Genomic DNA, 57,671 nt, shown 5'->3' with positions numbered 1-57,671 from the left:
TCAGAAACAGAAAGTCTCTTTCTGCCTTTAGCTCTTCTGCTAGCTAGTACTCTTCTTCCGTTAGCGGTTTCCATTCTTGATCTGAAACCGTGCTTATTTCTTCTTTTTCTCTGTGAAGGCTGGAATGTTCTTTTCATCGGATGCCAATGGTTTTATTATGGCCTGCAAAATTAGGGAAGCTTTTCTAAAATAGCAATCCCACTTCCCATATTATTTCAAAAAATACAGAAAAAAGGGGCTGTGCCTCCTTGTAAACTGTTTCCGCCCCATAGCTATACCTTGGTTTGGCACACACGTAAGCCCTGTATACCTGTGTTTGACGCAGATTATCTTAATTTTACACCGAACGCCATACCTGTACACGCTATGATCCGACACCACATCTCCTACGCCAATCCGCTCACACACTTTCTGGATATCACCATCACTATACCTGGCAACACCCAACGGGAGCTATACCTGCAACTGCCTGCCTGGCGACCGGGCCGCTACGAATTGCAGCACTTTGCCCAGAAGTTATGCGGTGTTACGGCCAGCGCCAATGGGGTGGCTATACCTGTGCGTAAGGTGACCAAAGACCGTTGGCTGGTGGAGGCTGGAGGTGCGGAGAATATAGAAATAAGGTATAGCTTTTACGCCCGGCAGATGGATGGCGGCGGCTCCTGGCTCGACGAAGAGCAGCTATACCTGAATGGCATCAACTGCCTCATGGCCGTAGAGGACCGGGCACACGAGCCACAGCAACTGCAGCTCGCTATACCTGCCAACTGGCAGATCGCCTGCGGACTGCCTGAAACAGAGCGCCACACCTTGCAGGCCGATAACTACGATCATTTGGTAGACTCACCGTTGATTGCCAGCGCCTCCCTCCAGAAAGAAACTTATATCGTGGCCGGTATACCCTTCCATATCTGGATACAAGGCGATTGCCGTCCGGACTGGGAGCGCATCAAAAAAGACTTTGAAGCCTTTACCAAGGAGCAGTTGGAGGTCTTTGGCGACTTTCCGGTGCAGGATTACCATTACCTGAACGAGATCCTCCCCTACCGTTTTTATCACGGGGTAGAGCATGTCAACTCTACCGTGATCACGCTGGGACCGGGCGAGTTGCTGATGACGCCCGCTTTATATAAGGAGTTTCTGGGTGTAAGCTCGCATGAGCTCTTTCACACGTGGAACGTCAAGCAGATCCGCCCAAAGGAAATGCTGCCCTACGACTTTACCGGCGAAAATTATTTCCGGACAGGCTATGTGGCGGAAGGAATAACCACGTATTATGGCGACTACATGCTGGCCCGCTCCGGGGTGTTTACGGCAGCGCAGTATTTTGACGAGCTCAACACCACGCTGCAGCGCTACTTCGCAGACCACAGCCGCTACCACATGTCCGTGGCCGACTCTTCATTCGATCTTTGGCTGGACGGCTACAAACCCGGTATACCGGACCGCAAGGTTTCGATCTACATCAAAGGCGCGCTCACCGCCTTGCTGCTCGACCTACAGCTCCGCCGTGCCACGGGCAACAGAGCCAGCCTGGACACGGTGATGCGACACCTTTGGGAAGACTTTGGGAAGCGCGGCATTGGGTATACCGAAGAGGATTACAGGCTACTGGTGCTCCGTGTCGGAGGCGAGGAGTTTGATCATTATTTCGAACAGTTTATCAATGGCACTGCCCCGGTAGAGGAGGCATTGGACGAGGCACTTGCCTACGTGGGCTGTACTTTGCTTGCTGAAGAAAACGCGCTGCTTCACGAAAGACTCTTCGGGTTTAAGGTAGTTGCCGATACCCAAACCCCTAAAGTAACCGCCATCGCGCCTAACTCCCCTGCCAGCACGGTATTAAGTATAGAAGATGAGTTGATTGCGGTAAATGGGCGAAAGATCGAACAAAACCTGCAGCCTTTGCTGGCAGACATGGACCTCCGCCAAGGTATAGAGCTCACACTTTTCCGGAATAAGCAACTGCGGCAAGTCAGGTTGCAACCGGGTCAGCAAACCTTCTACACCAGGTATAGCATCGCCAAAAGGAAGGACGCGACAGACGCCGAGAAGCAAAACTTTAAGCTCTGGCTAAAACAGGAATTTTAAGATCCTGGCACCGGATAGTAAAAGGATAGATGGAAAGCCTTATTTCTATTGTCTAATTAAAGAGCAACCTCAGGTAGAAGGATGGCTGCTTGAGTCGCTCGCGCAGGTCCAGGTCGGTGAACATACAGGAGATGGTCTCGGCGAGCGCCTTATTTTTCGATGCTTTGCTTGCCACCTGGTTAAACAGCCAAGGGTAGTCCAGTAGTTGCTGCATGCGTCGGCTGAGCTTGAGTTCTTTCCAGAGGCGGTTGTATACCGCCTTGTCGTAGCCGCGCATGAAATCGGCGGAGAAGTTCTGCTGTTGCAGGCACAGCTCGGCCTGCGTGGCGGCCCAGCGGCCGCTGATCATGGCATTGCTGATGCCTTCGCCCGTAAAGGGATCGATCAGCGAAGCGGCATCACCCACCAGCATATAGTTATCGCCGGAGATCACGCGTTTCTTGGAGCCCAATGGCAGGCCATAGCCTTTAATATCGCCCATCAGCTCGGCCCCAGCGAAACGCTGTTTGAATTCCGGGTGGCTTTCAATCATGCGGAGCATTTCCTTTTTCAGGTTCACTTTCTTCTGGCTCACCGTCTCGCTCAGCATCCCGACGCCCACGTTGGCATAGCCACCCGGCAGCGGGAAGATCCAGAAATAACCCGGCAGAAAATCTTTGAGAAAGTGCAGCTCAATAAAATTATCCTTGTCCAGCCCCGCCACATTTTTGTAGTAGGCCCTGAGGCCGGCGCAGTAGTGCGCTGGCTCCTGCTCTATACCTGCTTCGCGCCGTGCAAAGGTAGAATGTGCCCCATTGGCAGCAATTAGTAGGCGGGTACTGACTTGATACTCGCCGCTTTTGTCTGTCAAGGTATAGCCCTGTGCGTCACGCTCCACTTTGGCGATGCCTATACCTTCCAGCAACGTGATCTCGGGCCGCTGCTTCACCTGTTCGATCAGGAAATTGTCGAAGTCGATCCGTTTGGAGATGTAGCCGGAGGGAACATCCTGTGCAGCATCATAATCAGGCTTGAAAGGCACGCTCAATTTGTGCCCGGCCGGCGAGATAAAATGAATTCCCCATGAGGGCAGCTGCTCTTTCTGCTTCCCCAACAGAGCGGGCAAGCCGGGGTCGATCCGCTTCAGCTCGTTGACCACTTTGCCGCTCAACGCGTCGCCGCATACTTTGTCTCTGGGGAAAACGGCCTTATCGATGAGCACACAGGGAATACCTTTGCTGGCCAGGTGCAGGGCTGCGGTAGCACCGCCCGGTCCGGCGCCCAGTATACAAATGTCGTGTTGCTGCATGCGTTGCTTCAGTTGAAAGAGGCTAAAAATAAAGAGAAATCTGGGCCGAACCCTATACCTGCTCAAAAAAGCGCATAAAAAAAGGAAAGCCCGTGGGCCTTCCTCTCCTTATTTCATAGTCTTATTTTGCATTCCTGACACGCTTACTAATAGTAAGGGGTGCTCTCGCTACCTTTTGCCAGGTTAGGTTTAGTCGCGTTACGTTTATTTTTTGTCGTAAGGCGTATTGTTACCGCCCTTTGCCAGGTTACGGTTTGGGTTCTGCACTTTTGTATCGCCTGCATTCAACGCATTCTGGTTCGGCTGCGAATCGATATTACCCATTGGCTTGTTCGGATCCTTACCTTCCGGGTTATTCTTCTTCAACTCGTCCAGCGTCTTTTTATTTTCGTTCTTTAAGCTCATTGTTTTCAAATTAGGTAATCGTATACCCTTGTTTTACCTACTGCGCCCTTACTTTGTTGCATTTTAGTGCAATTCCACCCAAACTACCGATGCGCTAAAACCAAAAAAGGGAAGCCGAAGCTTCCCTTTTCTATACCTATAAAATCTTTGTAATTAAGACAATACTGTGTCAAAAGCCACCAGGTTCACAAATTGCTGCACGCGGCCGTCAATCTCCTGCTGACTCAGGTTCTTCAATCTTTCAGTGCCAAATTTCTCGACGCAGAACGAGGCCATTGCCGATCCGTGGATGATGGCACGCTTCATATTTTCGAAGCTGATGTCGCCTGTGGCCGCGATGTAACCGATGAAACCACCGGCAAAGGTATCGCCTGCTCCGGTTGGGTCGAACACTTCCTCCAGCGGCAAGGCTGGCGCAAAGAACACTTTGTCTTCGTGGAACAACAGGGCACCGTGCTCTCCTTTTTTGATGATCAGGAATTTTGGTCCCATGGCCATAATCTTACGAGCAGCCTTCACCAGCGAGTACTCGCCGCTCAGCTGACGTGCTTCTTCATCGTTGATCGACAGTACATCCACCAGGGCGATGGTCTTCTGCAGTTCGTCCATGGCAATGTCCATCCAGAAGTTCATGGTGTCCATCACGATCAGTTTCGGGCGGTTGGTGAGGCGCTCCAGCACCGTGCGCTGCACCTGTGGCGCCAGATTGCCCAGCATCAGGTACTCGCAGTTCTGGTAGCTCTCAGGTATGATCGGGTCGAAATCGCCCAGCACGTTCAGTTCCGTTACCAGCGTTTCGCGGCTGTTCATGTCGTTGAAGTAGCGGCCAGACCAGAAGAAGGACTTCTCATTCTCCTTCACCTGCACGCCTTCGGTGCTGATGTTGCGCTGGTGCATCAGGCTGATGTGGTCCTGGTCGAAATCACCGCCCACTACCGATACCACATTCACCGGCTTCACAAAATAAGAAGCTGATAGCGAAATATAAGTGGCGGCACCGCCAACGATCTTGTCTGTTTTCCCGAAGGGAGTTTCCAGCGCGTCAAACGCCATCGAACCTACTACTACTAAGCTCATATCTTTGAATTGTTGATTGTTAAATTGTTTAATTGCTGATGGCCTTTGCTGACAGTACTTGTAATCAACAATTTAACCATAAAGCAATTTAACCATTAAAATGAAAAAAGCCCTTGAAGGTTTGCTTCAAGGGCTTCGGGTGGAAGATGGGTCTCGAACCCACGACCCCCAGAATCACAATCTGGTGCTCTAACCAACTGAGCTACAACCACCGTGTCTCGTTTAGAGAATGCAAATATACGTCTCGTTTTCTTATTTACAATACGCAGAACGCATTTTTTCTAAAAACTTCGTAATCCTTGATAACCCTAAAACTTAATCAGCTCGCTATAAAGGCATTAATCGGCGACAGTTGCAATTCGTTTCATTTCGCCCCCAGGGAGAAATCTGATAAGTATAGATCCAGCTCTCTCCTATCGTCGGGATGACAGTTTAAAGTTTCAGGCTCTTACTTACTCAGTTTTGTGCCGCACCAGGGGCAGTAATTAATTATTATCATAGATGTACCGCCGTCATGGATGGGAATCCCATATAACCCTTCGTCCCATTTATTAATGACCACATCTACATCGCTATACCTAATCTCTCCATCTTCGTCCAGACTTTGATATACCTTGTCGGCCATCATCAGGCAGCAGTAGTTCTCGTAATCGAAGCCTCTACTCTTTAGTTTTTCGGCTGTAGCCCAGTTATAGCAGGCCTCGTCTTCGTGGATGGCGTCTACATAAGCATCATACTCTTCCGACTGTACCACCTCTTCCGACAAGCTTTTCCCGAAAAAGCGGGCGTGCAGGTCCTTAAATTTCTCTAATTCCATACCTATACCTGTTTAGCGGTCGAACAACAGCCGCTCGCCTTTTTTGCTTTCGTCAAATTCCCCGTTGGCAAAAGCAAGGTGACCGGACACGAAGGTATGGGTGATGGTACTGCTGAAGGTATGGCCCTCGAAAGGCGACCAGTTGCACTGGTAATAGGTGTTGTCTTTGGTGACGGCATACGGCTTGTTCAGGTCTACCAGCACGAGGTCGGCCCAATAGCCTTCGCGGATGTAGCCGCGCTCGCGCACGTTGAAGAGGATGGCCGGCGCATGGGCCATTTTCTCCACCACTTTCTCGATCGATAGCTTGCCCTGCTTCACAAACTCGAGCATCATCTGCATCGCGTGCTGCACCAGCGGCACGCCGCTTGGCGCCTGCTTGTACTTGCCCTGCTTCTCTTCCCAGGTATGCGGGGCGTGGTCGGTGGCGATCACGTCGAGTTTATCTTCCAGCAAACCCTGCAACAGGCCTTCTTTGTGGCGATGCTCTTTGACGGCTGGGTTACACTTGATCAGGGTACCGTATGTATCGTAGTCTTCTTTGTCGAACCAAAGGTGGTGCACACAAACCTCGGCGGTAATGCGCTTCTGCTCGAGCGGAATGTCGTTGCGGAACAGTTTCAGTTCTTCTTCTGTGGAAATATGCAAGATATGCAGGCGGGTGTTGTGTTTCTCAGCCAGTTTCACCGCCAGAAAAGATGACTTAAAACAGGCCGTTTCGTTCCGGATTTCCGGGTGGCACTTTATAGGTATATCCTCACCATACTTCTCTTCATAAATGGCCATGTTGTCGCGGATGGTCTGCTCGTCCTCGCAGTGTACCGCGATTGGCAGCCTGGCCTTGGCGAAGATCTGTTCCAGCGTCTCTTCGTTGTCCACGAGCATGTTCCCCGTGGAAGAGCCCATGAAGATCTTGATGCCGCACACGGTGTTGGGGTTGGTGAGCAGCACCTCGGCCAGGTTGTCGTTGGTGGCGCCCATATAAAAGGAGTAGTTTGCCAGCGAGGTCTCGGCCGCGATCTTATACTTATCCTCGAGCATCTCCTGCGTCACAGTGTTGGGCACCGTGTTGGGCATCTCCATAAACGAAGTCGTGCCGCCCGCCACAGCTGCTCTCGCCTCTGTCTCAATTCTGGCTTTGTGCGTGAGTCCCGGCTCGCGGAAGTGCACCTGGTCGTCGATGGCGCCGGGCAACAAGTGCAGGCCGGTAGCGTCGATGGTCTCGTCGGCCTCGGCTGCTATACCTTGCCCGATCTGCGCAATGCGGCCGTCTTTTACCAGCACATCGGCGGTGGTGGTGCTTCCTTCGTTTACAAGCTGTGCGTTCTTTATCAGGATAGATTTCATGCTGCTAAGGTATGTGCTCAACAAAGTTAACACACATTAGCGTTTTTCCCGCACAAATGCGCCTGATTGCTATACCTTAATAAAGAGCTATACCTACCGCTATTCGGGCTGCATGAGCTTGCCGATGAAGAGGATGGCGCCCGAAGATTTCTCGCGGATCAGGAACACGAAGGGGCGGGCGATGCGAACGGAAGGTGGCAATGAGGTCAGCATCACACCGGTAGAAGTAGCCGCCGCCGCTTCTGTGCCTTCTTCGTTTACTTCCACGAAGGTTTTATGCTTTACCTCGGAGATCGCCAAATTGCCATGCCCCTCTACCATGCGGCTGAAGTTGGCCTGGCCAGTAAACGCGATGCCCATACCCAGTTGTTTCAGCATATCGTTCAGCTCTTTGCTGTACTCGAGTTTGAACTTGGGCATGTAGAGTTCGTAGGTCGTTTTTTTCGCATTAGCCAGTAAAGTAGCTAAGCGGGCAGCATTCAGCTCCTGCGCCACCTCCTGCACGGTGCGGTCCCGGCCGGGCACCAGGATCGTCATGCTATACTGCTGATTCCCGTATGGTAGGTCGATCAGCTCCAGTTGCTCATCCTGGTAGTGCAGGTACTCACCGTTTTTCATCGCCATAAAATCTGGCGTTACCGTACTGCCGTTCTCCAGCTGGAAAGGCCCTAGCTTGGTGAGTTTCTTATCGAAGGGAAAGGTCCAGGTGCCTTTAAAGTAGATCGCATTGATCAAAAACAGGATATGATCCCGTCGTACCTCATCCACGATCGTTTCGATTTTGCCATTGGTCTTGCTCTTCACCCAATTGTTCATCTGGTCTTTGGCTGTGGGCGATGCAAAATCGAGGCCTTGCACGGTCGCGTCGAAGTACGTCTGGTTGGTTTTGATAAAAGGCGCCTGCAGCTGATACTCCTTGCTGTGCCAGAGCGAGTTGACTGATGTAAACACGACTTTTTTGTCTATACCTTTCAGGAGCGCGTCCAGGTATTTGAAAGATTTGTTGATCTCGTCATCGGTAGGCAGCGTAAAGCCCAGCGTCTGGCGCATCGCTTCTTTGGTGTCGCCATCGGCTCCGTTGTAGGCCATCCCCAGCGACATACTGATGCTCAGGGGAGAGATGAAAACGTTTTCCGCTCCTTCTGCCTCGCTTAATTTCGCAAAAGACCGAAACGCAAAGTCGTTGGAGCTCGCCACCGTCTTTTCTTCCTGCGCGGTTAGCGGACGGGTGTTAGGTGTGTTTGGCCCCTCGTCGACCATTTCTTTCTGGCAACCGGAAAACATACTCATCGCCACAAGGGCTATACCTGACAGTAATATACTTTTGATCATGAGTAACATTGGGTTTAGGTAAAGGGCTATACCTGAAAGACCCTGATGGTAGTAGGAAGGTTGCATCAGGTGTGTTGCTTATCCCATTCACCAGGGAAAACACTGCGGTCCGACCGCTCCCCCGCCATACTCCAGCACCACCTGATCTGTATAAAGGGTATAGGTACACCCATCATTATAAGTGGCTATTAAGCTGTCAGGTATGGGGTGGTCAAATAAGTTATAGAAATACATGCTCATACCGCTTCTCTGAAAGCCGATATTGAAGGGGGAACTGTTAGTTACAGAAATGCAGCCAGCCTTGTCAAGCTTTGCCTTTAAGGTCTTGAGTGTTTCTCTGCTCCAGCCCAATGAGGCCACCATCGAGTCCACTTTAGAGGATTTGATAGTTAAGTTCCAATTGTTGTCCCGCACTGTCTTTCCTGTGGCCGTGTCCGAAGTGACGATGTGGAAAATATTCAGTTCTCTATCATCAGTAAACTCAATACTTACAGTGCGGTTGGCAGGCACAAGGGACTCAAAATAGTTTTTAAGCTCATGCATTTCGGCGGCATTGGCTTCATAATGTCCGATCAGCTCCTGCTTTGTGTAGTCCTTGTCGAAGCCTCCGAAGGCGGACATGATCATGAATAGGAGACCCAAATAGCCAACAAAACCCACACCTGCCACTATAAGGCCCCACTTGAGTATCTTTTTAAGCATAACCTGGGGTGGTCATTAATTATTATATACAGGATTCAAGATACTATAATTCTCCAACTACTCCACCTACCTTACCCCGCTCCCACAATTTTCCCGTACCTTTGTACATTAACACCAAGCACAAGTACCACAACCATGGCAGAAGAAGCGGAGAAAGAAATAAGCACGTTCGAGGATTTTAAGCTGAACCGACAGCTGCTCAACGCCATTGAAGAGGCCGGTTACGAAAAGCCAACGCCTATCCAGCTCAAAGCCATACCTGTGATCATGGGCGGGCACGATGTGATGGGCATCGCCCAAACGGGCACGGGCAAAACAGCGGCCTTCCTGCTGCCGATCCTCATGAAAGTGAAGTATGCGCAGGGCACTAACCCGCGGGCTATTATCCTGGCGCCTACCCGTGAACTGGCCATGCAGATCGAGGAGCATATCACGCTCCTGGCCAAATATACCGACCTGCGCCATACCGTTATCTACGGCGGGCTAGGTCCCAAAACTCAGATCGAGACCATCAATAAAGGCATCGACATACTCGTTGCCACACCCAAGCGCCTAATGGAGCTATACCTGAAAGGCGATCTTATATTAAAGGAGGTCAAGACACTGGTGCTGGACGAGGCAGACAAGATGATGGATATGGGCTTTATGCCGCAGATCCGTCAGTTGCTCGAAGTTTTGCCGCGCAAACGCCAGAACCTGCTCTTCTCGGCCACTATGCACCCCAAAGTGGTGGAGCTGTCGGAGGAGTTCCTGGAATTTCCGACCCGCATCGAGGTAACGCCGCAGGCTACGCCTGTGGAGACGGTGACCCAAGTGCTGTACCAGGTGCCGAACCTGCGCACTAAAATTGCCATGCTCGAGCACCTCATCCGCGACAAAGAGGCTTTCAACCGCGTCATCATTTTCACGCGCAGCAAGAAAAACGCCGAGAACGTTGCCAAATTCCTGGAGCGACGCGAGTACGGAGAGGTACGCGCCATCCACGGCAACAAAGGACAAAATACCCGCATCAACTCGATGGAGGCTTTTAAAGGTGGTGAAGTTCGCTTTCTGGTAGCCACCGACGTAGCCTCCAGAGGTATAGACGTGACGATGGTGAGCCACGTGATCAACTTCGATGTGCCCTTTGTGTACGAGGACTACGTGCACCGCATCGGCCGCACCGGCCGTGCCGAGCAGGTGGGCGCCGCCATAACCTTCGCTAATCCTGCCGAGATGTACCACATCCGCAAGATCGAGAAACTGATCCGGATGCAGATACCGGAGGAGCCGATGCCTGCGGAAGTAAAGATTCACGACATTACGTACGAGGAGCAGCAGGCCATTGCCCGCGACATCGACCACCAGAAGCGCAGCGATAACCCGGACTTTAAAGGCGCCTTCCACGAGAAGAAAGCTATCCCTAAAAAGCGTCCGGAGAGCAAGCGCGACCCGCGGGCCTCATTCTGGCAAAAGACAAAAAAGAAGAAAAAATGAGCGAGAGCACCCCGCCCAATAGGACGGGGTGTTTTTGTTTACAGATACTGCAGCGCCACTTCCCGGAAACGGTAAACGAGGAAGGTCAGGGAGAAACCCCATAGGATGCCGCTGCAGAGCATGTATAACAGGATTTGACGGCGGGGCACGCCAAACACGGCGGCTATTATGGTACCGGCTATCGGTGTCAGAAAAAGCGGCGTGAAGAAGGCGACGCCCAGTATCCCAAAGTTGCGCCAGATCCGGATGATGAAGCGGGTCTTGGTGCCAAATACCGGCTTTTGGGCCTTGCGCCGGTACGCCGAGTACCACCGGGAGGCGGCGCGCCCTATAACGGAAAACACGAACACGCTCGTCATCATGCCGGCAATCGTCAGCGACACCGTTTCTAAATAGGACAGCCCCAGCGACATACCCGTCAGAGGCCCGCCGATGAATTTCACCATGCTGACCAGGTATACTGACGCGTATTTGAGAAGCTCCTCTACCACTCTACTGCTTTAAAAGGGATTTGCTCTGGTTGTTTTTGTCTGGATGATGCGTATCCAGCATGTTATGAACGATGGTTCAAAGCGTTTAATTTCATCTTCATCTGATACAGGTCGATGCCCTGTGCCCAAAAGTCTTTTTCCACTTTCTCCAGCTCAAAGCCCAGCTTCTGGTAGAACGGGTAGGCCAGCTGGCTCGTCCGTACCTGCAGCCATTGCATGCCAGGCTTTTCCTTCAACTTTGAAATACGAAACAAGGTCAGTTCCCGGCCTATACCTTTGCCCTGAAATGCAGGATGAACCAGATCCCAGGATAGCCTTGCCCAGGTATAGCCATCAAAATAATTGAGGCCGCCGGCTCCAACGACCTGCCCCTCCTGCTCCACTACAAAATAATCCTCACGACGCTTCTGCAGGTATAGCACAAAGTCGGCCTCCTCGTCGGGCGCAAAGTAAGCGGGCGTATTGAGTCGCAGAATATGCAGAAGTGCCTCCTGGTCGGCTGGTGTATAAGGCCTGATCATAATTGACAGGTAGGACTATACCTTCGGTCCGAAGGCCAGGTCACCGGCATCGCCCAGCCCGGGCACGATATAGAAGTTTTCGTTCAGGCTTTCGTCCATGGCACCAAGCCAGATGTGCGCTTCCGGTACTTCCTGCTGCACATACGCTATACCTTCCGGCGAGGCGATGGCAGCGGCAAAATGTACCTGCACGGGTTTGCCGTGGCGGAGCATCCCTTTATAGGACTTCACCAGCGAGCGCCCCGTGGCCAGCATCGGATCTGCCAGGATCAGGATCTTGTCGTGCAGGTCCGTCGAGGCCAGGTACTCCATGTTAATCTGCAGCTCGGTGTTCTGCTCCTCTACTCGGTACGCGCCCACAAACGTGCTATAAGCTTTGTCGAAATAGTTGAGCATGCCATTGTAGAGCGGCAATCCGGCCCGAAGAATGGTGGCCAGCACCGGCTGGGCCGTCAGCAACTGCGTCTGCGTGGTGGCCAGCGGCGTCACGATGTCGTGGGTTTCGTAAGGAAGCGTTTTAGATATCTCGTAGGCCAGCAGCTCGCCTAGCCGCTCCAGGTTGCGCCGGAAACGCAGGCTGTCGTGCTGCACCGAAACGTCGCGCAGTTCGGCTACAAAATGGTTGGCAAGCGATGGGGTGGCAGTGAGGATATGCAGGTTATCGTTTTGCATGGGTATGGCTGATTTGGTAGGCTAAAGATACGGTCTTTCGGGCTTACGGCAATCTCTGGCTACCAAAAACGTTAAACCGGGCAGGCGCTATACCTGTATAAGGCTGAACTATACCTGCTATCGGCAGGCGGCATCATGCAATTCCATGTGTTTTTGTTAATATTGTGAATTCTAAATAAGTACCTTACAAATCGCTTTCCCCTGATTAGAGCTTTCTTCCTATGAGAAATATACTTGCCGCCGTGGCACTTAGTCTGCTGGCTATACCTGCCGTGCAGGCACAGGATGTGTACGTGCCTTACGACCGCGACACTTACCACCTGATCGACCGCTACCAGATCAAGCTTGGCACGAAAGTGCCGGAGATGCACACCAACGTACGCCCGATCGGCCGAAGCGATGTGGCTGCTTTGGCCGAAGCTGCCACAGGGGAGCCGCGCTCTACTGCCGATATGTTTAACATCCAGTACCTGCTTAACGATAACTGGAACTACACCACGCAGGCAAACGACAACATCAGCGAGCGGCCTATTTTCAACACGTTTTACCGCAACAAGACCGACTTGTACCATTACGAGTCCGAAGACTTTACGCTGCGTGTGAACCCGGTGCTGCACCTGGAACTGGGCCATGACGACCAGAGCGACGGCATGCGCTACGTCAACACCAGAGGCATCCAGCTTGAAGGCAGCATCGACGATCGTTTCGGTTTCTATACCTTCATCGGGGAGAACCAGGCAAAGTTTGCCGATTACGTGGTAGACCGCATCCAGCGCGACGGCGTGGTGCCGCACGAAGGGCTTTGGAAAGATTTCAAAGGCGATGGCTACGATTTTCTGACGGCACGCGGCTATATGAATTACTCCCTGTCGAAGCACGTGGAGATTCAGCTGGGTCACGACCGCCACTTTATCGGCGACGGTTACCGTTCCCTGGTATACTCCGACTACGCCCCGCCAGCCTTTTTCCTAAAGCTGAACACCCGCGTATGGAAGCTGCACTATATGAACCTGTTTCAGGAACTGACCGCAGACTACCGCCGTCGTGGTGGCGGAGATAAGATCTTACCGAAGAAATACATGGCCCTGCACCGCCTGGGCGTCAACATTACCGACAACCTCAATGTGGGTTTGTTTGAGCAAGTGATTTTCGGGCGCGAGAAAGGCAAGTTTGAGCTGCAGTACCTCAACCCGATCATCTTCTACCGCAGCGTGGAGCACAACCTGGGTAGCGAGGACAACGCCATGCTGGGCCTCGACTTCCGCTGGAACCTGTTCAACACCGCACAGCTTTATGGCCAGTTGGTACTCGACGAGTTTGTGCTGAACGAGGTAAAATCAGGCGAAGGCTGGTGGGCTAACAAGCAGGCAGGGCAGATCGGGGCCAAGTATATTGACGCCTTCGGCCTTTCTAACTTAGACTTGCAGGGCGAGGTGAACATCATCCGTCCGTATACCTACCAGCACCGTGACGGCAGCTCCAACTACCAGCACAACCGCCAGCCGCTGGCCCACCCGATGGGTGCGAACCTGTATGAATTCGTAGGTATAGCCCGCTACCAGCCGCTGCCACGCCTGCAGCTGGTGGGCAAGGCCATTGCCACCCGCTTCGGCCAGGACGAGATCACGGCAGAGGGCGACACCATTAACTGGGGCAACAATGTGAACTTGGACTATAATCTAAGACCTATGAACTACGGCCACGAGATTGCTCAAGGTATACGCACCAACCAGTTGCACCTCGACCTGACCGCCACTTATCAGTTCAAGCACAACCTGTTCGTGGACCTGAAAGGCATCATACGCCGCACCGAGGCTGAAGTGAGCACCCTGAGCAAGAATACGGTGTTTACCTCTGTGGCCCTGCGCTGGAACATCGCGCAACGTCTGCATGAGTTTTAACAAACAGGTATAGTTATTTCTGGAGCGGGGAGCCTTTAGAAATAAAGGCTCCCCGTTTTCGTTTTGAAAGCTCGCTATACATACCTGTTCTAATTTCGCTTATCTTTGCAGCGGCCGAGCGTACGACAGGTATAGCGTGGCTTTAAATATCGTAATTCATTAATATTTAAAAACTTCCGGCAAGCTGCTCCTGCGTTACAGGAAGCAATCGGGATCGCCGCCTATACCTGTATCAGGTCAGGATGGCCTACACAACATGAAGACTTATCTCCGGATACTGCAGTTTGCAAAGCCCTACAGTCGCTTTGTGCCGCTTTATACTATCTATACCGTGCTGGGCATTATTTTCGGCCTGCTCAACTTTACGCTCCTCATTCCGCTACTCAGCGTACTTTTCGGGACAGTAGGCGCAGACGACGCGGCCGCCATGGTAACCACCAAGCCTGAGTTCAGCCTCTCTCTTGAGTATTTCAAAGACTTCTTCAACTACCATTTCGGGCAAGTGATACTGGAGAAAGGCAGGCAAGGCGCTTTGTTTTTCGTGTGTGTTATCATTGTGTGCTCCGTCTTTCTCTCCAACCTCTTCAAGTATCTGGCGCTGAGAGTGGTGGGCGCATTACGCGCGCATGTCGTGAAGAAGATACGTCATGCCACCTATGAGCGCGTGACGCAGCTGCACCTGGGTTATTTCAGCAACGAGCGCAAAGGCGACCTGATGACCCGCATGACGGTGGACATTCAGGAAGTGGAAAACTCTGTGGTCAACACCATGACGGTAGTGATCCGTGAACCGATCTCCATTATCGCTTTCTTTGTCGTGCTGTTCACCATGTCCGTCAAGCTCACGCTATTCACGCTGATCCTCCTTCCGCTCTCGGGCATCCTCATTGCAGGTATAGCCAAGCGCCTGAAGCGGGCGGCACAGCAAGGGCAGGAATCGCTGAGCTTCATCCTGACGATCATCGACGAGACGCTGAGCGGTATACGGGTGATCAAAGCCTTTAATGCGGAACCGTACATCCTGGACAAGTTCAACCAGCAAAACGACCGCTACGCCCACCTGCAGCGCTCCATCGCCAACAAGCGCGACCTGGCCTCCCCTTTCTCGGAATTTATGGGGGTGACGGTGGTGGCTGGCCTGCTTTGGTTTGGCGGTAACTTGGTGCTCAACCAACAATCTGAGCTGAAAGCGGAAGAATTTATCACCTACATCGTGCTTTTCTCGCAGGTGCTTGTGCCAGCCAAGGCCATGTCGTCGGCTTTCAGCAACATACAACGCGGCCTGGTATCCGGCGACCGCATTCTGCAGGTGATCGACACCAAGCCGCAGGTAACCGACAAGCCGAATGCGAAAGTACTGCCTGAGTTCCACCACGAAATCGAGTTCCGGGATGTGAATTTTGGATACGGCGATAACAGTGTGTTGCAGGACGTCAACCTGCACATCCAGAAGGGAAAAACCATCGCCCTGGTAGGACCGTCGGGTGGGGGCAAGTCCACTCTGGCCGACCTGATTCCCCGCTTCTACGACCCGACTGCCGGTAGCATCCTGATCGACGGCCACGATATCCGGGACTATACCACGGAGTCGGTGCGCGACAAGATAGGCGTCGTAACACAGGAGTCCATCCTCTTCAACGACACCATCTTCAACAACATCGCCTTCAACAAGACCGACGCGACCGAGGAAGAAGTGATAGCGGCAGCCAAAATTGCCAATGCGCACGAGTTTATTGTGAAGGCGCCGGAAGGCTACCAGACGCTGATCGGTGACCGCGGTAGCCGCTTGTCCGGCGGACAGCGCCAGCGCCTGAGCATTGCCAGAGCCATTCTGCAAAACCCGCCAATTCTGATCCTGGACGAAGCGACTTCGGCACTGGACACGGAATCGGAGAAACTGGTGCAGGAAGCGTTGACCAACCTGATGAAGAACAGAACCTCTGTTGTGATTGCGCACAGGCTGAGCACCATACAGCATGCTGATGAGATTGTAGTATTACAACAGGGCAGTATTGTGGAGCGCGGCACACACGAAGACCTGCTTCAGCACGGCGGATTGTACGCAAAACTTACACAAATGCAACTGGTATCATAAGAGCGATTGGCGCTTTAGTATTACTGACTCTTGCTTTAGATTAAATTTTGGACTCAACATTTCGGTATATTCACATTTTTTTATAGATTAGCCCGAAACATTTTTGCACCAAAATCCAACCTGAAAGCATGAAAGAACTTAAGACTCTCTCGGATGTTGTCGTTTTTTGCTACGCCGTGTTTATAGCACTTTTGCTAACAAACCTGCTGGACCATAAAGCCATATTTGAGATCGCGACTGAAGAGCAGGCGCTCGCACTTTACAAAGCACTCGGAGCCGTAGGCGCCGGGCTGATGCTGGTAAAGCTATTGATTGGAAAACTTTACATTACGTCGCTCAAATACGACAGGCACATGGCTCAGGTAAAAATCAATGAGTTGAAGGCCGATCTGTATGAGCGCAAACAGGAATACAGAAGCAACAGCTACAAGGAATCTGTCCGTATGGAGATAGCTGTGGCGAGCAACTAATATTATACATGACCCAGATCGTACTTCAGGAGCTGCAGGAAGCGCAACAGACGCTCAACAACTTTATAGCTGACCCCAACAATATTGCTGCCATCGAGAAAGCGGCCAATGCCATGGCTGATGCGGTGGCAGGCGGAGGCAAAATTTTGTCGTGCGGCAACGGCGGCTCCATGTGCGATGCCATGCACTTTGCCGAAGAATTGACCGGTCGCTACCGTGACAACCGTCAGGCTATACCTGCCATCTCCATCTCCGACGTTGGCCACATGAGCTGTGTGGGCAACGACTATGGCTACGATCACGTGTTTTCCCGCTACATCGAAGCACTGGGCAATAAAGGTGACGTGCTGTTGGCCATCAGTACCAGCGGCAACTCCGCCAATGTGCTCAAAGCCGCCGCCGCCGCCAAAGCCAAAGGCATGACGGTTGTGGGCCTCACCGGCAAAGACGGCGGCAAACTGGCTGCCTTCTGCGACGTGGAAGTGCGCGTGCCACACCAGGGCTACGCCGACCGCGTACAGGAAATCCACATCAAAGTCATCCACATCCTGATTCTGCTGATCGAGAAACGCATTTGCGGGTAGGTATACCGACCAGGTATAATCTGCCGACATTAGCTTACAGCAGCGGGACAACAAGCAAAGACCTTGCAGTGTCTTTAAGACCTGCGAGTGTGCTGTGGCTACGGAGGTATAGCTTGTCAGAATCAGGATTTGCAGGATTTAGGGATTAGCAGGATTCTTAAGCACGATTAACACAACCCTCTGTTTCTAGAGAGGGGAATCCCATTGCTGCAATCTCCAAGGTATAAGCATTGAGGTTACAGCTTTGCTATATCGGGTCCAACTATTCCTAACCCCCAATGCCGTCAACTTGAGGCTTTTTATGTCATTTCGACCCGGGGGTGGGGGCCCTCGTTTTGGGAGAAATCTGAATGAGTGCGAAAATTCTGAAACAATCCAGATCTCTCCTATCGTCGAGATGACAGCATGAGTTAATTATGGCTTAAGTTGACGGCAGTGCCCCCAACCCCTCCTAAAAACAGAAGAGAAGCGTGCACGATTGTCATCCCCCTGCCCCCTTCAAAGGGGGACTTTCTGCCGCTGCTAATTCAAAGGTATAGCTTCGTAGCTTGTGCAGTTTAGATCGCTACTTTAAAAGATACACCCCTGCCCCTCTCAAGAGGGTATTTCGAGCAGCTGATACTTCAAAGGCAAAACCTCATCGTTTCTCTTTGAGAGATTTTGCTTTGTTTTACCGGGTCCAACCACCCCTAGCCCCTCAGAGCTACGCTCGCTACTTTCGAACTCTCGTTCTCAGTAGTCCAAGGCAGGGAATCTGTAACTACCATTTCAAGGTATAAGCTTCATGGTACCTGTCACACTCCACTGGCAGGTATAGCAAGGCTAACTCTTCCCTCGGAAGCTACAATGCACATAGCATCAGCCCAGTGCACAAACGACGATTTTGTGTTTGAGCGGTCAGCGAGTTTAAAAGCGTCTTGATTTTTTTGCTTACTTTTTTCATCAAGGAAAAAAGTGAGGCCCGCCCGGCCAGGGCAAGCTATAGAACAATAAAGCTCGCTATACCTGCAACAGCCGTAGCTTTACCACTTGCCCGCCGCACAGGCGAAGCAATGAAACAAATTAGTTAGGTATAGGAAGACAATAGCTACACCAGGTATGGGTATAGGCTATCGGAATAGCTATACCCGGGCCAGAGGCCCCACCATAGCCGTCACGAGCGAGGACGCTCGCACCATTAGGCCTCACAATAGCAATACTCCCCCTAAACCACCAATAAATTTCTTTTTACTACATTTACTACCATTCCCCGGAATCAATTGCCGGCAGCCTGTGTTGCGAATCTAACTTATTAAAATTTGCATTTATAGATCAACATCTAACCCTATGCTTATCAAGACGTTTGGCAGCGCCGTGCAGGGCGTAAACGCCTATACCGTGACCGTGGAAGTGAGTGTGAGCGCCGGCGCGAAATACTTTCTGGTGGGCCTACCCGACAATGCCATTAAAGAAGGCGAGCAGCGCATCGAATCGGCACTGGCCCAGTATGGCTACAAACTCAAACGCCAGAAAACCATCATCAACATGGCCCCTGCCGACATCCGGAAAGAGGGCGCCGCTTACGACCTCACCATCGCGATGGGCATGCTGGCGGCCGGAGGACAAATGGCTGCTGATAAGCTATCGCAATACATGATCATGGGGGAGCTTTCGCTTGATGGCTCGCTTCGTCCGATTAAAGGGGTGCTTCCTATTGCCATTCAGGCCCGCAAAGAGGGATTTAAGGGTATCATACTGCCGGCCACGAATGCCCGCGAAGCGGCCATTGTGAATAACCTGGATGTGATTGGGGTAGAGAATATCAAAGAAGCCATCGACTTTCTGAACGATGAGCTTGATATTCAGCCTGTCAAAATAGATACCCGCGATGTGTTTCAGAACACAGCCAACCAGTATGCCGCCGACTTCTCGGACGTGCAGGGGCAGGAAAACATCAAACGGGCTTTGGAAATCGCCGCAGCTGGCGGACATAATGTGATCATGATCGGTCCCCCGGGAGCGGGCAAGACCATGCTGGCCAAACGACTGCCTTCGATCCTCCCGCCGCTTTCGATACACGAAGCGCTGGAAACAACCAAAATACATTCTGTAGCAGGAAAACTAGGCAAGGTTTCGTCATTGCTTGCTACCCGGCCATACCGGTCACCACACCATACTATATCTGATGTGGCCCTTGTCGGAGGCGGTGGTATACCTCAGCCCGGCGAAATCTCCTTAGCACATAATGGCGTGTTGTTCCTGGATGAATTACCTGAGTTCAAGCGGACAGCTTTGGAGGTGATGCGCCAGCCGCTCGAGGAGCGTCGCGTTACTATATCAAGAGCTAAAACCACGTTGGATTTTCCGGCAAACTTCATGCTCATTGCCAGCATGAATCCGTGTCCGTGCGGCTTTTATAATCACCCTGAGAAAGAGTGCGTCTGCGCTCCCGGCCTGGTGCAGCGCTACCTCAACAAAGTAAGTGGTCCGCTCCTCGACCGTATCGACCTGCATGTGGAAGTTACGCCGGTTACGTTTGATGAAATGACCGCCACCCGCAAGTCAGAAGACAGTGAGACCATACGCGAGCGGGTGGTGAGGGCGCGCGAGTTACAGCGGGAACGATTCAACGATTTTGACGGCATCCACTCCAATGCCATGATGCCATCGCAAATGGTGAAAGAGATCTGCCAGATCTCGGATGCCGGGCGCACGCTTTTGAAGACCGCGATGGAGCGCCTCGGACTCTCGGCCCGTGCCTATGACCGCATCCTGAAAGTAAGCCGCACTATTGCTGACCTGGCCGATAGTGACGAGATCAAAATTGAACATTTAGCAGAAGCTATTCAGTACCGCAGCCTGGATCGAGATGGCTGGGCAGGCTAAGCCATATAAGATACAAAAACGTATATATAAAGTAATTGCGAAGTTCAATACCACAAAAAGGTGTTGAACTTTTCTTTTTAATACCGTTTTAATCTGCCCTTGTGATTGCACTACCTTTCAAGCGAAAGATCAAACTTATTTAGACTTTTCTTGGGGGACTGCGTATTATGGGTCGTCAGGAGCCTGAAGTGAAGAAGACGCATCCTGGCGATAACACACTTAATCCAATTAACCATTTACTACTATGAAGAAGAGAATTTTAATGCTTGTTTTAGCCATGACGACATTGGTAGCTGCACACGCGCAGGGCCCACGATTGGGCATCAGGGCTGGTGTAAACTATGCTGGTTTTGGTGGTTCCGATGCCGATAATCTCGATCGTATCTGGGGCGGTCATGCTGGTGTGACAGCCAACTTCCCATTGTCAGCTGATAACTTTTTGTCAATTCAGCCCGAAGTGCTTTACTCCATGAAAGGCGCCGAGACAAGTGCCGATGATGTGAAGTGGAAAATCAACTACTTGGATGTACCGGTGTTGGCCCGTGTGAACGCTGGCCCGCTCTACTTTGAGGCGGGACCTCAGGTGTCGTTTAGGGTAGGCGGCGAAGTGGACGTGAACAACACAACCATCACCGACGACCTGGATGACTACAAACGCACCAGCTTAGGGTATGCAGCCGGTGTTGGCTTACAGGCTACGCCACTTGGCTTGAGCGTTGGTGTTCGCTATAATGGCGACATTTCTAAGCTTTATGACAACACAAACATAGGTAACTATCGTAATGACGTATTCATGCTGACGCTGGGCTACTTGTTCGGCAGCAGATAAGCGCCACCATTAGTACAGAATAAAACTATTATACTGAAGCCCCGGTTTGCGCCGGGGCTTTTTTTGATAGCCCCGCTATACCTGCTCTGCCTTTTTCCCGGCTATCGTATCAGCGCCTCTCACTAAGTATTCGCAACAAAGTTTTGAGTGTTTGTAGTTAAGTAAAGTGTGCTTCAACTTCACGGACTTTAGGACCTAGTGAGCTCGTGCACTCAAACAGCAGAAAATAAGGTGCAATTTTATAAAAATTATTAGCCTGACAGTCAGCCAGATTACGCCATGTTGATAAATATTCTGGTCCTATATACTCAATAAAAATATAGTTCTGCACGTATATTGCTCAGATCATACCAAAATAACCAATACCCAATTATGAAAAAGCTATTTTTTATGTTCGTGTTTGCAGTAGCTACTGCATTTAGTGCTCAGGCGCAAAACGCAAGCTTCGGTGTAAGAGGCGGTGCGAATATCTCTAACCTGTCTGGTGATCTGCGTGATGAAGATCGTTTTGAGAACAAAGTCGGATTCCATGCCGGTATTACGGCCAACTTCGGTATCGTTGATAACTTCTTCTCTGTGCAGCCGGAGTTGCTTTACTCAGTGAAGGGTTTTAAGAACGAAGACTCTGAAGTTACACTCCCTCTGTACAACAGAAGACGTGAAGGAAAAGTAAACTACAACTACATTGACCTACCGGTGCTCGCCAGAATCAAGGCTGGCCCGCTGTACTTTGAAGCCGGTCCGCAGGCCTCATACCTGTTGAGTGTGAACAACGAAACCAAAACGTACATAAACGGTACGCTGCAGTCAACTAACCGTGACGAGAAAAGCAAGGATGGTTTGAAGGAGTTTGAGGTAGGCTATGCGGCCGGTATCGGTTTCACATCGGCTAACAACGCCATTAGTTTTGGTGTGCGCTATAATGGCGCCATCAGTGATTTCGTGAAAGAAGACGTGAATTTCGAAGGTGACCTGACCAACGCCCGTCATTCCACCTTTATGGTAACGGTAGGCCTGGCACTGCCAACGAGCCGCTAATTACACTTACCAATAAGAAAGCCGTCGGGTGCCCAGCATCCGGCGGCTTTCTTGTTTCTGCCTATACCTGTTCTTAACTAAAAGCCGCTCTCAGCAGTACAATGTAGCAAAGGCAAGCTTGCTTCGTTACTAAACCCGAAACCATGAATAAGATCGTACTCTTGTTGGGACTGCTGCTGGCCACCTCATTTACAGCAGACGCCCAGTATTACCGCTACGGTGTAAAAGCCGGGGGCGGTTTCTCCAAAGCAGTTGGCTCCGATGCTCCCTCCGACCAGATCAACCACCTGGCAGGTATACATGGCGCCTTCGTGTTCGCCTACGAGTTTGCCTCCCGTCTGTCGGTGCAACCTGAGCTGCACTACAGCCGCAAGGGCTTTACCTACGACAACTATACCCGAAGCACAGCTCCCGAAACAGCCCTCGCCGGCGACCTGCGCCTCGATTACATAGAACTTCCACTTATGATCAAACTCCAGAAAGCCGCCCTGTTTGTAGAGGCTGGTCCTTATATGGGTTATCTGATCAATGTCGGCAACAAGGTCAACATCGTCAGCACCGATCCCATGGCAGATCCTCCAATCGTGCTCGGCCGCGAAGATTTCAGCCGGGATGATTTCAACAGCTTTGATGCTGGTTATGCGGTAGGTGGTGGCTTGATGCTCGAAAGCGGTTTCTTCCTGAATATGCGCCACACGGGCAGCCTCCGCCCATTTCCCAAACAAGACCTGAGCCAGCGCAACCTCGTTTGGCAACTTGCCATTGGCTATATGTTGCCTGCAAGCAGGCCCGGCAACTGGTAAGTACGTACTCCTATACCTTACAACAAAACAGCCCCGTCACTTATTAGAGTAACGGGGCTGTTCTGTTTTTGAGAAGCTGCTTATTTGCTCATCTCCGCGTAATATTTATAGAACTGCGGGATCGTCTCTATACCTTTCATGAAGTTGAACACACCGAAGTGCTCATTAGGTGAGTGGATCGCATCCGTGTCCAGACCAAAGCCCATCAGCACCGAGTCCAGGCCGAGCTCTGACTTGAACATGGCCACGATCGGAATAGAGCCACCGCTGCGCACCGGCACCGGCTTTACGCCAAACGTTTCTTCGTAGGCCTTGGCTGCTGCCTTGTAAGCAACCGAATCAGTAGGCGTCACCACCGGTTCGCCACCGTGGTGCGGCTTCACCAGCACCTTCACGCTCTTCGGCGCAATGCTTTCGAAGTGCTTCTTGAATTTCTCCGTGATCTCCTCGGAAGTCTGGTTTGGCACGAGGCGCATCGATATCTTGGCGAAAGCCTGCGAAGGGATAACCGTTTTGGCGCCTTCTCCTGTGTAGCCACCCCAGATACCGTTCACATCCAGCGTCGGACGGATGGAGTTGCGTTCCATGGTCACATAGCCTTCCTCACCGTGCACATCCGGCAGGTCCAGCGCCTGCTTATACTTGTCCAGACTAAATGGCGCGCGGGCCATCTCGGCGCGTTCCTCCTTACTCAATTCCTGCACATTGTCGTAGAAGCCAGGTATGGTGATGTGGTTGTTCTCGTCGTGCATCGAGGCGATCATCTGGCACAGGATGTTGATCGGGTTCGCCACAGCGCCGCCGTACAGACCAGAGTGCAGGTCGCGGTTCGGTCCGGTCACTTCTACCTCCACATAGCTCATACCGCGCAATCCGGTCGTAATAGAAGGCGTGTCGTTGCCGAGCATACCTGTGTCAGAGATCAGGATAACATCGGCATTCAATTTCTCTTTGTTGTTTTTGACGAAAGTAGCCAGGTTAGCAGAGCCCACTTCCTCTTCGCCCTCAATCATGAACTTCACGTTGCAGGTGAGCGCGTTGTTCTGCATCATCACTTCGAAGGCTTTCACATGCATGTACATCTGGCCTTTGTCGTCGCAGGCACCGCGGGCGTAGATCTTGCCGTCTTTGATTACGGGCTCAAACGGAGGTGAGTGCCACAGTTCGTATGGGTCGGCAGGTTGCACATCGTAGTGGCCGTATACCAGCACCGTAGGCAATGCCGGGTCCACCATTTTCTCACCATACACGATCGGGTAGCCGCCGGTCTCGCAAAGCTCCACATTGTCGGCGCCCGCTTCGCGGAGCTTTTGGGCCACAAAATCTGCGTTGCGTAGTACATCCTGCTTAAACTTCGGGTCGGCGCTTACGGAAGGTATGCGCAGCATATCCAGCAGTTCGTTTATAAATCGGTCTTTGTTGTCAGCGATATATTGATTCATAGTCTAGATAAATGTCTTGCGCTAAAGATACAAAAAAAGCCACCCTTCGGAAAGAGTGGCTTTTAGAATGCTTTTATACCTACTGCCAGCTATACCTATTTGCGGAGCCCCAGTTTGATGTTGGCCTTGCTTTCTTCGCCGTTTATCAGGCGGTTGATGTTCTTGCGGTGCGTTAACACCACCACGGCAAACACCACAAATCCGAATATGATCAGGATCGGGTTGTCCGGATGAAAACGTGGCAGCAGCAGCAGTATCGGAAAGGCAAGGGCCGCAATCATAGACCCCAGCGACACATACTTGGAGGTAAAGAGCACGATCACAAAAATGATCATGCACATCAGGGCCACCTCCAAATGTATGGCCAGCATCATGCCCAGTAGCGTTGCCACTCCTTTTCCGCCCTTAAAGCGCTCGTATACCGGGAAAATATGCCCTACCACGGCCAACGCACCCATTGCCAACTGATAGAACATCAAATCATCGGCGGGCACTGCGTTGAAAATCACCAGCAAGGCTGCCAGCGAAGTGGCTACCCACCCTTTGAAGATGTCGATCAGCATCACGATGGTGCCCGGCTTTTTGCCCAGCACCCGAAAGGTGTTGGTTGCGCCGGAGTTTCCGCTGCCGTGCTGGCGAATGTCGACCCCGTAGTAAGCCTTGCCGATCCAAACGGCGGTAGAGATAGATCCGATTAAGTATGCTACTATAAATAAAGCGGCAATTAAAAGTATGTTCATGACGCGTGTGCCAGTTTTTGTTTGCATTAACTGCACTTAACAGAATTAAGTGCAGTTTGCCCGTGTGTTTCTTTTGAAAAGAACCCAAATATAGGGACTTGTTATTTCAATATCCAAAAGTCAGATATCTTTCCCTATACGGCCGGAATACAGTTATCGGTTATTGCCAACCTTCTTCCTCTTCTGCATTTCCTTTTTTCTTCTTCTTTTTCTTCTTTGTGTCCTCTACTTCGTCTTCGGCCACATTAAAGCCTCCCTGCTCTGCTATGGGCGGTTGCGTTGCCATTTTGAAGGCATCTTTACCGTTCAGGTAGTCGTGTTTGAACTGGTCTACGAAGCGGTTCTTGTCGATGCTCTCGCCCATGTACATGCCGTACTTGCGGGAGCGACCACCACTGGCCTTGGAGCGGATGGCTTTGTTCAGGTCAGCGTCAGAGGACACGATGACGAGCCCATTTTCCAGATAGCTCAGGAACACCCAGGTATAAGGGTCGGCCTGCAGGTATAGGTTCACGACCGGTTCGCCGTTCAGGTCCTGCTTTATTTCCATAAAGCCGTCCATGTTCGCATTGATCTCCTCCTTGAGCACATTAGACAAGCCCAGTTTGCCCACGCTGTACCAGGCATTAGTTTTGTTGGACCAGCGCAGATCCACGTTGTCGAACACCATGCTGCGCACCAACTTATTCGACAGCTTCGGTAAAGCGATCGCACTGCCCTGATAGCGTTGCGCGTCGCGGTTGCCAATGATGTTGCCCAGTTTGTAAAGCATTGCCTCTGCATCGCCCCCCTGGTCACCTCCTCCACGAATGGCCGTTTCGTTCAGCTTTTTGCCGAGCGCCGTTATAACGGAGGAGTGCATGTTCATGTCAAATGCCATCAAGGCATCGATGGCATAATAGCCGCTATCGGTTTTAGCTATACCTGTACCGGCCGACTCTATTCCGAAATCTTTCAATGAGTTAACCAGGTGCAGCTTGCCTTCGAAGGCTACTGTTTTGGAGCCCTCGTTGTAACGCAACTCGTTGCCTTCGTACGACCCGGCGGCTGAGCGGGCAGCATCCGTAATTTTAAATTCGCTTTTTTCCTTATCGTACGACAGGTCACCACTTACCGTGAAAATGTCCAGGTCGTCCTCGTACTGCTTCTTCGAAACGAAGGTGTTGTACGGCTTAAATGTTCCACGTGACAGGTGCAGACCGGTGTACAGTTGGTTTCCGTCCGGAGCCTTCTGCTTCATGATCGGGATGCGCACATTGTCCGGGTTCAGGGAGTCGCGCTTGAACGGGAACCAGTCGGAATCGGCTTCGTTTCCGGTGAAGTTCAGCTTCAGGTCGCCGTCAAAGTCCATGTGTGGACGGTAGGAGTACATGGTCACGTTCCCCCGGTAGCGGATGCGCGGGAAGATGTAGAAGTTGTCGGACTCACGAACCAGTGCCTGCGCATAGGTCGTGTTGATGTTTGACTTCTTCTTCAGCTGATGCTCCTTATATAGGAAGTCCGCAAACTGTAGCTTAAACGAATCGGAAGCGGCATTCTGGTAATCGTGCACTGCCGTGCCACTAAAGGCATTGCGCGACAGCACGTTGATATTACCTGCGTACAGCTTGTGGAACTGCTGCAGGGAGTCAGCCAGGACACGGGCATTGCGCAGGGTGGTGATGGTAGCACCCGCGGCCACGGCTACTTTGCCGCTGTCAGGTATAATGTGCACATCCCCTACAGGTATGTAAGGCACACCACCTGCCAGAATAGAGTTTACCTTGAGGTCATACTCACCGGTGGCAGCACTGAAGTACAGGCCCTCCTGCTCCGGATGCTGCGAGTAGAAGTAGTTTTTACCTCCTGCGCCGTCAGCAGCCAGGCTAACCTTTTGCTGCTTCATGTCCCAGGTGGCGCGGCTCATTGACGTTTTGTACTGCGCTTTCGGGAACTCGATACTCGCTATACCTTTCTGCTCGCTGCCAAATTCCACAAAGCGCTTGTCCAGGTCGTAGCTGATGGCCATATCCATCGCTTTCATGGCCGGCTTGCCTTCCACGTCCGACTTCACGATCATCTGGGCATGGTTACCTGACAGGCTGCGCCCTTTGAACGACAGCTTCTGCGATACAATGTTGGCATCCGCGTTATCCAGTTCGCCATCTCCGTACAGGCCGCCCGGCGAGAGTTTGGCTGTGCCTGTAAACCTGAACTCTTCTTTGTAGATCTTCATCGGGTCCTCGGCAGCGGCCATCAGGTACATGGTATCCTGCTTCGGCACCCAGATCATTTCATAGTGTCCCAGACTGGCCACCGGAAAGTTGGCTTCACCGCCGCCTGCTTCCACCTTCGCACTGGCTCCCTTTTGGGTCATCACTTTGTCGAGGTAGTAGGTATACTCGGGCGCCTCGAAGGTCGAGGTCAGGTACTTAAGCTTGCCACGGCTTTGTATACCTTCCGAACTCATCATGATCGTGTCGTAGGCTATACCTTTGCCGCCAAATGCCGCCAGGCCCTTAGGACCAGGCTGGTAGTAGAAACCGAGCGTTTCGTCCGGCATCATGGTCAGCTTGGTCTTGATCGGCGGGAAGATATCGCCAGAGTAGAAGGTGCCATTAAAGCCGAGCATACTTTTGCCCTTGCTCAGACTGTCGAGTTTGTAGGACGGGATGTCAAAATAAACAGTGCTGTCGTAGGCGCCTGCCAGCACGTCCGGTCTGGAAAAGGCCACCTGCCCACCCATCGGCGAGTCAAATTTCGGATACTCGGGGTAGTGCTTGCGACCCGACTTGTTGTTTGGCTTGTTGATGTACAGCTTACCCGACATTTTACCTGACCGGCTGGTCATTACCTGCTCCAGTTCTTTCTTACTGCCCACTGCCCGGCGCTTCTTTGTCACAAAAGCCACTGTATCCAGTTTCTGCATGTCGATCATGAACTCACTGTAATCGAACTTGAACTGAGAGCCTCTGAAGTTGAGGCGGCCGGCGTAGAGCCTGCCACCAAACTCCATGTTGCGGTTGTCGAGCAGGTGCACAATGTTGCTGTCAGGCACGGCGTAAACAGTAGAGGAGTCGTTGTTAAACGCCATTTTCTCCACACCACGCACGGTCAGGCGGTTGCTGTTCAGGTTGAGGGTCGCATTGCGGCCAGACGGCACTACGGATTTGATCACCAGGTGGTCGTAGTCGCTCAGGTTCTGCGCTGCCCCCACATAATGCCAAGCTTTTGGCTTCAGGGAAATAAAGTTAGACTGTCCGTCGTAGGTCAGGTAACCCTCGCGGGCCAGGCTGATGGCTGCTTCCCGCACCGCTTTCTCGTTCAGTTTCGAGGCCTTCGCTACATCGAATGCATAGAAGTCGTTGGTTTTGGCTTTGGCGGCATACGACACCAGCACCTGCAGCGGGTGGAAACTGGCCACACCGACCAACTGTTGAAAGCGCATGTTAGAGAAATACTGCGCCGACTCCAACTGAACAGGTATAAGGGTTTTGGTATTGAGGATCGAGAAATTGACATGCGGCGTGCCCAGGTTCCAGGCAAGGCGCTCGGCTGTGATCTCGAACTTGTGGTAGCTATCGTAGAACGGGGACTTACTGTACACACCCTTGTCGCGGGTCAGCACCAGTTCACGCGTTGGCTTGGAATAGCGCAACTGCATGGCCGGGTGCGTAAGCGAGTCACGGCGCTGATTTTGATAAATGGCTACGTAAGCCCTGTTGGCAAATATAATGGAGTCGTTCAGGTTGTAGTTGTGCGCCATGGACCGGAACTTCTTCTTCCCGTCTTCTAGTACTGCCAACGCAGACACGCTGCCATCGAGCGGCTTGCTGCCGATCAGGTTGCCGGCCAGCGTGAAGCCACCAGAATAGACAATGTCCTTTCCCAGGCTTTTCACTTTCGCGTCGTTGGTATAAGACGCAAAACGCGGGTAAGATTTCTCTCCGTTCGTGCCGGCTTTGGTGCTTCTGAACTCGAAAATACCCTCGATGGGGGCATCAAGCACCGCATTGTACGTGATGGTGGCTTCGGGCACTTTGAAAGCGGCCCCTGTTATGTCGAAGTTAAAGGCCTTGAAAGCAGCTGAGACCGGCTTACCGTCCACTTCCCATGCAAATGAGCCGCCCTCGCCGACAAACAGGTTGCTCGCCAACATCAGGTGTCCGCTCGTTTTCGTGATGGTGGAGGAATCGTGTATGGTGGCAAAGCTCAGGTTAACGTTCTCCAGTTTCAGCACAGGCCCGCTTACTTTCGGCTGCGCAGGTATGAACATCTTTTTGAAGTCGTCGCGGCGCTTTTTCTCCGCTACTTTTGGGTCAACTTTCTTTGCGGCGGGCTTTGGTGTGTCCCAGGCATCGCCCCAATCGTCAGCGGTGGCCTCGGTCTTTTCACCTGCCACCTCGTCGTCCCAGGAGAAACTTTCCCAATCACTCACCTCCGCAGACTTTTCTTTGTCTTTTGGCGCCGCCTTGCCTTCGTAGGCGAAGCTCACGGTGCCCCCGGCGGTGCGCAAGGTATACTGCTTGTTCTGGTAGAGTATACCTGTAGTCAGGTAGCTGCTGCTGGTCTTAAAGAAACGATCGAGCGCAGCCCCTTCATCCTGCTGCACGGCCTTGGCCACCACCTCCAGCATGTTGTCGATCTGCGCGCCACGCATGTTCTGATGGTTCACGGCGCCGACCAGCATCTCGTAGAAGTTCTCGTAATGTGGATTAACACGCAGCTTCTTGCGGTACATCTGCTGCGAAATGTCGATCACCTGCTGTTTCTGCTTCTCGGATAGTCGCTGGTTGCCCCACACGCTTTCCAGAGCAGCACCAAGCGCTTCGGCATTTTTGGCCTTCCCGGTTACCAGCATGTTTTTGGCATCTGTGATATACTGCACCGGGTCGGTTGCCAGCTTGGTTTGGGCTTGTGCTGCGAAAACAGCCAGAAAAAATAAAAAGGGTAGAAGTTTATATTTCATAGGTTGGAAGGTTTAGCCTTAGCTGTTCTTAAAAATGGCAGACACCCAGTTGTTCTTGGTGCGATGCGACACGTAGGTCAGGCCTAGTTCCGTTGCCCGTTCCTGCAGTGCAGGCAGGTCCTCGGTATAGAAACCGCTCAGCAACAATGTTCCTTCGGGTTTCAGCACCGCCACATAGGCCGGCATGTCTTCGAGCAGCACGTTGCGGTTGATGTTGGCCAGAATGATGTCGTAAGGCTGGTCTCCTGCTATGGTTTCAGCACCGCCCAGTCGCACGTCTATACCTGCATAGCCGTTCAGTTCCGCGTTTTCGCGGGCATTTTCTACTGTCCAGTCTTCTATTTCTACGGCTACGATCTCAGCGGCGCCCAATTCGCCCGCCATGATAGCCAGTATACCTGTGCCGCAGCCCATGTCTAGCACGCGCTTGCCCTGGTGGTCCAATGTCAACTGGTTTTCGATCATGAGCGTGGTGGTCTCGTGGTGGCCCGTGCCGAAGGACATTTTCGGGTTGATCACGATGTCATACTTGGCTTCGGCCGGTTTCTCGTGGAACGACGCCCGCACAGATACCTGCCCGCCAATGAAGAGCGGCTCGAAATTGCGCTCCCACTCGGTATTCCAGTTCTGGCGCTCGATCTTCTGCACCTGGTACTCTGCTGTGACATAGCCAGCATAGCGGGCGATCATGTTGTCCAGCTCGTGTTGATCAAACTTGTCTTCGTCAATGTAAGCGTTAAAGCCCTCGGCTGTGTCTTCGAAGGCATCAAAGCCCAGTTCTCCCATTTCGGCAGTGAAGATGTCGGCAAAATCGGGGCTTACTTTCAGGGCTACTTCTATAAAATCCATGTAATTGTATTAAGGGCGGCACGCTGCGTAGGAGCGCACGTTGGTAAAGTGTACAGTAAAATCAGCAAAATTCCGGTTATCGGTCACGTATAGCACGTGGTCGGCAAAGGCTTTCTTGTTGGTGATGTGCCAAACGCCCGTGGCATCAGCAAAGAGCTTGTTGCTCTCGCGGTAGACCACCATGTTGGCAAAGGCTTCTTCATCGCCCAGGTATACCGTATAGGCAGCGGTGTTCTTATACCTGGGGTCGCGCTCCAGGTATACCGAACCGTAAATGCGGCAGATGTCATTGCTGGCTACCGTTACAGGCGAAGGGACCACTGGCTGAGGCGCCGCCAGGTAGGGAAGCAGCGTCAACCAAAAGGATATTATCAAAATCATAGGAGATAATTTAGCCAAATATAACTATATCTACAATAAAAAAGGCTGCCAACTTTTTTAGTTAGCAGCCTTTTTTCCTGTGTTACCTGATTTTTAGAACGATTTAATAATGTCGGTAAAGTCACGGGATTTAAGCGAAGCCCCTCCGATCAGGCCGCCGTCCACGTCTGGCTGAGCGAACAGTTCTTTGGCGTTGCCCGGGTTGCAGCTACCACCGTACAGGATCGAGCAGTTGAAGGCAGCTTCCGCATCGAACAGGCGCGAAAGCTGCTCCCGGATGTAAGCGTGCATTTCCTGCGCCTGCTGGCTGCTGGCCGTGCGGCCTGTACCAATGGCCCAGATCGGCTCGTAGGCTACCACCACCCGGTCAAACTCCTCGTTGCTCAGGTATGAGAGGCTGTCGTGCAGCTGCTTGCCCACGTAGTCGAAGTGGCGGTCTGCGTCGCGCTCCTCCAGCGGTTCGCCGCAGCAGAAGATCGGTGTTATACCTTGCGCGATGGCCGCTTTCAGTTTTTTGTATAGTGCCTGGGCATCTTCGTGGTGGTACATACGGCGCTCACTGTGGCCGATGATCACGTATTGCACCCCTACTGATTTCAACATGGCCGCCGACACTTCACCGGTATAGGCACCGCTGTCGTGCTCACTCACGTTCTGGGCGGCCAGGTGCATCCGGTCGTTGCCCTGCGTCAGTTTGCCCACGCTCTGCAGGTATGGAAAAGGCGGTGCCACGATCACGGTCACATCGCCGTTCACTTCGTCTTTCACCATGTTGTCGATCTCCGATACCAGCGATAGCGCCTCCTCGTAGGTCTTGTTCATTTTCCAGTTGCCGGCAACAATTCGTTTTCTCATGTTTTATAGTAGCTAGTGATTTATAGTTGATTTACACCCGTACGGCAAGTTAGCAAATTAAGGTATACCTGCCTTGCTATACCTTAAAAACAAGAGCCGCAGCAATCGGTCTTGCTGCGGCTCTTACGCTTTATACTTATAGCCTTTCCTTCAGGAATCTGGCGGTGTGGTTATCTTCCAGTTTAGCCATCTCCTCCGGCGTACCTTCAAAAAGCAGGTAGCCTCCGTTGGTGCCTCCCTCGGGCCCCAGGTCGATGATCCAGTCGGCGGACTTGATGATGTCCATGTTATGCTCGATGATGACCACCGTATTTCCGTTCTCGATCAGCGCGTTGATGGACTGCATCAGTTTGTTGATGTCGTGGAAGTGCAAACCCGTGCTTGGCTCATCGAAAATAAACAGAATGTCCTCCTGATGCGCCTGCACGCCTTTGGTCAGGAATGAGGCCAGTTTCACGCGCTGTGCCTCTCCACCCGACAAAGTATTGCTCGACTGCCCCAGACGGATGTAGCCCAGGCCCACATCGTTCAGCGGCCTCAGTTTCTCCACGATCTTCGATTGATCGGCAAAAAAATCGATGCTGTCGGCGATGGTCATATCCAGCACTTCGGAAATGCTCTTCTCTTTATACTTGATATCCAGCACATCCTGCTTAAAACGATGCCCGTTGCAGCTCTCGCAGGTGAGGTAAATGTCGGCCATGAACTGCATCTCGATCTTCACCTGGCCTTCGCCCTGGCACACCTCGCAGCGGCCACCCTCGATGTTGAAGGAGAAGTGCGACGGCTTGAACCCGCGCGATTTGGCCAGCGGCTGGTCGGCGTAAAGGGACCGGATCGCATCGTAAGCCTTCACGTAGGTGACCGGGTTGGAGCGCGACGACTTGCCGATCGGGTTCTGGTCCACGAACTCCACGTGCCGGATCTTATTATAGTCACCGGCCAGTTTATCGAATTTACCGGTTGACTCAGCCGTGTTACCGTGCAGCTTCATCATGGCCGGAGCCAGTATCTTTTTGATCAGGGTTGACTTGCCGGAGCCACTCACGCCTGTCACCACCGTCATCACACCCAGCGGCACTTTCACGCTCAGGTTTTTGAGGTTGTTCTCGCGGGCACCCTGCACTTCAATGGCATTGCGCCACTTGCGGCGCTGCGCCGGTACTGACACTTCCATCTCGCCGCTCAGGTATTTGGCGGTATAGGTGTCAGCAGTGCGGGTCATCTCTTCCAGCGTACCCTGGAACATCAGGTTGCCACCGCCCGAGCCAGCTTCCGGACCGATGTCGATCAACTGGTCAGCGGCACGCATCATTTCCTCTTCGTGCTCCACCACAATCACGGTGTTGCCCATTTTTTGCAAAGAGCGCAACACTCCAATCAGCTGCTCGGAGTCCTTGGGATGCAGGCCAATACTCGGCTCATCCAGAATATACATGGAACCCACCAAAGCACTTCCCAGCGAGGTCGCCAGATTGATCCGCTGGCTTTCGCCACCTGACAAGGTGTTAGAAAGTCGGTTGAGCGTGAGGTAGCCCAGGCCCACCCGTACCAGGTAGCCCAAGCGGTTGGTTACTTCCGTCACCAGTCGCTCCGCTACGTTCCGCTCGTGCTCAGTCATTTGCATGTTCTCAAAAAACGACAGCGACTGTGTGATCGGCATCAGCACCAGATCGGTGATGCTCTTGTCATTGATCTTCACATAACTGGCATCTTTGCGCAAGCGGGAGCCTTTGCAGTCGGGACAGGTGGTGCGGCCGCGATAGCGCGACAACATCACGCGGTACTGTATTTTATGTGTCTGCGATTGCAGGTGTTTAAAGAAGTCGTTGAGTCCTTCAAAGTATTTGTTGCCGGTCCAAAGCAGTTCCTGCTCTTTCTCCGAAAGCTCGTTGAAAGGGCGATGGATCGGGAAGTCGAAACGGATGCCGTTCTTCACAAGCGGCTGCAGCCATTCGTTCATTTTCTCGGAGCGCCAGGGAGCGACTGCCCCTTCGTATACCGTCAGGCTTTTGTCAGGTATAACCAGATCAGGGTCTATACCTAGCACACTGCCGAAGCCCTCGCAGGTCTGGCAGGCACCGTACGGGTTGTTGAAGCTGAAGAAATTAACAGAGGGCTCTTCGAACACCATGCCGTCGAGCTCAAAGCGATCGGAGAACACACGCTCTTCGCCATCACCGTACTTGACGCGGCACTCGCCGTGGCCTTCGAAAAAGGCGGTCTGCACCGAGTCGGCAATCCGGAAAGCTAGGTCTTCGTCTGATTTGTAGATGATGGCGCGGTCCACGAGGATGTATACCTCCTTGCCCAGCTTCGGCTTTTTCTCTTCGAGCAACTCCTCGATAAAGTATACCTGCCCGTCGGCGTAGATGCGTGAATAGCCCTTCTGCAGCAGCAGGTCCAGTTCTTTGGCCAGCGTGCGGTCTTTCTGCAGTTGCAGCGGCGCCAGAATCATCACACGGGCTTCGTCTTCCATCGAGAAGATAAAATCCACCACATCGGCCACGCTGTCTTTCTGCACCACCTCACCCGAAACCGGCGAGTAGGTCTTGCCGATGCGGGCGTAGAGCAGCTTCAGGTAGTCGTAGATTTCGGTACTGGTACCTACGGTAGAGCGGTTGTTCTTAATGCTCACCTTCTGCTCGATGGCAATGGCCGGGCTGATGCCTTTGATGTAGTCCACATCCGGCTTGTCCATACGGCCCAGAAACTGACGGGCGTAGGAGCTCAGGCTTTCCACGTACATGCGCTGCCCCTCGGCATAGAGCGTGTCGAAGGCCAGCGATGACTTGCCGGAGCCGGAAAGGCCGGTGACCACGATGAACTTGTTGCGCGGCAAAGCCACACTGAGATTTTTGAGATTGTGCACACGGGCGCCTTTGATGATAATGTGCTGGCGCGGGTCGAGTGTATCGAGGTTATTTTCGGACGTGTTTGCCATAGAGTATAGCGCAGGCTGGCTAAAGCCTACGCATGACGAACTGATTTTTATACGATGTAAAGATACAAATACCCTGTCGCATTCTGAAGGCTTTTTACCCCCTGGCTTCTATACCTGGGATTTCACCACAGCATGCAACATGGCATCCTTTTGAAACAGCCACAGGTATAAAAAGGTTTAGCTTCCTCTTACTATTTAAAGGTATAGACCATTTACAGGTATAGGCCTTACTAACACGACATGGGCAACGCAGTCAGGTATGGAAAACCTAATCGGCCATAAACTTCATACCCTACCTAAACTGCAGCTCCCTGCTTCCGTATGTATGGGTTACAATCTACAACCAACAAAACCAACGCAACATGGGAAAAGGAGATAAAAAATCGAAGAAAGGTAAAATTGTAAAAGGCACTTATGGCAACAGCCGCCCAAGACAGGCGACCATCCGGAAAGCCGCCGAAAAGAAAGAGGGCGCTACCAAGTAGCCCCACCACCCTACCACAACAGCAGTCCCATGTTCCGCTTGCCGGAGCATGGGACTGCCCTTTTTCAGACGACCTCCATCTCCGGCGTCAGGTCTAGCTTGCGCAGTTTGTCCGCCTTCAGGGCCGTTATACCTACCACCAGCAACGTGATCGCGCCGCCCAATACTACGGACGGCACCGCGCCCATTACCTTGGCCATCGCCCCTGCTCGGAAGGCCCCAATCTCGTTGGACGAACCGATGAAGATGCTGTTTACAGAAGAGACGCGGCCCTTCATATACTCCGGCGTCAGGGTATGGAGCAGCGTGGAACGGATGATGACGCTGATGCTGTCGAAGGCGCCGCTCAGCACCAGCAACACCAGCGAGAGCCAGAAGCTGGTGGAGAGACCGAAGAAAATCAGGCTCAACCCGAAGCCGGCCACGCACCAAAGCATAATCTTACCGGCTTTCACGGTAATGGGGTAATAAGCCATCCAGACGGCCATTGCCACCGAGCCGACGGCAGGCGCTGCCCGCAGAAAGCCGAGTCCCTGTGGCCCGACCAGCAATATATCCGAGGCAAACACAGGCAGCAGCGCTACCGCACCCCCAAATAACACGGCGAACATGTCCAGGGAGATGGCATTCAGGATGACCTGGTTGCCGAACACGAAGCGTATACCGGAGCGCAGGCTTTCCACCATGTTTTGCGGATTGACGTTTTCCGGGAGCGCCTTTCCGCCGATCAGCACAAAGGCGGTAAATGACAGCAGCACGAGCAGAGCGTCCAGGGCGTAGGCCGCCGTGATGCCGTAGAAACCGTACACCAACCCACCCAGGGCCGGACCTACCAGCGAGGCGGCCTGCCAGGTGGTACTGCTCCAGGTGATGGCATTGGCATAAAGCTGCTTGTCGGCTACCAGCTGGGGCATGAACGAGAACACGGCCGGCCCCATGAAACCACGGGCGATGCCGCTGATGAAGATAACCGCATAAATAGGCAGCACACCATACAGTGGCAGCACGCGGCTTATGTCCAGGGTAAAGTACAGGAGTGCCAGCGAACAGAGCAGCAGCACCCCCACCACCACAACGATAATCTGCTTGCGGGGCACCGTGTCTGCCAGGTAGCCGGCGTATAGCGACACGAAAATGGAAGGTATAGCCTCCGCCAAACCGATCAGGCCCAGGGAGAAGACATCGTCGGTGATGGCATAGATCTGCCAGCCCACAATAACGGCCTGGATTTGCATGGCCAGCGTAATGCACAGCCGTGCCGATATGTATAGCCTGAATTCCGGCAGCCGAAGCACGGCATAGGGGTCGTGCCTGCGAGTTGACTTAGCGTCCATTTCCCTTTATCCTCTACAAATAGGTTTCAAAGCTACAAAGCTACGCCATAGCGCGCATACCTGCAGACTGCCTCACCGAATAAAAACGGCTGGGGTACTCCCTATTTTGAGGCCATTTGCACAGGGCTTGCAATCCCTACAAATTATTCCCCGAAGGCTTTCCTATTGCCACAGCCTATCCGGAAGGTCGAATTGGCGGCCGCTGGACAGACCATAAAACGTTGAATATTTATACTGTATAAAATTATTTGGAATTTTCTATCTTAAACTGCAACACTCGGTCCGGTATAGAAGTATAATTTTTTAAGGAGCGGCCACCCCCTCAATCAGCAGCCGTCTCCCGCATGTTAGCCACCACCAACCTGTGCTGACGCATGCTTCCGGTGCCAACAGCGCCATATTATTCTTTTATTAACAATCCTTTTATGGGTTACCGCAGCCAACTCAGGACCGTATCCTGAGCAGAGGAACTGCCGACTTTATCGATTATTAATTTTAAAAAATATCAACACCATGGAACAACTGGACATCCGCAAATTATTGGAGAACATCGAGAAGAAGGTGTACCAGCAGGAAATCACCTCTAGCTCTGATGTGAATCAACTGATCAACACTGAAATCGCCAAGGCGATCAACCTCAATAGCAAAGTAGCTGACGGGGAAGGCCTGCAATACCAGAATATCTCCTGCACCACCATTGAGTGCTACCTGCAGCACTTGAAAGCCGTGGAGGCCAAGCTGAAACGCCCTGCCGACATCACTGCACAGTGCAAGCCCGTAGAGGAGCGCGAAATAAACCGCCGCCTGCTCCTGATCCTGAACCGCCTGAAGCGATACAACCGCGAGTAATCAGCATCTTTAATAGTAGTAACCCCATCCTTCGTACAGACGCTCAGTTCTTACGAAGGATTTTTTATGCCCCTTCTATACCTAATAATGACCAATGTCATTTTTCCCTTGCTTTGATGCTGGTAATTTTGTTAACCTATGAGGTTTCAATTTGCAGCAAATGAAGGAAGATATTAAAGACGAACAGGACATAAAACTGCTGGTTGACTCGTTTTACGCCAAAGTAAACGAGGACGACCTGTTGGGGCCTGTTTTCAATGGCTTTGCGAACGTGGACTGGGAGCACCATCTTCCCATCATGTACAATTTCTGGAGCTCCGTACTGTTTGGCACCATGGCTTACAAAGGGCAGCCTTTTCCCAAGCACATGCGCCTGCCAATAGACAGGCAGCATTTTGCCCGCTGGGTGACGCTGTTCGGTGAAACTGCAGACGAGCTGTTTGAAGGCGATAAAACAAAGGAGCTGAAACAGAAGGCAACCAGCATTGCGCAGGTGTTTCAGATGAAACTGGGTCTGCTGGGCATTATAGGAAAAGAGATAACCACGTAACACAATTTACTGCATCACCATAATGGCCGTCTCTCCAGGGTTACCCCCGGGAGAGACGGCCATTATGTTTTTATACTATACCTGAGTCACCCTCCGGGTTAGCATTAATCCTCTCCATATCAGCACTATATACCATACTGCTATATGTTGAAAAATAAATTTAACTAAAAGCATATACGTTTACATTATCCTGCCGTATATTAGGGAACAGTAATTCTTGACTGGCATATAGCATCTTTAATATTTTTTTTTAAGGACACCCGGCTAGGTTTGCACGGTCAGAATGCTTTCTCTATATTTGATTTTGCACTTCAAAAATTATTTGTTCTAACAGCTTAACGCAACAATATGATATAAAGCTCTACGTTAAACTAATGTAGCTTTACGATGAATACAACTACCCAGCTGAGCGACTCTGCTTTAGTCTCGCTCTACATCGCAGGTAACGAAAATGCGTTTGAACAGCTAGTAAACAGACACAAGAACAAAGTATTCACTACGATCTTACTGATTGTTAAAGACACGTATACCGCTGAGGACCTCATGCAGGATGCTTTTATAAAGGCGATCCACACCATGAAAGGCGGCAGGTATAACGAGGAAGGCAAGTTCTCTTCATGGATATGCCGCATTGCCCATAACCTGGCAATCGACTTTTTCCGTAAAGAGAAAAGAAGCCCGATGATCACGCTGGAGGACGGTAGTAATGTGTTCAATGCCTTGTCTTTTGCCGAAGACTCCGCTGAGTCGCAGCAAATAAAGGAGGACACCCATGCCCGACTACGCGAGCTAATCCTGACGCTGCCACAAGCGCAGCGGGAAGTACTCATGATGCGCCACTATGCCGACATGAGTTTCCAGGAAATAGCAGAAGCAACCGGTGTGAGCATCAATACAGCTTTAGGTCGTATGCGCTACGCATTAATCAACCTAAGAAAAAAGATGCTAAACAGCACCATTGCTTATGATAAAAACCTCTACTCAGAATGAGCTGATCCAGTACGTATACAATGAGTTGGCAGACCCTGCCCGCGAACAACTGGAAACAGCACTGATGCACGACAACGAGCTGGCCGAGAGCTGCTCCGAACTCATGCTCATCCAGCGACTACTAAGCGGCGCGGCCAAAAGCCCAAGCAAGCGGTCTATCGACAACATTTTAAATTACTCAAAAAGCTTAAGTTTGCAGTCTTAACCGACTGCAAACTTTTTTTATGCGCAAACGAGAACGCTACAAGCTGCTGATCGAGCACTTTACCCAGAACTTTCCGGATCCCGAGACCGAGCTGGCCTATTCCAATCCTTATGAGCTGATCCTGGCTGTGGTGCTCAGCGCCCAGTGTACCGATAAGCGCGTGAACATGGTAACGCCTGCCCTGTTCGAAGCATTTCCTACGCCGGAACATCTGGCTGCAGCCACTCCAGAAGATATTTTTCCAATTATCAGGAGCATATCCTACCCCAACAACAAAGCCAAACACCTGGCTGGACTGGGAAGAATGCTGGTGGAACAGTTTAACGCAGAAGTACCCAGCACAGTAGAGGAACTGGTAAAGCTGCCGGGCGTGGGTCGCAAAACTGCCAATGTGATCGTGTCGGTGATCTGGAACCAGCCGGCCATGGCCGTGGACACGCACGTGTTCCGGGTGAGCAAGCGATTGGGCCTTGTTTCGAAAACTGCCAAAACACCGCTGGAAGTAGAAAAAGAGTTAGTCGCCAACCTGCCGCAGGAGCTTATCGCGAAGGCGCATCACTGGCTCATCCTGCACGGACGCTACATCTGCCTGGCACGACGGCCGAAGTGTGAGGAATGTCCGCTCACACATTTCTGCGCTTTCTTTCAGAAATACTATCCCAACATACCTGACGACCCGGAAAATAAAGTAGGAGGTATAGCCTGATAAAAAAGCGGGGGCAGACACTATATGGTCTGCCCCCGCTTTCACTATGGGATCTTATCTAGGGATTACATTCCCTGCTGTTGCTTCTTGTACTCGCCTCTTTTTTGGTGCTCTCCGGATTTTTTATGCTCACCTGACTTGTGGCGTTTTTTACCGTCCACGCGCTTCTGTTCCATCTCCGCACGGTCGGTTTCGTACTTAGCGTACTGCTCTGCCGACAGGATGCTCTTGAGCTCGGCTTGCCACTTCTCGTGACTCGCTTTTCTGGCTTCCTGCATCTGGGCTCGCTGCTCAGGCGTTTTTTCCGCCGTCGCTTTGTGGTTCTCGTGCATGGCCTTCATTTCCTGCGCCTGACGCATATTCAGTTCCTGCAGCTGGTTTTTCTGCGATGCGCTCAATTCCAGCTTCTCGGCCATTCGCTCAGTTTTCATCTGAGCCATTTCCTCAGGGCTTTTCTGCGCTTTGTCTTTCATGGCTCCCCGCATTTCATTGCGTGGTATTTGGTCTTGTGGCTTGGTGGTGGTTTGGGCGTAAGCGCTGCTGCCGGCAACTAACATACCGAGCGAAAGGGCTGCTATGATCTTCTTCATGTTTCGTTCTCCTTTAAATCTTGTGGTTGGTTTGATTAACAGCAATGCGCAGGCTTGCGCATGTGCGCTGCTATACCTGCTTAATCAAACGCTATGCCAAAGACCAGAAGCTATACCTTGCCCGTTACCTTCAACAGGATCTGCTCTACCTGAGCGGCAAGTTGCTGGCGGTCGAATAGTTGCCGGGCGATGGCTTGTCCGTTTTGCCCGGCCAGTCGCCGCTTATCATGATCAGAGAAGATCTCTCTGATTTTATGAGCCAGCAGATGGGGCTGCCCTGCCGGACAATACCAACCGCAGTTGTACTGTTCTACAAAAGCCTTTGTCCAGCCAGGGTTCGTCACCAGCACCGGTACCCCACAGGCCAGGCTATCGTACAGCTTGGCCGGGGAGTTCGAGGCCAATACAGGCAGATCGTTGAAAGTGATGAGGGACAGGTCCGCCAGCTTGAATAGCGTAAACACGTCGGGCCGTGGCTGTGGCGGTAGCAACACCAGGTTAGGCAGCCGCAGTGATAGTCTCCGGAGTTCGTCATCATAAAAGCCGCCACCAGCCAGCACAAACACAATGTCCTTTTGATCGGCCATAGCCTCAGCTGCCTGCATGATGGTAGGTATATCGTTGGCCCGGCCAAAGGTCCCTGCATAGAGCACCACTCGTTTGCCTTGGAGCAGGTACTGCCTGCGCAGTGCCGCTACCTTCTCAGGAGTCGCGGCATCGGCCATTTCGAGGTCAGTGCCGTTAAGGATGGTAGTGACCTTTTCACGCGCTACACCCTGGCTGACGACGTAGTCTTCCATGTCCGGGGAAAGCGTGATGATGTGGTTGGCACTCTGGTACAAGCTCTTCTCCAATCTGAACAGGCGGCGTTTCAGCCACTCCCGCTTCACTGCGCCCATCTCTATCGGGAAGCTGGGCCACAGATCCTGTACCTCAAACACCCACGGAATACCCCGCATCTTTGCCACGCGGGCTGCCATCCAGGGCGTTGTTAGCGGCGTAGACACACCCCACACCACATCCGGCTTAGGTATAGAAAGGCCTTTTGTAAGACTGTAGGCAGCAAAGCCCCCGTAGGAAACCAGTCGCTTGCGCACGCCCATTTTGTTGCTATAGGGCACTTCCTGTTCATACAGCTCCACTCCCTCCGGCACCCACTTATACCTATCCGTAATCCGAAGCTGCTTCCACGCGCTACTCGAGATCAGGCTCACCTTGTGCCGTTTGGCCAGGTACTCCAGAAAGGTATAGTGCCGGCAGGTAGAAGGGCAGTCCGGGTTGTGATGGTGCTGGTTGAAAATAGCTATGTGCATGCGCGCAGGTATAGAGGCGAAGTATAGTACTACCGCTTCTCAGGCTTGTATTTCGATTCGTTAAATATTTTCTGGTGATCGTCGTCCGCCATCAGCTCCTGCAGCGTTACCTTCGGATTGCGCTCCATATACCTGCGCACAATCTGCCAACCCACCCAGGTACCGAGGCGACCAGGGGATGTGGCATCGACTTCCGGCGTGTTAGGGCGCTCACCGATGTATTTGTTCACCACGAACGGGCTCTTCTCATAAAGCAGTTTCTGCTCAATAAAGTGTGCCCATATACGGCCTTCGTTATGATGCACGTCGGCCAGTTGCTGCCCGCTATACCCGATGATGGTAGAGTCTGGCGCGCAGGGCATGATGGATTTCACAAAATAGTAGGCCTTGCCCGTGTTCACCATTTCGGCCAGCAGGCTGCGCTCCAGAAAGTTCGTTTTGTTATAGCGGTTAGACAGCAGCAGCATGGCAGCCGGCACCATGATCGCACGCTCGTAGCGCTTCAGAATATAATCGTAGGTATCCGGGCGGTAGCTGGCGTTTTTGCCGATAAAGAAGTCGAGGCCGAATACCAGCAGGCTGTCTGAGACCAGCAAATCCTGGTTGAGACCGGACACAAAAGTCTTTACCTGCGGCTCCCTGAACTCGGGATAGTAATATTTGATGTGCTTGAAGGCGGTTTCGAGTTGCTGCTTTTCCGTGGCCATGTCACCGAAAGTGGTGTCCGCCTCCTGTTCCAGCTTTTGAAGCTCGGGGTTGGTTGCCAGTGCATAAAGTCCATTGATCAGAGCCGAGTCCGAAGGGTAGCTTTTACGCTGCAGAAATCGCTCTGCGAAAACGGGGTTGCTGTCCAGGAAAGAGGCGATATCCTGTTTAGAATCTGCCGCAAAAAAAGGCTTCTCGAGCCGCTCAATTTCTACTGATACAGGTATGCGTTCTATTTCTTCAGGTATGTCGCATCCGGCCTTCTTCTTGCAGCTAAAAAGCAGTAGGATGGTTGCGAGTAATAATAATCTGTGATACATTGCCGAATATTTAAATACAAAAATACAGGGTTATCCCGTATTAGAAGAAATAAACGCGACAATTTAACATGCAATTCAAAAAACTAGCATTTCTACTGCTCTTTTTGGGCTTCTCTTCCACTGCCATGGCCCAAATGGAAATCGGCATTCAATTCTCCCCGACTATTTCGGGTAACCGTTTTATAGCTGAGGACCGGCATAACTTTGAGAAATCGAACAGCGCTTTACGCTTAGGAGTAGGCGTAGTCGGTGACTATTTCTTCTCTAACAACTATGCCTTCAGCTCAGGGCTGATGTACCGTAGTAAAGGCTCTAAGATTAGCTATACCTATATGGTTGAAAGTGGAGACGGAGTAGTAACACCTGCTAAAGAAACTGATGAATTGACTGTTCAGTATCTTGAAATACCGCTTACGCTCAAACTTTTCACAAACGAAGTAGCCCCTGACATAGTGTTGTACTTTCAGGTAGGCGGTGCACTTGGCACCAAAGTTTCTGGCCAGATTGACCAGAAAAAGGTGATTAATGGGGAAAAGACGGCCAAACGTTTTAATGTATTTGAGACTAGTGCCGTACTAGGCACCGGTGCAGAAATGCAGCTGGGCCAAAGCACAAAACTGTTTGGAGGTGTCACCTACCTGCGTGGTCTGAGTAACATCGACAACTACTATAAGAAACAGTTAAATGACAAGAACCTAGCTATTAAAAATAATGGCGTGTCCATTGATGTGGGCATCAAATTCTAGGGTATAGCCACCGCGAAAACCTGTTAAATCAAAAAAGCCGCTCTGAATAGACAGAGCGGCTTTTTTGTTGCCTTTAAATCTGATTAAAATTTTCTTGATCCTGCACTCCGTTCACCTCCGTCAGGGCGGTGCGCAGCTCTATTTCTTCGCCTTTGTCGTCCATTACCTTAAAGTCGGTGATGCCGAGCGAAGTGTCTTTTACAAATTTCACCCACTTGAAGTAGTGGAAGAACCATTTCATCTGCTTTGAGATGACCCCTGAAGTGTAATAAGCATACAGGAAAGGGTGTACATACAGAGTCAGACTTCTGTGGTTGTGTCGCGTGAGCAGGTCGTCTACCGCTACGTCTATTTCATCAGTAATCAGAATGCTGGCAGTTATTTTGCCGGTGCCGTTGCATGTGGGACATACCTCACCGGTCACGATATTCTGCTCTGGCCTTACACGCTGACGCGTGATCTGCATCAGGCCGAACTTGGAGATAGGCAGAACTGTCGACTTGGAGCGGTCCCGCTTCAGTTCCTCTTTGACTACCTCATATACTTTCTGGCGGTTTTCAGGCGACTTCATGTCGATGAAGTCAATTACAATGATACCACCTATATCCCGGAGTCGCAGCTGACGGGCCACTTCTTTGGCAGCCATCATGTTCACGTTCAGCGCGGTAGCCTCCTGATCGGTTTCGGTATTAGATTTGTTCCCACTGTTCACATCGACTACGTGCAGGGCCTCGGTGTGCTCTATTACCAGGTATCCGCCGCCAGGTATAGTCACTGTTTTCCCGAAAGCAGCCTTTAGTTGCCGCTCGATGTTAAAGTGTTCGAAGGTTTTTGTCTTACCGGTATAGTGCTTCAGAATTTTTACTTTGTCTGGCGCAATGCTACCGATGTATGCTTTGATCTCGTCATAGAGTGACTCGTCGTCCACTACTATGTTGTCAAAGCTTTCGTTCATTAAGTCTCTCAGTATGGACGAAGAACGTCCCAATTCCCCGATGATCTTGTCATTGGGTTTGGCTAACTTCAGCGATTTAAAGCCTTCTTCCCAGCTTTCCACCATGTTGCGCAGGTCTCTGTCGAGTTCTGCCACCTCACGGCCTTCTGCCACTGTCCGGATGATCACACCAAAGTTCTCAGGCTTGATCGAGGTGATCAGGCGCTTGAGCCGCGTGCGTTCTTCTTTGCTTACGATCTTTTTGGATACGCTTACCGTGTTGGAAAACGGCACGAGCACCAGGTATCGACCGGCGAGCGAAAGCTCGCAAGAAAGACGCGGTCCTTTGGTGGAAATCGGCTCTTTGACAATCTGCACCAAGAGTTGCTGCCCCTTTTTGAGAACATCAGCGATCTTGCCCAGTTTGTCAATTTCTGGCTCGAATTTAGTCTGGTTAAGCTTTGCAGAAGCGTTCTTCTGTGTCTGTGCCGCCTTCACATACTTGTTCAGCGTTTTGACATTGGCTCCCAGGTCATGGTAATGCAGAAATGCATCCTTGTGGTAGCCAATGTCAATAAAAGCGGCGTTTAGGCCTGGCATTACTTTTTTTACAGTTCCCAGAAAGATGTCGCCTACAATGTAGTTGGTATCCTTCTTTTCGTGGTGAAACTCTACAAGTCTCTTGTCCTGTAATAGGGCGATGCGCTCTCCATCCTGAGTAGAATTGATTATAAGCTCGTTACTCAATTTCTCTCAAAGATTAGTTGGATGTATAGACCAAAGCCCACAATTGCAGAAGCAATGTGGGCCTCAATAAACGCAGAAGAAATTACTTCTTCTTATGTCTGTTTTTTCTTAGACGCTTCTTTCTCTTGTGAGTAGCAATCTTATGTCTTTTTCTTTTCTTTCCGCAAGGCATAGTCTTGAAATTTTTATTAAGTGATTAGTTCTTTTATTACATTTTAGCCAGGTACTCGTCAACAGAAGCTGTTAGAGCAGGGTCGCTGCTCATCGTTTTCACTTTGTTGAAAGTCCTGATTGCTTCTTCTTTCTTACCAGTTTCTGCCAGTGACACAGCCAGGTAGAAGGTACCTTCTACGTGCTCAGGATTAACTGCTACCAGTTCCTGAAAACGCTCGGCGGCTTTATCCCACTGCCCGGACTGTACTGACAGGATGCCCAGGTTGAACAGTGCCTTCTGGTTTTTCGGGTCTGTCGAAATCACCTCCCGCAGCAGCGTGATACCCTGCATTGGGTTTTCGCTGGCAATGTAGGTCATGGCTACGTTAGTTTTCGCATCCAGGTCCGAAGGGTTGTTCTTAAGCACCTGCTCGTACATCTTACGGGCCTTGCCGCCCATTTCGCTGGCCCGCTGCTGTGTTGCCGCATACGTGAAGGCTTCGAAGTACTGGTCACCAGCTCTACGGTAGCTCTTCTCACCCGGACGGGCTTCAGCGGCTAACTCGTAGTAGTAACCTGCACTGTCAAATTTACTGGCTGCGGTATAAGCTGCTGCCAGTTCGCCAGCCAACAGGCCACGCGTTTTGGTGTCAGTTGCTTTGTTATAGCGGGCACGCACAGTGGCTAGTTCCATCAGTTGCTCTGGTGTAGCCATCGCATGTACTCCATCAGCCGAAGCGGCTGGTGCAGCACCATGGTCATGACCATCGTCTTCAGAGTGACCTTCCGGCAAAGGAGAGGCTTGTTCGGCAGCTACTGTGGTGTCATCCTTTGTTACAACCACCTTAGGAAGAAAAAACATAGCCGCGGCCAATGCGATAGCTGCAACAAGTATCAGTATTTGAGCGCGTGACATGAGTTTCTGTTTTCTTTAAGTGACTGTATTTAAATGATAAACTAACAAGCAACCGGCAAATATACGAAAGAATTAAGAATGAGCCAGTTCTTTGATCTTTTTGCTGTTCTTAATCTTGGCAATAAAGGTCTTGGATGGCTTGAAGCTTGGAATAAAGTGCTCATCAATAATGATGGAAGTGTTCTTCGAAATGTTACGAGCCACTTTCTTTGCGCGCTTCTTGTTTACAAAGCTTCCAAAACCTCTCACGTAGATGTTGTTGCCGTCAGCCATTGAGTCTTTCACTACTTTGAAAAACGCTTCGATGGTAGATTGCACATCAGCCTTATCAATCCCTGTTTTATCAGCAATTTCTGATATTACTTCTGCTTTAGTCACTTTCTTAGATTTTTATAAATTAGAAATACGTTAACTTTCTATTTTTCAGGAGGAACCACAGCGCTGTCGTTCTCCTTTTTTCGGGGCACAAAGGTATGCCTACTTTTCGACAAGTAAAAGCTTTAGCACTAAATTATTACAGATTATGCCCTGCCTAAACCCATGGGGCTCACCCCCTTTTCGCCGGACACACTGCTACAATACCCGTGCCAGCTTGCCAACACCCTAACGCGGGCTATGTACTTATATTTTAGGCAGATACCATTATCTTACAAATTCCCCCTACCTCCTTTCCAGAACAATGCTTTACCTTTGTCTGTTTCCATTCCCAACATCAACCGCCTTAAATCAGCTATGGAAAATAAACCCAGCCCTTTGTTTGCCCAAACAATTATTGACTGGTACCAGCGCCACAAAAGAGCCCTGCCTTGGCGCGACACCACTGACCCATACCTGATTTGGCTTTCTGAAGTGATTCTGCAACAGACGCGTGTAGCCCAGGGACTGCCCTATTTTCAGCGCTTTGCCGAAGCCTACCCTACCGTGCAGCACCTGGCCGCTGCGCCCCAGGACGAAGTGCTCCGCCTCTGGCAGGGACTCGGCTACTACTCCCGGGCCCGTAACATGCACCACACCGCCCAGCAGATTGTGCAGGAGTATGGCGGCGTGTTTCCGGATAAGTATGAGGAGCTCCTGAAACTGCGCGGGGTGGGAAGCTACACGGCTGCCGCTATCGCCTCTTTTGCCTTCAGGGAAAAGGTGGCGGTGCTGGATGGCAATGTGTTCAGGGTACTTGCCCGGGTGTTTGGCCTGTCAGAGGACATTGCGGCTCCGGCTTCGCGCAAGGTGTTTCAGCAATTAGCAAACGAACTTATACCTGCTGAAGCGCCCGACACGTTTAACCAGGCCATCATGGAGTTCGGCGCCATACAGTGCACGCCCGTGATGCCCGACTGCCTGTTCTGCCCGTTGCAACAGTCCTGCTTTGCCTTTAACCATGGGCTGGTACAGGAGCTGCCGGTGAAGTCAAAGGCCAAAGCTGCCCGTCCGCGCTTCTTCCACTACATGGTGTTTGTGCACGAAGGGGAGTATTACATGCGCAAGCGCCTGAGCGGCGATATCTGGGAAGGACTGTACGATTTTTACCTGCACGAGAGCGACTCGAAAGTGCTGGACACCACCAGGCTGTTGCAGGAACTGAACGACGCAGGTATAGCCGTGCAGGAACCGCATCTTCTGCCACCTCGCAAAGAATACAGGCATGTGCTTAGCCATCAGAAAATTACGGCTCGCTTTTATCTGATTCCGCTTGATTTTCGTTTAAAAGAAGAAGTTTTGCAGGAGGCACGACTGGCACCCTATTCATCTGAAAAAATAGAGGTATTACCCAAGCCAATTCTTATCGACAGCTATTTGAAAGATGAGAAGATTTTACTAAATTTATAAACTGAAACTTTTCTGTTTGCAAATGCATTCTAGAGTTTCAGTAGCCATAATTGCCTCCGGCTAGGTTGTCGGAGTAGCCCAAATCAATTTAATATTAAACAAAAAAAGACATGGCAAGTGTAAACAAAGTCATCCTTATCGGAAACCTTGGTAAGGACCCGGAAGTTCGCCACCTTGAAGGCGGCGTAGCTGTAGCGCGTTTCCCAATCGCTACTTCCGAAACATTCAAAGACAAAAACGGCGAGCGCCAGGAGCGCACCGAGTGGCACAATATCGTGCTATGGCGTGGTCTGGCCGAGGTAGCCGAAAAGTACCTGCGCAAAGGACAGTCTGTCTTCATTGAAGGCAAGATCCGCACCAACAGCTACCAGGACAAAGAAGGCGTGCAGCGCTACAGCACTGAGATCGTGGCCGACAACATGACAATGCTTAGCGCGCGTGAAGGTGGCAATGGCGGCTCAGGAAGCTTCCAGGGCGGTGCTTCTTCACAACCTGCAGGGCAATCATCATCAGGTCAGGGCAGTGCCGCCGCATCAGGCAAAGGCAATGCTTCTGCCTTCCAGAACGACGAGCCAGACGACCTGCCGTTCTAATCCATGTTTAACCTAACTATCTGATTTTGGACAGTTTAGATTCCGGAGACCCCCTAAGTTATAGCTTACTGCAACTTTTACAAAGCGCAACAGCTTTACTTAGAATTGAATATATCGCAGCCATCTCGGCCTGCTTTATCTTATTGCTGCTCTCTGCCCTCTCCTCGGGGGCGGAGGCAGCTTTTTTCTCGCTCTCACCCCAGGAGATTGAGAAAGCCAGAACGAGCAAAGACAAAAAGCTTCAACTGGTGCACCACCTGCTTCAGACCCCACGCCAGCTACTGGCTTCACTTCTGATCATCAACAACGCGATCAATGTCAGCATCATTACCCTCTGCGCCTATATTGCGTGGCAGGTAACCGGTTCTGTCGCCATTTCAACCTTCACGCTGCTTCTGAGTGTGCTGATTGTTACTTTCCTGATCGTGTTTTTCGGCGAAGTGCTGCCCAAGGTATACGCCCGCAAGCACGGCCCTGCCATTGCGCAGCGCATGGCCCCTGTGCTTTCCGCTATAGCCCCTGTACTGAAGCCGCTTGCCTGGATGCTAACCGGCATCAGCTCTTACATTGACAGGCGCTACCGGGTACGATCTTACAGCAACACGCTGGAGGAATTGCATAATAGTCTGGATGTGGCTTTGTCTAATGAAGAAACTTCGCCGGAAGAGCGCAAGATCCTGCGAGGCATCGTCAACTTCGGTTCCATCACGGTCAAGCAGATTATGCGCCCGCGTATGGACATTGTGGCCTTTCCGCAGAGCGCCACCTTGCCGGAGTTGCTGCCACAGATCATTCAATGGGGTTATTCGCGCGTGCCGGTTTACACCGAAAACACCGACAGCATTGACGGTATCCTGTATGTAAAGGACCTGCTGCCGCACCTCGACAAAGGAGCTGACTTTAAATGGCAGAATCTGATCAGAGCGCCTTTCTTTGTGCCGGAGACCAAGCACATCTCTAACCTGCTGCAGGACTTCCGGGAAAAGCATGTGCACATGGCTATTGTGGTGAATGAATATGGTACCACAGTTGGCCTGCTGACAATGGAGGATGTGATCGAGGAGATTGTGGGCGAGATCAACGACGAGTTTGACGACGGGGACGAGATCATTTACTCACAACTCGACGAAAATACCTTTATATTTGACGGTAAAACATCGTTGCACGACTTTTGCAAGATCACGGAGATTCCGTTCGACGCCTTTAATGAGGTAAAAAGTGAGCACGAAACGGTGGCTGGCCTGATGCTGGCACTATTTGGCCGCATACCTTATGTGGGCGAAGAAGTGTCGTATGGCCGCTATTACTTTACGGTGGAGTCGGCGGACAATAAGCGTGTAAAACGAGTTAAGATTAATGTCGCAAGCAAAAAAGAGCACTATCATAAAGTCGGCTAAACTGCAAATGGCCCTGTGGGCAGGTATGGCCCTGGCCATGGCAGGCTGCAACGCCGAGTACACTCCCAAGCCAAAAGGATACAACCGCATCGACCTGCCAGCTGCCGCTTACCAGCAGTTACAGGACGAGCACCCTTATACCTTTGAGTATTCGAAGCACGCCAAAATACGGCCCGATTCTTCGCTGATTGCGCAACCGCACTGGATCAACATCATCTACCCGAGCCTGGGAGCCAACGTGCAGCTGACGTACAAGGCCATCAACAATGATCCAAAAATGTTGAATAACCTGATAGAGGATGCCCGCAAACTGACTGGCAAACACCAGATAAAGGCGTATTCGATTGAGGAAACGGAGGTTAGAACGCCACAAGGAGACATTGTATCGGTGTTTGAACTGGAAGGCGAAATCCCAAGCCAGTTCCAGTTCTATGTAACCGATACAACCACGCATTTCTTGCGGGGCGCGCTCTATTTTAGAACCGCCACTCAAAACGACTCACTTGCCCCTGTGATCGAGTATGTGAAAAAGGATATCGTGCACATGCTGAATACACTCGAGTTTAAGGACAAGAAGTAAGATCTTCTACAAAAAGCTTTTTGACAAAGAATAAAAGACTGCAGGTATACCTGCAGTCTTTTTTGTTTCTCCTCAGTTCGGATGGTCAACGTCCATTAGGAATTTCTTTCCTTCTACGGAATACGCACAGCACTTCAGGTATAATGAATTGATATTCACTATATTTAGTATGTCAACCACCATGCCTGCTGTGAAACTACGCCCCAAACTTATTCTACTGTTTATACCTGTGCTGTTTGCAGCCTGTAAAAAAGACGAACTGAAACTGCTGCCCGATGACACCCAAAAGGGCGCCGACACCATGGGGGCTATTGTCAACGGTAGGGCCTGGGTAGCCAACGGCGGCACTGGCTTTAACCCCCCTGATCCGGTGGAAGGTGGGTATCAGGGAACTTACTCTTATGTTGAAACCCGTAACAATGTATTCATAAGGGCCTACAGAAAAGACAAAACTGGTTTTCAGATTTACCTCCGTAACGTATCTCAGCCAGGGGAGTATCCCCTAAATACCACTACTAATTTGATCGGCGGTGAACTGAGGCAGCCCCAGAATTACGGCGCCTACTACATACCTGGCAAGCTGTACATGACCAACAGCAGGTATACGGGCAAGGTCATCATCACCAGAGCAGACACCGTTAACAAAATCGTGTCGGGCATCTTCGCTTTCAAGGCTGTGCATGGCAAAGACACGGTAACAGTGACCAATGGCCGGTTTGATGTGGGCACGTTCTAAACTTACTACCTATTGGCATTGCTTTTATCATCCATTACAGATCTCACGGTATGAAACATGACAGTAATTACATATGAAGAACAGGTTATACCTTCTAATACTTCTGGTTGGCCTGCTTTCCTGTTCCAAGGACAGCTTCTGTGATGAATCATTTTGCGTTAGGATAAACGGTAAAAGATGGTGGCCGAGCAGTGGGTTTAAAACGAACTCACTGTCATTTACGCTGACCGATAATGGAAATAGATTCTGGTTCAGCGCTACAAATGGCTCTACCTCCCTCCTGGTTAGCGTAAGAGACACAATCAATGGCATTAGAGTAAGGGATTATGAACTTGGTGAGCATTTGAATGCCGGCTATTACACCCAAGACACAAACATGGATTTCCGCACGGATCAGACGCGTACCGGGTCTTTATCCATTTCCTCAATCGATCGGTATAAAAGAACAATCTCCGGTACGTTCCATTTTAAAGCCCATAATTCCACGACAGGCGAAGTGGTGGAGATTTCGAATGGCAGTTTCAACGCAACCTACTACGAATTCTGAGCGCAGCGCTCAAATCGATTGGGCCGAGTTATACAGACTTTTATACATATCGCCACGACGCACGACACATAAAGCCCCGCCAGCACTTACACCTGTCGGGGCTTTTGCTTATTTTTGTAAGGTATACCTGCTATACCTTATTTACCTAACCTGAGCTTACACCCTTGAACAACTTCTTCCATACCAAGATCGAATTTCTGAAAGGCGTGGGGCCGCAGCGGGCCGAGCTGCTGCAGAAGGAGCTCAACATCTATACCTATGGCGATCTCATCCAGCACTACCCTTTCCGCTACCTCGACCGAACCCAGTTCTACAAAATAGCCGAACTGGACGAGAGCATGCCTTATGTGCAGGTGCGCGGGCGTGTGCGGGGCAAGGAGGTGCTGGGCGAGGGTCGCAAGCAGCGTCTGGCCGCTACGCTGGTAGACGAAGACGGCAGCGAGATGGAACTGGTCTGGTTTAAGGGGGTGAAGTGGATGCAGAAGACGCTGAAGAACCACACCGACTACATCGTATTCGGCAAACCCACGCAGTTCAACGGCAAGTGGAGCATGGCCCACCCAGAACTGGAGGAACAGGGCGAAGAGAAACAGACGGCCTCTTTTCTGCAACCGGTATACAACACCACTGAGAAGCTGAAAGCCTTCCGGGTAGAGAGCAAAGTCATTGCCCGCATGATGGAGCTGTTGCTGAAGGTGGCAGAACCGAACATACACGAAACACTTTCGCCGGAACTGATCGACCACTACCGCCTGATGAGCAAACGGGATGCGTTGATCAACATTCACTTCCCGCAGTCGGTGGAGAAGTACAATGCCGCCAAGTTCCGCCTTAAGTTTGAAGAGCTGTTTTACATACAGCTGCGCCTGCTGCGTCAGAAAACAGTGCGCCGCGCCGACCTGGCCGGCCAGGTGTTCCGACAGGTACCAACGGTCACGGAGTTCTACAAAAACCACATGACCTTCGATCTGACCAATGCGCAGAAGCGGGTGATCAAGGAGATACACAAAGACCTGACGGCCGGAAAACAGATGAACCGCCTGCTGCAGGGCGATGTAGGCTCCGGCAAGACCATTGTGGCTTTCATCACCATGCTGATCGCTGCCGATAACGGAGCACAGTCGGTACTCATGGCCCCTACCGAAATTCTGGCCGACCAACATTATACCGGTCTCAAGGCTTTTGCTGACCGGCTAGGTATAAACATCGGCAAACTCACCGGCTCTACCAAAACCAAAGACCGCAAAGTACTGCACGAGCAGCTGCGTTCCGGCGAGATGAAGATGATCGTGGGCACGCACGCCCTGCTGGAGGACGTGGTGCAGTTCCAGAACCTGGGCCTTTGCATTGTGGACGAGCAGCACCGCTTCGGCGTGGAGCAGCGGTCCAGGCTGTGGCGCAAAAACCCGCGCATCATTCCGCATGTGCTCGTGATGACGGCCACCCCTATCCCCCGCACGCTGGCCATGACGCTCTATGGCGACCTGGATGTGTCGGTGATTGACGAGATGCCAGCCGGTCGTAAAGAGATCGTGACGGTGCACCGCTTCGACTCCCACCGCCTGAAGGTGTTCCAGTTCGTGCGTGACCAGATCAAGCTGGGCCGCCAGGTATACATCGTATACCCGCTCATCGAGGAATCGGAAGGGATGGACTACAAGGACCTGATGGACGGCTACGAGAGCGTGCGCAGGGCTTTTCCGGAGTACCAGGTAAGCATGGTGCACGGCAAGCTAAAGGCGCAGGACAAAGACTACGAAATGCAGCGCTTTGTCAAGAACGAGACGCAGATCATGGTGGCGACAACTGTGATTGAGGTGGGCGTGAACGTGCCGAATGCCTCGGTGATGATCATCGAGAGTGCGGAGCGCTTCGGTCTCTCGCAGCTGCACCAGCTGCGGGGCCGCGTAGGACGGGGCGCTGAGCAAAGCTATTGCATACTCATGACCGGGTATAAGCTGAGCAAAGACAGCAAGACTAGACTGGAGACGATGGTACGCACCAACAACGGTTTCGAGATTGCGGACATCGACCTGAAGCTGCGCGGGCCAGGTGACCTGATGGGCACGCAGCAAAGCGGCGTGTTAGACCTGCTCATTGCCGACCTGGCCAAGGATGCACCCATTCTGCAGGAAGCCCGTGCCGCCGCGCAGCGTGTGCTGAATGAAGACCCACAACTCGAGCAGCCCCAGAACCAGAATATCATGCGGCACATCAAATCATTGAGCGTGAATACTGTCAACTGGAGCCGGATCAGTTAAAAATTTCTATCTTTACAACGTTTGGAGGTACCTCAGCTAGGTATAGCTCAGGTTTAAACAGGAACCGTGTGGAAATCACGGGCTGACGCGCAACTGTAAGTAACATGTCATTGGCAGCCCCAACTATCCATTGTCCGGAACAGGACGAGAAGGATGGCTGCCAAGTTACAAGCCAGGAGACTTGCCCCAAATACCCTTACGCATGCTTTCGCGCCTAAAGCCTGTGGTCTGAGAAACTCACAATTCCTATAGCCCTCCTGGCCTCATAGGGGTATGACCTTCCCTTTCCGCAATTCTACCAGCGACAGCCTGCACAGATTACAAACTAAACTATGCTGTATGTCTGTATCTCTATACCTACCTTCTCCCGGAGCCAGGCTCATTGCAGTAGTCAGCAGCATAACTGTATACCTAACTCCCAAACTACACCTTTATGAACTTACAAGAACGCATTGCCCAATCTGAAACGCGCATATTCAAGGCCGTTTTCCCAAACACCACGAACCACTACGATACGCTTTTTGGCGGAACGGCCATGCAGCTGATGGATGAAGTAGCTTTTATCACCGCCACCCGGTTTTGCCGCAAAAGGGTGGTCACCGTATCTTCAGACAAAATTGACTTCACCCAGCCTATACCTGCAGGCACCATTATAGAATTAATAGGGCAGGTAAAGCGCGTGGGCAACACCAGCCTGAAAGTAGAAGTAGAGATTTATATTGAAGAGATGTACTCTGACGTGCGCCTAAAAGCCATCCATGGCAGTTTTACATTTGTAGCCATCGACGATAATAAACAACCTGTCCCTGTGTTAGAAACAGAACAGCAACATTAATACAAGGCTATACCTGCTTCCCGATAATTTGCGTTAAAGGTTTTGTTTGCGCCAGTTCCACGAGAAACAATTTTATCCTATATTCGACTTGCCTATACCTGGCACAAAACCTTTTACTCAGTAAAAATCTAAAAACTATACCTTGAAAACACGTCAATTATTACCGCTTCTATTGCTGCTGGTACTCTTGTCTGCCACATCAGCAGCCGCTCAGGGTAAGAAAGCCGCTATACCTTTCACTTATCTCCCTGACAACACAGAAGACCAGTACAACCAAAGTATCAGTAGTAAAACGCTTCCGCTGGGGGCTGATGGCTTTGTGATCCTCAGTCGGAACAAACCAGGCGAATATGCCATTGAGCGCTACAATGCCACTCTCAAAAAGGCTTGGTCGACGACTATACCGCTTGCTGCAGAAGAAACGCTGGAGGCTTTTGCCAAAAATGAGGAAGCGGCACTGGTGGTAACGCACCGTCACGATGAAAAAGGAAACCAGGTGCTCTATGCGCACCGGGTAGACTTGCGGAACGGCCAGAAAGACAAACCGGTCCTGCTGCTCGAAGCCCCCGCCGATGCCCGCAAAGCAGGTATAGCCCTGTCGCCGGACGGCACCAAACTCCTGGCCTATCGCTTTCATGTGACGGGTAACCAGGTGGTGCAAGGTATAAGCGGCAGCCTGTACGATGGCAAACTTCAGAAACTAAAGGATACGAAGTATAACCTGAGCGACCTGCGCGGCATTGTGTCGGCCGAGGTGATCGTAAACGATGCCGGCGACCAGTTCATCAGCCTGATCTCCGAAAACATGGAGCGCCTGACCGTACGCCAGTACACCCTCAAATCGCCGGTTGCCAAAGGGATGTCGGTGCTGGTAGGCGGTATGTTCGACGGCAAAAAGGTCTACATTATGGACAGCAAGTATGCCCTGCAGCCGAACGGTAACCTGTATGGCGTGGTGCTCACGGCTGATGAGAAAACCGGCGATTATTACAGCCTGAAGGCGGTGAAGTTCGATTTCGAAAACGATGACATGGTGTTCGCAGAGGAATTCAGGTTTACGCCCGAGTACCTGGCCGGTGTGAACAAACTGGACAAAGGCAGTGGAGCAAAAGCCAGTCGCCTGGAAGACATCTACCTGACAGATTTGATCCTGACGCCGGAAGAAAAACTGATCGTGCTGGCCGAGAAAAAATACATGGAGGGTGGCGAGAACTCTCCTTACTACGCCAAGGAGATTCACCTTTTCGCTTACGATCAGTTTATGGGCACTGCCTGGAGCTCTGTGCTGATGAAGAACCAAAAAGCCCCGGCTGACGAGGCGTTTACAGGTATATCCTACCGTTACAACCTGACGGGCAACACACTCAACCTGCTCACCCTGGAAGAACTGGATGGCAAGTACGACTTATACCTGCGCCGCATCGATACCAACACGGGCAAAGCAGAAGCACCCAAGGCAGCCGGCCTGAACGTGGCAAACGATAAAAACATCGCCTATGTAAAGGACTTCACGGCCTGGCTTACCGATCGTGACCTGGTGACGGTGGTGCGGCCATCCAAAAAAGCGAACAGCCTGCAGCTACGTCGTTTGCAGATCAAGTAATCAAGACACTCTTATACCTGACAAGAAGCGCGGCCACTCTTTGGTTGCGCTTTTTTGTTTCTTAAGCTTCCGGGTAAAGGAGCTCAGTTGCACCAGCATGTGCACGAAACCCACATAGTCCACGATCTCAACATACATCTTGAACTCTCTCCGAGAGCCTTCCAGCACCCCGAGTTTGTCTACTTTGTAGGTATTCATGGCTGACCAGGGCATCCAGCGTACCCGCTTGCGACGGTTAATCATATAGCGGTTAATAGCTACCTCCAGCTGGTAGCGCGCCACAGGTTGGGAAAGCACCTGCTCCAGATCGCTCCGCCGCAAGAGCCGCTCGCCTGACAACAGTATGTCGCTGCGGTACCAGCGCACAAACCAGGGTGACCTGATCCGCCGTAAGATAAGCATGTCAACTCTGGGGGTGTTTTGAAAAGCATGGATGGCCTTCTCAAGTTCGGCGCCATCTAGCTCCTGCAGATCGGCGTCCATTAGCAAAACCGAATCGTGCTGCACAAACTGGAGACCATGCTGTATGGCAGCGGCTTTTCCCTGGTTCTGGTTAAGGCGGATAACCTGTACTGTGGGCCATTGCCGGCTTACCATCGTAGCCGTGTTGTCAGATGATCCGTCGTCCACACAGATTACCTGCTGTATGCCACTCACTTTGGTCACCACCTCCAGTACTGCTGCAATCCGGTCCTGTTCGTTATAACATGGAATAAGGCATGCTACCCCCATATGGTCTGAGTTTAATTGCTTTGGTATTTGGGTATGTTTACGCACGAACAGTCATTAA

52 protein-coding genes, 1 tRNA gene and 1 riboswitch (1 of these 54 cut by a window edge) are annotated in these 57,671 nt (G+C 51.5%); of the genes, 26 read left to right on the top strand and 27 right to left on the bottom strand.

Going from position 1 to position 57,671, the window contains the following annotated elements; translation table 11 throughout:
* On the bottom strand, positions 1 to 137 hold the 5' portion of the coding sequence (rpmH, locus tag Q4E40_RS20315; RefSeq protein ID WP_220627940.1) for a 50S ribosomal protein L34. It extends 22 nt beyond the left edge of the window; 137 of the gene's 159 nt are visible here — the first part of the coding sequence; its start codon is at positions 135 to 137; its stop codon lies off the left edge, out of view.
* Positions 138 to 366: 229 nt separating this feature from the next.
* Here rpmH and Q4E40_RS20310 point away from each other — a divergent pair, with 229 nt between their 5' ends.
* Positions 367 to 2,091, top strand: coding sequence for a M61 family metallopeptidase (locus Q4E40_RS20310; protein ID WP_303415066.1), 1,725 nt, complete (start codon positions 367 to 369; stop codon positions 2,089 to 2,091).
* 52 nt (positions 2,092 to 2,143) lie between these two features.
* Here Q4E40_RS20310 and Q4E40_RS20305 read toward each other — a convergent pair whose 3' ends face one another.
* The 8 genes from Q4E40_RS20305 to Q4E40_RS20270 form a co-directional block, all read right to left on the bottom strand.
* Positions 2,144 to 3,379 carry an NAD(P)/FAD-dependent oxidoreductase gene (locus tag Q4E40_RS20305; protein WP_303415064.1) on the bottom strand — a complete coding sequence of 412 codons (1,236 nt, stop codon included), beginning with the start codon at positions 3,377 to 3,379 and terminating at the stop codon, positions 2,144 to 2,146.
* A 204-nt stretch (positions 3,380 to 3,583) separates the two neighbouring features.
* Positions 3,584 to 3,784: a hypothetical protein gene (locus Q4E40_RS20300; RefSeq protein WP_303415062.1), complete on the bottom strand. Its 201-nt coding sequence runs from the start codon at positions 3,782 to 3,784 to the stop codon at positions 3,584 to 3,586.
* A 153-nt stretch (positions 3,785 to 3,937) separates the two neighbouring features.
* Positions 3,938 to 4,861 carry a PfkB family carbohydrate kinase gene (locus Q4E40_RS20295; protein ID WP_303415060.1) on the bottom strand — a complete coding sequence of 308 codons (924 nt, stop codon included), beginning with the start codon at positions 4,859 to 4,861 and terminating at the stop codon, positions 3,938 to 3,940.
* A 137-nt stretch (positions 4,862 to 4,998) separates the two neighbouring features.
* A tRNA-His gene (locus Q4E40_RS20290) sits at positions 4,999 to 5,074 on the bottom strand.
* A 235-nt stretch (positions 5,075 to 5,309) separates the two neighbouring features.
* Positions 5,310 to 5,678, bottom strand: a complete 369-nt coding sequence (locus tag Q4E40_RS20285; RefSeq protein ID WP_303415058.1) for a DUF6980 family protein — start codon at positions 5,676 to 5,678, stop codon at positions 5,310 to 5,312.
* Positions 5,679 to 5,690: 12 nt separating this feature from the next.
* The gene (locus tag Q4E40_RS20280; RefSeq protein WP_303415056.1) at positions 5,691 to 7,025 is read right to left on the bottom strand and encodes a dihydroorotase; all 1,335 of its coding nucleotides are present in this window, start codon (positions 7,023 to 7,025) and stop codon (positions 5,691 to 5,693) included.
* 99 nt (positions 7,026 to 7,124) lie between these two features.
* Positions 7,125 to 8,357 (bottom strand): serpin family protein, encoded by a 1,233-nt coding sequence (locus tag Q4E40_RS20275; protein WP_303415054.1) that lies wholly within the window; start codon positions 8,355 to 8,357, stop codon positions 7,125 to 7,127.
* Positions 8,358 to 8,444: 87 nt separating this feature from the next.
* On the bottom strand, positions 8,445 to 9,059 hold the full coding sequence (locus tag Q4E40_RS20270; RefSeq protein ID WP_303415053.1) for a hypothetical protein: 615 nt from the start codon (positions 9,057 to 9,059) through the stop codon (positions 8,445 to 8,447).
* Between the two features lie 135 nt (positions 9,060 to 9,194).
* On the opposite strand from Q4E40_RS20270, the gene Q4E40_RS20265 reads away from it, so the two are divergent.
* Complete coding sequence (locus tag Q4E40_RS20265) at positions 9,195 to 10,535, top strand: DEAD/DEAH box helicase (RefSeq protein ID WP_303415052.1); 1,341 nt, start codon at positions 9,195 to 9,197, stop codon at positions 10,533 to 10,535.
* A gap of 38 nt (positions 10,536 to 10,573) precedes the next feature.
* Here Q4E40_RS20265 and Q4E40_RS20260 read toward each other — a convergent pair whose 3' ends face one another.
* The 3 genes from Q4E40_RS20260 to upp form a co-directional block, all read right to left on the bottom strand.
* A complete protein-coding gene (locus Q4E40_RS20260; RefSeq protein ID WP_303415050.1) occupies positions 10,574 to 10,981 on the bottom strand; it encodes a hypothetical protein in 408 nt (135 codons plus the stop codon).
* A 107-nt stretch (positions 10,982 to 11,088) separates the two neighbouring features.
* Complete coding sequence (locus Q4E40_RS20255) at positions 11,089 to 11,547, bottom strand: GNAT family N-acetyltransferase (RefSeq protein WP_303415048.1); 459 nt, start codon at positions 11,545 to 11,547, stop codon at positions 11,089 to 11,091.
* A 15-nt stretch (positions 11,548 to 11,562) separates the two neighbouring features.
* The gene (upp, locus tag Q4E40_RS20250; RefSeq protein ID WP_303415046.1) at positions 11,563 to 12,219 is read right to left on the bottom strand and encodes a uracil phosphoribosyltransferase; all 657 of its coding nucleotides are present in this window, start codon (positions 12,217 to 12,219) and stop codon (positions 11,563 to 11,565) included.
* 221 nt (positions 12,220 to 12,440) lie between these two features.
* On the opposite strand from upp, the gene Q4E40_RS20245 reads away from it, so the two are divergent.
* From Q4E40_RS20245 to Q4E40_RS20210, 8 genes are all read left to right on the top strand, one after another.
* Positions 12,441 to 14,120, top strand: a complete 1,680-nt coding sequence (locus Q4E40_RS20245) for a hypothetical protein (RefSeq protein ID WP_303415044.1) — start codon at positions 12,441 to 12,443, stop codon at positions 14,118 to 14,120.
* 256 nt (positions 14,121 to 14,376) lie between these two features.
* Positions 14,377 to 16,215: an ABC transporter ATP-binding protein gene (locus tag Q4E40_RS20240; RefSeq protein WP_303415042.1), complete on the top strand. Its 1,839-nt coding sequence runs from the start codon at positions 14,377 to 14,379 to the stop codon at positions 16,213 to 16,215.
* A gap of 128 nt (positions 16,216 to 16,343) precedes the next feature.
* Positions 16,344 to 16,685, top strand: coding sequence for a hypothetical protein (locus Q4E40_RS20235; protein ID WP_303415040.1), 342 nt, complete (start codon positions 16,344 to 16,346; stop codon positions 16,683 to 16,685).
* Between the two features lie 8 nt (positions 16,686 to 16,693).
* Positions 16,694 to 17,269: a D-sedoheptulose 7-phosphate isomerase gene (gene lpcA, locus Q4E40_RS20230; RefSeq protein ID WP_303415038.1), complete on the top strand. Its 576-nt coding sequence runs from the start codon at positions 16,694 to 16,696 to the stop codon at positions 17,267 to 17,269.
* 1,326 nt (positions 17,270 to 18,595) lie between these two features.
* Entirely contained in the window at positions 18,596 to 20,134 is a 1,539-nt protein-coding gene (locus Q4E40_RS20225; protein WP_303415036.1) for a YifB family Mg chelatase-like AAA ATPase, read from the top strand.
* A 244-nt stretch (positions 20,135 to 20,378) separates the two neighbouring features.
* The gene (locus Q4E40_RS20220) at positions 20,379 to 20,963 is read left to right on the top strand and encodes a porin family protein (RefSeq protein WP_303415034.1); all 585 of its coding nucleotides are present in this window, start codon (positions 20,379 to 20,381) and stop codon (positions 20,961 to 20,963) included.
* Between the two features lie 372 nt (positions 20,964 to 21,335).
* On the top strand, positions 21,336 to 22,001 hold the full coding sequence (locus tag Q4E40_RS20215) for a porin family protein (protein ID WP_303415032.1): 666 nt from the start codon (positions 21,336 to 21,338) through the stop codon (positions 21,999 to 22,001).
* Between the two features lie 143 nt (positions 22,002 to 22,144).
* Complete coding sequence (locus Q4E40_RS20210; RefSeq protein ID WP_303415031.1) at positions 22,145 to 22,804, top strand: porin family protein; 660 nt, start codon at positions 22,145 to 22,147, stop codon at positions 22,802 to 22,804.
* 80 nt (positions 22,805 to 22,884) lie between these two features.
* Here the strand turns inward: Q4E40_RS20210 and Q4E40_RS20205 are convergent, their stop codons facing one another.
* The 7 genes from Q4E40_RS20205 to uvrA all read right to left on the bottom strand — a co-directional run bounded on the left by Q4E40_RS20205 (position 22,885) and on the right by uvrA (position 34,963).
* On the bottom strand, positions 22,885 to 24,246 hold the full coding sequence (locus Q4E40_RS20205; RefSeq protein ID WP_303415029.1) for a dipeptidase: 1,362 nt from the start codon (positions 24,244 to 24,246) through the stop codon (positions 22,885 to 22,887).
* Between the two features lie 95 nt (positions 24,247 to 24,341).
* Positions 24,342 to 24,986: a glycerol-3-phosphate 1-O-acyltransferase PlsY gene (plsY, locus tag Q4E40_RS20200; protein WP_303415027.1), complete on the bottom strand. Its 645-nt coding sequence runs from the start codon at positions 24,984 to 24,986 to the stop codon at positions 24,342 to 24,344.
* A gap of 160 nt (positions 24,987 to 25,146) precedes the next feature.
* Positions 25,147 to 29,934 carry a hypothetical protein gene (locus tag Q4E40_RS20195; RefSeq protein WP_303415025.1) on the bottom strand — a complete coding sequence of 1,596 codons (4,788 nt, stop codon included), beginning with the start codon at positions 29,932 to 29,934 and terminating at the stop codon, positions 25,147 to 25,149.
* Positions 29,935 to 29,952: 18 nt separating this feature from the next.
* Positions 29,953 to 30,783, bottom strand: a complete 831-nt coding sequence (gene prmA / locus Q4E40_RS20190; RefSeq protein WP_303415023.1) for a 50S ribosomal protein L11 methyltransferase — start codon at positions 30,781 to 30,783, stop codon at positions 29,953 to 29,955.
* A gap of 9 nt (positions 30,784 to 30,792) precedes the next feature.
* Positions 30,793 to 31,164, bottom strand: a complete 372-nt coding sequence (locus Q4E40_RS20185; protein ID WP_303415021.1) for a 7(1) septoil knot domain-containing protein — start codon at positions 31,162 to 31,164, stop codon at positions 30,793 to 30,795.
* Positions 31,165 to 31,257: 93 nt separating this feature from the next.
* Entirely contained in the window at positions 31,258 to 32,019 is a 762-nt protein-coding gene (gene tpiA / locus Q4E40_RS20180) for a triose-phosphate isomerase (RefSeq protein WP_303415019.1), read from the bottom strand.
* Positions 32,020 to 32,155: 136 nt separating this feature from the next.
* A complete protein-coding gene (gene uvrA / locus Q4E40_RS20175; RefSeq protein WP_303415018.1) occupies positions 32,156 to 34,963 on the bottom strand; it encodes an excinuclease ABC subunit UvrA in 2,808 nt (935 codons plus the stop codon).
* Positions 34,964 to 35,325: 362 nt separating this feature from the next.
* Here uvrA and Q4E40_RS20170 point away from each other — a divergent pair, with 362 nt between their 5' ends.
* Entirely contained in the window at positions 35,326 to 35,448 is a 123-nt protein-coding gene (locus tag Q4E40_RS20170; RefSeq protein ID WP_303415016.1) for a 30S ribosomal protein THX, read from the top strand.
* Between the two features lie 64 nt (positions 35,449 to 35,512).
* On the opposite strand, the gene Q4E40_RS20165 is transcribed toward Q4E40_RS20170, so the two are convergent.
* A complete protein-coding gene (locus Q4E40_RS20165) occupies positions 35,513 to 36,781 on the bottom strand; it encodes an MFS transporter (RefSeq protein ID WP_303415014.1) in 1,269 nt (422 codons plus the stop codon).
* Between the two features lie 513 nt (positions 36,782 to 37,294).
* Between Q4E40_RS20165 and Q4E40_RS20160 the strand changes: the two genes are divergently transcribed.
* From Q4E40_RS20160 to nth, 5 genes are all read left to right on the top strand, one after another.
* Positions 37,295 to 37,630, top strand: coding sequence for a hypothetical protein (locus Q4E40_RS20160; RefSeq protein ID WP_303415012.1), 336 nt, complete (start codon positions 37,295 to 37,297; stop codon positions 37,628 to 37,630).
* A gap of 160 nt (positions 37,631 to 37,790) precedes the next feature.
* On the top strand, positions 37,791 to 38,180 hold the full coding sequence (locus tag Q4E40_RS20155; RefSeq protein ID WP_303415010.1) for a group III truncated hemoglobin: 390 nt from the start codon (positions 37,791 to 37,793) through the stop codon (positions 38,178 to 38,180).
* A 387-nt stretch (positions 38,181 to 38,567) separates the two neighbouring features.
* On the top strand, positions 38,568 to 39,170 hold the full coding sequence (locus Q4E40_RS20150; RefSeq protein WP_303415008.1) for an RNA polymerase sigma factor: 603 nt from the start codon (positions 38,568 to 38,570) through the stop codon (positions 39,168 to 39,170).
* Positions 39,145 to 39,375 (top strand): hypothetical protein, encoded by a 231-nt coding sequence (locus Q4E40_RS20145; protein ID WP_303415007.1) that lies wholly within the window; start codon positions 39,145 to 39,147, stop codon positions 39,373 to 39,375. Before Q4E40_RS20150 ends, Q4E40_RS20145 begins: the two co-directional genes overlap by 26 nt.
* 19 nt (positions 39,376 to 39,394) lie before the next feature.
* A complete protein-coding gene (nth, locus tag Q4E40_RS20140) occupies positions 39,395 to 40,081 on the top strand; it encodes an endonuclease III (RefSeq protein ID WP_303415005.1) in 687 nt (228 codons plus the stop codon).
* A 65-nt stretch (positions 40,082 to 40,146) separates the two neighbouring features.
* Here nth and Q4E40_RS20135 read toward each other — a convergent pair whose 3' ends face one another.
* The 3 genes from Q4E40_RS20135 to gldB all read right to left on the bottom strand — a co-directional run bounded on the left by Q4E40_RS20135 (position 40,147) and on the right by gldB (position 43,009).
* Positions 40,147 to 40,671, bottom strand: a complete 525-nt coding sequence (locus tag Q4E40_RS20135) for a DUF4890 domain-containing protein (RefSeq protein ID WP_303415003.1) — start codon at positions 40,669 to 40,671, stop codon at positions 40,147 to 40,149.
* A gap of 110 nt (positions 40,672 to 40,781) precedes the next feature.
* Positions 40,782 to 41,984: a glycosyltransferase family 4 protein gene (locus tag Q4E40_RS20130; protein WP_303415002.1), complete on the bottom strand. Its 1,203-nt coding sequence runs from the start codon at positions 41,982 to 41,984 to the stop codon at positions 40,782 to 40,784.
* Positions 41,985 to 42,013: 29 nt separating this feature from the next.
* Positions 42,014 to 43,009 (bottom strand): gliding motility lipoprotein GldB, encoded by a 996-nt coding sequence (gene gldB / locus Q4E40_RS20125; RefSeq protein ID WP_303415000.1) that lies wholly within the window; start codon positions 43,007 to 43,009, stop codon positions 42,014 to 42,016.
* Positions 43,010 to 43,077: 68 nt separating this feature from the next.
* On the opposite strand from gldB, the gene Q4E40_RS20120 reads away from it, so the two are divergent.
* Positions 43,078 to 43,755, top strand: coding sequence for a porin family protein (locus Q4E40_RS20120; RefSeq protein WP_303414998.1), 678 nt, complete (start codon positions 43,078 to 43,080; stop codon positions 43,753 to 43,755).
* Between the two features lie 73 nt (positions 43,756 to 43,828).
* Here the strand turns inward: Q4E40_RS20120 and Q4E40_RS20115 are convergent, their stop codons facing one another.
* The 3 genes from Q4E40_RS20115 to Q4E40_RS20105 form a co-directional block, all read right to left on the bottom strand.
* Entirely contained in the window at positions 43,829 to 45,436 is a 1,608-nt protein-coding gene (locus Q4E40_RS20115; RefSeq protein ID WP_303414996.1) for an Rne/Rng family ribonuclease, read from the bottom strand.
* 208 nt (positions 45,437 to 45,644) lie between these two features.
* Complete coding sequence (locus tag Q4E40_RS20110) at positions 45,645 to 46,505, bottom strand: tetratricopeptide repeat protein (RefSeq protein ID WP_303414994.1); 861 nt, start codon at positions 46,503 to 46,505, stop codon at positions 45,645 to 45,647.
* Between the two features lie 72 nt (positions 46,506 to 46,577).
* The gene (locus Q4E40_RS20105) at positions 46,578 to 46,883 is read right to left on the bottom strand and encodes an HU family DNA-binding protein (RefSeq protein ID WP_007655567.1); all 306 of its coding nucleotides are present in this window, start codon (positions 46,881 to 46,883) and stop codon (positions 46,578 to 46,580) included.
* 354 nt (positions 46,884 to 47,237) lie between these two features.
* Between Q4E40_RS20105 and mutY the strand changes: the two genes are divergently transcribed.
* The 9 genes from mutY (at position 47,238) to Q4E40_RS20060 (ending at position 56,881) form a co-directional block, all read left to right on the top strand.
* Positions 47,238 to 48,329 carry an A/G-specific adenine glycosylase gene (gene mutY / locus Q4E40_RS20100; protein ID WP_303414990.1) on the top strand — a complete coding sequence of 364 codons (1,092 nt, stop codon included), beginning with the start codon at positions 47,238 to 47,240 and terminating at the stop codon, positions 48,327 to 48,329.
* Between the two features lie 110 nt (positions 48,330 to 48,439).
* Positions 48,440 to 48,922, top strand: a complete 483-nt coding sequence (locus Q4E40_RS20095; protein ID WP_303414988.1) for a single-stranded DNA-binding protein — start codon at positions 48,440 to 48,442, stop codon at positions 48,920 to 48,922.
* 143 nt (positions 48,923 to 49,065) lie between these two features.
* Positions 49,066 to 50,319, top strand: a complete 1,254-nt coding sequence (gene gldE, locus Q4E40_RS20090) for a gliding motility-associated protein GldE (RefSeq protein WP_303414986.1) — start codon at positions 49,066 to 49,068, stop codon at positions 50,317 to 50,319.
* A 7-nt stretch (positions 50,320 to 50,326) separates the two neighbouring features.
* Entirely contained in the window at positions 50,327 to 50,899 is a 573-nt protein-coding gene (gldD, locus tag Q4E40_RS20085) for a gliding motility lipoprotein GldD (protein WP_484573337.1), read from the top strand.
* A 169-nt stretch (positions 50,900 to 51,068) separates the two neighbouring features.
* Complete coding sequence (locus Q4E40_RS20080) at positions 51,069 to 51,635, top strand: Riean_0653 family protein (RefSeq protein ID WP_303414984.1); 567 nt, start codon at positions 51,069 to 51,071, stop codon at positions 51,633 to 51,635.
* 73 nt (positions 51,636 to 51,708) lie between these two features.
* Positions 51,709 to 52,182, top strand: a complete 474-nt coding sequence (locus Q4E40_RS20075; RefSeq protein ID WP_303414982.1) for a Riean_0653 family protein — start codon at positions 51,709 to 51,711, stop codon at positions 52,180 to 52,182.
* 164 nt (positions 52,183 to 52,346) lie between these two features.
* Positions 52,347 to 54,443, top strand: coding sequence for an ATP-dependent DNA helicase RecG (gene recG, locus Q4E40_RS20070; RefSeq protein ID WP_303414980.1), 2,097 nt, complete (start codon positions 52,347 to 52,349; stop codon positions 54,441 to 54,443).
* An 8-nt stretch (positions 54,444 to 54,451) separates the two neighbouring features.
* Positions 54,452 to 54,646: riboswitch (cobalamin riboswitch) on the top strand.
* A gap of 230 nt (positions 54,647 to 54,876) precedes the next feature.
* Positions 54,877 to 55,278, top strand: a complete 402-nt coding sequence (locus Q4E40_RS20065) for an acyl-CoA thioesterase (RefSeq protein WP_303414978.1) — start codon at positions 54,877 to 54,879, stop codon at positions 55,276 to 55,278.
* Positions 55,279 to 55,420: 142 nt separating this feature from the next.
* Positions 55,421 to 56,881: a hypothetical protein gene (locus tag Q4E40_RS20060; RefSeq protein ID WP_303414976.1), complete on the top strand. Its 1,461-nt coding sequence runs from the start codon at positions 55,421 to 55,423 to the stop codon at positions 56,879 to 56,881.
* Here the strand turns inward: Q4E40_RS20060 and Q4E40_RS20055 are convergent, their stop codons facing one another.
* Positions 56,882 to 57,613 (bottom strand): glycosyltransferase family 2 protein, encoded by a 732-nt coding sequence (locus Q4E40_RS20055; RefSeq protein ID WP_303414974.1) that lies wholly within the window; start codon positions 57,611 to 57,613, stop codon positions 56,882 to 56,884.
* Positions 57,614 to 57,671 lie beyond the last annotated feature (58 nt).

Origin of the sequence: Pontibacter coccineus, assembly GCF_030546575.1 — a bacterium.
GTDB classification, from domain to species: domain Bacteria; phylum Bacteroidota; class Bacteroidia; order Cytophagales; family Hymenobacteraceae; genus Pontibacter; species Pontibacter coccineus.
This window is presented reverse-complemented; position numbering and strand designations above follow the sequence as displayed.

Bases quoted from the DNA above. Each gene is read 5' to 3' on its own strand.
- Q4E40_RS20245 (WP_303415044.1), top strand. From the start codon at position 12,441: ATGAGAAATATACTTGCCGCCGTGGCACTTAGTCTGCTGGCTATACCT.
- Q4E40_RS20265 (WP_303415052.1), top strand. From the start codon at position 9,195: ATGGCAGAAGAAGCGGAGAAAGAAATAAGCACGTTCGAGGATTTTAAG.
- Q4E40_RS20055 (WP_303414974.1), bottom strand. From the start codon at position 57,613: ATGGGGGTAGCATGCCTTATTCCATGTTATAACGAACAGGACCGGATT.
- Q4E40_RS20165 (WP_303415014.1), bottom strand. From the start codon at position 36,781: ATGGACGCTAAGTCAACTCGCAGGCACGACCCCTATGCCGTGCTTCGG.
- nth (WP_303415005.1), top strand. From the start codon at position 39,395: ATGCGCAAACGAGAACGCTACAAGCTGCTGATCGAGCACTTTACCCAG.
- Q4E40_RS20295 (WP_303415060.1), bottom strand. From the start codon at position 4,861: ATGAGCTTAGTAGTAGTAGGTTCGATGGCGTTTGACGCGCTGGAAACT.
- Q4E40_RS20240 (WP_303415042.1), top strand. From the start codon at position 14,377: ATGAAGACTTATCTCCGGATACTGCAGTTTGCAAAGCCCTACAGTCGC.
- Q4E40_RS20305 (WP_303415064.1), bottom strand. From the start codon at position 3,379: ATGCAGCAACACGACATTTGTATACTGGGCGCCGGACCGGGCGGTGCT.
- Q4E40_RS20260 (WP_303415050.1), bottom strand. From the start codon at position 10,981: ATGGTGAAATTCATCGGCGGGCCTCTGACGGGTATGTCGCTGGGGCTG.
- Q4E40_RS20130 (WP_303415002.1), bottom strand. From the start codon at position 41,984: ATGCACATAGCTATTTTCAACCAGCACCATCACAACCCGGACTGCCCT.
- lpcA (WP_303415038.1), top strand. From the start codon at position 16,694: ATGACCCAGATCGTACTTCAGGAGCTGCAGGAAGCGCAACAGACGCTC.
- Q4E40_RS20215 (WP_303415032.1), top strand. From the start codon at position 21,336: ATGAAAAAGCTATTTTTTATGTTCGTGTTTGCAGTAGCTACTGCATTT.
- Q4E40_RS20195 (WP_303415025.1), bottom strand. From the start codon at position 29,934: ATGAAATATAAACTTCTACCCTTTTTATTTTTTCTGGCTGTTTTCGCA.
- tpiA (WP_303415019.1), bottom strand. From the start codon at position 32,019: ATGAGAAAACGAATTGTTGCCGGCAACTGGAAAATGAACAAGACCTAC.
- gldB (WP_303415000.1), bottom strand. From the start codon at position 43,009: ATGTATCACAGATTATTATTACTCGCAACCATCCTACTGCTTTTTAGC.
- gldD (WP_484573337.1), top strand. From the start codon at position 50,327: ATGGCCCTGTGGGCAGGTATGGCCCTGGCCATGGCAGGCTGCAACGCC.
- Q4E40_RS20170 (WP_303415016.1), top strand. From the start codon at position 35,326: ATGGGAAAAGGAGATAAAAAATCGAAGAAAGGTAAAATTGTAAAAGGC.
- Q4E40_RS20255 (WP_303415048.1), bottom strand. From the start codon at position 11,547: ATGATCAGGCCTTATACACCAGCCGACCAGGAGGCACTTCTGCATATT.
- Q4E40_RS20150 (WP_303415008.1), top strand. From the start codon at position 38,568: ATGAATACAACTACCCAGCTGAGCGACTCTGCTTTAGTCTCGCTCTAC.
- Q4E40_RS20300 (WP_303415062.1), bottom strand. From the start codon at position 3,784: ATGAGCTTAAAGAACGAAAATAAAAAGACGCTGGACGAGTTGAAGAAG.
- Q4E40_RS20110 (WP_303414994.1), bottom strand. From the start codon at position 46,505: ATGTCACGCGCTCAAATACTGATACTTGTTGCAGCTATCGCATTGGCC.
- uvrA (WP_303415018.1), bottom strand. From the start codon at position 34,963: ATGGCAAACACGTCCGAAAATAACCTCGATACACTCGACCCGCGCCAG.
- mutY (WP_303414990.1), top strand. From the start codon at position 47,238: ATGGAAAATAAACCCAGCCCTTTGTTTGCCCAAACAATTATTGACTGG.
- Q4E40_RS20075 (WP_303414982.1), top strand. From the start codon at position 51,709: ATGAAGAACAGGTTATACCTTCTAATACTTCTGGTTGGCCTGCTTTCC.
- Q4E40_RS20225 (WP_303415036.1), top strand. From the start codon at position 18,596: ATGCTTATCAAGACGTTTGGCAGCGCCGTGCAGGGCGTAAACGCCTAT.
- Q4E40_RS20235 (WP_303415040.1), top strand. From the start codon at position 16,344: ATGAAAGAACTTAAGACTCTCTCGGATGTTGTCGTTTTTTGCTACGCC.
- Q4E40_RS20285 (WP_303415058.1), bottom strand. From the start codon at position 5,678: ATGGAATTAGAGAAATTTAAGGACCTGCACGCCCGCTTTTTCGGGAAA.
- Q4E40_RS20220 (WP_303415034.1), top strand. From the start codon at position 20,379: ATGAAGAAGAGAATTTTAATGCTTGTTTTAGCCATGACGACATTGGTA.
- Q4E40_RS20275 (WP_303415054.1), bottom strand. From the start codon at position 8,357: ATGATCAAAAGTATATTACTGTCAGGTATAGCCCTTGTGGCGATGAGT.
- Q4E40_RS20210 (WP_303415031.1), top strand. From the start codon at position 22,145: ATGAATAAGATCGTACTCTTGTTGGGACTGCTGCTGGCCACCTCATTT.
- Q4E40_RS20160 (WP_303415012.1), top strand. From the start codon at position 37,295: ATGGAACAACTGGACATCCGCAAATTATTGGAGAACATCGAGAAGAAG.
- upp (WP_303415046.1), bottom strand. From the start codon at position 12,219: ATGCAAAACGATAACCTGCATATCCTCACTGCCACCCCATCGCTTGCC.
- Q4E40_RS20280 (WP_303415056.1), bottom strand. From the start codon at position 7,025: ATGAAATCTATCCTGATAAAGAACGCACAGCTTGTAAACGAAGGAAGC.
- Q4E40_RS20095 (WP_303414988.1), top strand. From the start codon at position 48,440: ATGGCAAGTGTAAACAAAGTCATCCTTATCGGAAACCTTGGTAAGGAC.
- Q4E40_RS20310 (WP_303415066.1), top strand. From the start codon at position 367: ATGATCCGACACCACATCTCCTACGCCAATCCGCTCACACACTTTCTG.
- Q4E40_RS20205 (WP_303415029.1), bottom strand. From the start codon at position 24,246: ATGAATCAATATATCGCTGACAACAAAGACCGATTTATAAACGAACTG.
- Q4E40_RS20185 (WP_303415021.1), bottom strand. From the start codon at position 31,164: ATGATTTTGATAATATCCTTTTGGTTGACGCTGCTTCCCTACCTGGCG.
- Q4E40_RS20120 (WP_303414998.1), top strand. From the start codon at position 43,078: ATGCAATTCAAAAAACTAGCATTTCTACTGCTCTTTTTGGGCTTCTCT.
- plsY (WP_303415027.1), bottom strand. From the start codon at position 24,986: ATGAACATACTTTTAATTGCCGCTTTATTTATAGTAGCATACTTAATC.
- Q4E40_RS20145 (WP_303415007.1), top strand. From the start codon at position 39,145: ATGATAAAAACCTCTACTCAGAATGAGCTGATCCAGTACGTATACAAT.
- Q4E40_RS20065 (WP_303414978.1), top strand. From the start codon at position 54,877: ATGAACTTACAAGAACGCATTGCCCAATCTGAAACGCGCATATTCAAG.
- Q4E40_RS20155 (WP_303415010.1), top strand. From the start codon at position 37,791: ATGAAGGAAGATATTAAAGACGAACAGGACATAAAACTGCTGGTTGAC.
- prmA (WP_303415023.1), bottom strand. From the start codon at position 30,783: ATGGATTTTATAGAAGTAGCCCTGAAAGTAAGCCCCGATTTTGCCGAC.
- Q4E40_RS20080 (WP_303414984.1), top strand. From the start codon at position 51,069: ATGTCAACCACCATGCCTGCTGTGAAACTACGCCCCAAACTTATTCTA.
- Q4E40_RS20270 (WP_303415053.1), bottom strand. From the start codon at position 9,059: ATGCTTAAAAAGATACTCAAGTGGGGCCTTATAGTGGCAGGTGTGGGT.
- Q4E40_RS20135 (WP_303415003.1), bottom strand. From the start codon at position 40,671: ATGAAGAAGATCATAGCAGCCCTTTCGCTCGGTATGTTAGTTGCCGGC.